52 protein-coding genes (1 of these 52 running past the window's edge) are annotated in these 55,751 nt (G+C 62.8%); 21 read left to right on the top strand and 31 right to left on the bottom strand.

What is annotated here, in order from left to right; all coding sequences use genetic code 11:
• Positions 1-420, top strand: the 3' portion of a protein-coding gene (locus ACNFCH_RS09520) for an SCO family protein (protein WP_416742676.1). Its footprint begins 213 nt before the window's first position; 420 of the gene's 633 nt are visible here — the last part of the coding sequence; its start codon lies off the left edge, out of view; it ends in the stop codon at positions 418-420.
• A 257-nt stretch (positions 421-677) separates the two neighbouring features.
• Here the strand turns inward: ACNFCH_RS09520 and ACNFCH_RS09515 are convergent, their stop codons facing one another.
• The 3 genes from ACNFCH_RS09515 to ACNFCH_RS09505 form a co-directional block, all read right to left on the bottom strand.
• Positions 678-1,448: a MetQ/NlpA family ABC transporter substrate-binding protein gene (locus tag ACNFCH_RS09515; protein ID WP_196164327.1), complete on the bottom strand. Its 771-nt coding sequence runs from the start codon at positions 1,446-1,448 to the stop codon at positions 678-680.
• A 64-nt stretch (positions 1,449-1,512) separates the two neighbouring features.
• Positions 1,513-2,184, bottom strand: a complete 672-nt coding sequence (locus tag ACNFCH_RS09510) for a methionine ABC transporter permease (RefSeq protein WP_337159331.1) — start codon at positions 2,182-2,184, stop codon at positions 1,513-1,515.
• Positions 2,184-3,191, bottom strand: coding sequence for a methionine ABC transporter ATP-binding protein (locus ACNFCH_RS09505; protein WP_337159330.1), 1,008 nt, complete (start codon positions 3,189-3,191; stop codon positions 2,184-2,186). Before ACNFCH_RS09505 ends, ACNFCH_RS09510 begins: the two co-directional genes overlap by 1 nt.
• Positions 3,192-3,397: 206 nt before the next feature.
• On the opposite strand from ACNFCH_RS09505, the gene katE reads away from it, so the two are divergent.
• On the top strand, positions 3,398-5,560 hold the full coding sequence (gene katE / locus ACNFCH_RS09500) for a catalase HPII (protein WP_416742675.1): 2,163 nt from the start codon (positions 3,398-3,400) through the stop codon (positions 5,558-5,560).
• A 116-nt stretch (positions 5,561-5,676) separates the two neighbouring features.
• Here katE and ACNFCH_RS09495 read toward each other — a convergent pair whose 3' ends face one another.
• From ACNFCH_RS09495 to zur, 4 genes are all read right to left on the bottom strand, one after another.
• On the bottom strand, positions 5,677-6,384 hold the full coding sequence (locus tag ACNFCH_RS09495; protein WP_337159328.1) for a PA5502 family lipoprotein: 708 nt from the start codon (positions 6,382-6,384) through the stop codon (positions 5,677-5,679).
• A 129-nt stretch (positions 6,385-6,513) separates the two neighbouring features.
• A complete protein-coding gene (gene znuB / locus ACNFCH_RS09490; RefSeq protein ID WP_337159327.1) occupies positions 6,514-7,296 on the bottom strand; it encodes a zinc ABC transporter permease subunit ZnuB in 783 nt (260 codons plus the stop codon).
• Positions 7,289-8,062: a zinc ABC transporter ATP-binding protein ZnuC gene (gene znuC / locus ACNFCH_RS09485; protein ID WP_070091370.1), complete on the bottom strand. Its 774-nt coding sequence runs from the start codon at positions 8,060-8,062 to the stop codon at positions 7,289-7,291. Before znuC ends, znuB begins: the two co-directional genes overlap by 8 nt.
• Positions 8,059-8,544 (bottom strand): zinc uptake transcriptional repressor Zur, encoded by a 486-nt coding sequence (gene zur / locus ACNFCH_RS09480; RefSeq protein WP_416742674.1) that lies wholly within the window; start codon positions 8,542-8,544, stop codon positions 8,059-8,061. Before zur ends, znuC begins: the two co-directional genes overlap by 4 nt.
• 66 nt (positions 8,545-8,610) lie before the next feature.
• Here zur and ACNFCH_RS09475 point away from each other — a divergent pair, with 66 nt between their 5' ends.
• Positions 8,611-9,516, top strand: coding sequence for a zinc ABC transporter substrate-binding protein (locus tag ACNFCH_RS09475; RefSeq protein ID WP_337159326.1), 906 nt, complete (start codon positions 8,611-8,613; stop codon positions 9,514-9,516).
• 110 nt (positions 9,517-9,626) lie between these two features.
• Here ACNFCH_RS09475 and ACNFCH_RS09470 read toward each other — a convergent pair whose 3' ends face one another.
• Both ACNFCH_RS09470 and ACNFCH_RS09465 read right to left on the bottom strand, forming a co-directional pair.
• Positions 9,627-10,577: a homoserine kinase gene (locus ACNFCH_RS09470; RefSeq protein ID WP_337159325.1), complete on the bottom strand. Its 951-nt coding sequence runs from the start codon at positions 10,575-10,577 to the stop codon at positions 9,627-9,629.
• A 69-nt stretch (positions 10,578-10,646) separates the two neighbouring features.
• Entirely contained in the window at positions 10,647-10,934 is a 288-nt protein-coding gene (locus tag ACNFCH_RS09465; protein ID WP_043207720.1) for a DUF2782 domain-containing protein, read from the bottom strand.
• Between the two features lie 75 nt (positions 10,935-11,009).
• On the opposite strand from ACNFCH_RS09465, the gene polA reads away from it, so the two are divergent.
• Complete coding sequence (gene polA / locus ACNFCH_RS09460; RefSeq protein ID WP_416742673.1) at positions 11,010-13,775, top strand: DNA polymerase I; 2,766 nt, start codon at positions 11,010-11,012, stop codon at positions 13,773-13,775.
• A gap of 435 nt (positions 13,776-14,210) precedes the next feature.
• On the opposite strand, the gene yihA is transcribed toward polA, so the two are convergent.
• Positions 14,211-14,843: a ribosome biogenesis GTP-binding protein YihA/YsxC gene (yihA, locus tag ACNFCH_RS09455; protein ID WP_337159323.1), complete on the bottom strand. Its 633-nt coding sequence runs from the start codon at positions 14,841-14,843 to the stop codon at positions 14,211-14,213.
• Positions 14,844-15,051: 208 nt separating this feature from the next.
• Between yihA and ACNFCH_RS09450 the strand changes: the two genes are divergently transcribed.
• The 8 genes from ACNFCH_RS09450 to ACNFCH_RS09415 all read left to right on the top strand — a co-directional run bounded on the left by ACNFCH_RS09450 (position 15,052) and on the right by ACNFCH_RS09415 (position 22,751).
• Positions 15,052-15,354 (top strand): c-type cytochrome, encoded by a 303-nt coding sequence (locus ACNFCH_RS09450; protein ID WP_337159322.1) that lies wholly within the window; start codon positions 15,052-15,054, stop codon positions 15,352-15,354.
• A gap of 31 nt (positions 15,355-15,385) precedes the next feature.
• Positions 15,386-16,003, top strand: coding sequence for a c-type cytochrome (locus ACNFCH_RS09445; RefSeq protein ID WP_070091376.1), 618 nt, complete (start codon positions 15,386-15,388; stop codon positions 16,001-16,003).
• 195 nt (positions 16,004-16,198) lie between these two features.
• A complete protein-coding gene (gene dsbA, locus ACNFCH_RS09440) occupies positions 16,199-16,831 on the top strand; it encodes a thiol:disulfide interchange protein DsbA (protein WP_196164316.1) in 633 nt (210 codons plus the stop codon).
• 12 nt (positions 16,832-16,843) lie between these two features.
• Positions 16,844-17,698 (top strand): endonuclease/exonuclease/phosphatase family protein, encoded by an 855-nt coding sequence (locus ACNFCH_RS09435; protein WP_196164315.1) that lies wholly within the window; start codon positions 16,844-16,846, stop codon positions 17,696-17,698.
• A gap of 28 nt (positions 17,699-17,726) precedes the next feature.
• Positions 17,727-19,697: a diguanylate cyclase gene (locus ACNFCH_RS09430; RefSeq protein ID WP_416742672.1), complete on the top strand. Its 1,971-nt coding sequence runs from the start codon at positions 17,727-17,729 to the stop codon at positions 19,695-19,697.
• Positions 19,698-19,794: 97 nt separating this feature from the next.
• On the top strand, positions 19,795-20,190 hold the full coding sequence (locus tag ACNFCH_RS09425) for a hypothetical protein (RefSeq protein ID WP_337159320.1): 396 nt from the start codon (positions 19,795-19,797) through the stop codon (positions 20,188-20,190).
• Positions 20,191-20,271: 81 nt separating this feature from the next.
• Entirely contained in the window at positions 20,272-21,048 is a 777-nt protein-coding gene (locus ACNFCH_RS09420) for an N-acetylmuramoyl-L-alanine amidase (RefSeq protein WP_416742671.1), read from the top strand.
• A gap of 101 nt (positions 21,049-21,149) precedes the next feature.
• Entirely contained in the window at positions 21,150-22,751 is a 1,602-nt protein-coding gene (locus tag ACNFCH_RS09415; RefSeq protein WP_337159319.1) for an EAL domain-containing protein, read from the top strand.
• A 111-nt stretch (positions 22,752-22,862) separates the two neighbouring features.
• On the opposite strand, the gene ACNFCH_RS09410 is transcribed toward ACNFCH_RS09415, so the two are convergent.
• Together ACNFCH_RS09410 and algB are read right to left on the bottom strand one after the other, a co-directional pair.
• Entirely contained in the window at positions 22,863-24,641 is a 1,779-nt protein-coding gene (locus ACNFCH_RS09410; protein ID WP_416742670.1) for a KinB sensor domain-containing domain, read from the bottom strand.
• The gene (gene algB, locus ACNFCH_RS09405; RefSeq protein ID WP_337159317.1) at positions 24,638-25,984 is read right to left on the bottom strand and encodes a sigma-54-dependent response regulator transcription factor AlgB; all 1,347 of its coding nucleotides are present in this window, start codon (positions 25,982-25,984) and stop codon (positions 24,638-24,640) included. The genes ACNFCH_RS09410 and algB overlap by 4 nt, the downstream gene beginning before the upstream one ends.
• Before the next feature lie 213 nt (positions 25,985-26,197).
• Here algB and ACNFCH_RS09400 point away from each other — a divergent pair, with 213 nt between their 5' ends.
• The 6 genes from ACNFCH_RS09400 (at position 26,198) to ACNFCH_RS09375 (ending at position 31,850) form a co-directional block, all read left to right on the top strand.
• Positions 26,198-27,019 (top strand): BON domain-containing protein, encoded by an 822-nt coding sequence (locus ACNFCH_RS09400; RefSeq protein WP_416742669.1) that lies wholly within the window; start codon positions 26,198-26,200, stop codon positions 27,017-27,019.
• A gap of 174 nt (positions 27,020-27,193) precedes the next feature.
• Entirely contained in the window at positions 27,194-27,478 is a 285-nt protein-coding gene (locus tag ACNFCH_RS09395) for a hypothetical protein (RefSeq protein ID WP_337159315.1), read from the top strand.
• A gap of 41 nt (positions 27,479-27,519) precedes the next feature.
• A complete protein-coding gene (locus ACNFCH_RS09390) occupies positions 27,520-27,681 on the top strand; it encodes a DUF1328 domain-containing protein (RefSeq protein WP_003252966.1) in 162 nt (53 codons plus the stop codon).
• Between the two features lie 2 nt (positions 27,682-27,683).
• Positions 27,684-28,154, top strand: a complete 471-nt coding sequence (locus ACNFCH_RS09385) for an inhibitor of vertebrate lysozyme family protein (protein ID WP_416742668.1) — start codon at positions 27,684-27,686, stop codon at positions 28,152-28,154.
• Positions 28,155-28,885: 731 nt separating this feature from the next.
• Complete coding sequence (gltP, locus tag ACNFCH_RS09380; RefSeq protein ID WP_416742667.1) at positions 28,886-30,238, top strand: glutamate/aspartate:proton symporter GltP; 1,353 nt, start codon at positions 28,886-28,888, stop codon at positions 30,236-30,238.
• A 382-nt stretch (positions 30,239-30,620) separates the two neighbouring features.
• A complete protein-coding gene (locus tag ACNFCH_RS09375; RefSeq protein WP_337159313.1) occupies positions 30,621-31,850 on the top strand; it encodes a nucleoside recognition domain-containing protein in 1,230 nt (409 codons plus the stop codon).
• On the opposite strand, the gene ACNFCH_RS09370 is transcribed toward ACNFCH_RS09375, so the two are convergent.
• The 9 genes from ACNFCH_RS09370 to ACNFCH_RS09330 form a co-directional block, all read right to left on the bottom strand.
• Positions 31,832-32,455: an ABC-type transport auxiliary lipoprotein family protein gene (locus ACNFCH_RS09370; protein ID WP_416742666.1), complete on the bottom strand. Its 624-nt coding sequence runs from the start codon at positions 32,453-32,455 to the stop codon at positions 31,832-31,834. The genes ACNFCH_RS09375 and ACNFCH_RS09370 overlap by 19 nt on opposite strands.
• Complete coding sequence (locus ACNFCH_RS09365; RefSeq protein ID WP_337159311.1) at positions 32,452-33,390, bottom strand: MlaD family protein; 939 nt, start codon at positions 33,388-33,390, stop codon at positions 32,452-32,454. Before ACNFCH_RS09365 ends, ACNFCH_RS09370 begins: the two co-directional genes overlap by 4 nt.
• 3 nt (positions 33,391-33,393) lie before the next feature.
• A complete protein-coding gene (locus tag ACNFCH_RS09360; RefSeq protein ID WP_337159310.1) occupies positions 33,394-34,188 on the bottom strand; it encodes an ABC transporter ATP-binding protein in 795 nt (264 codons plus the stop codon).
• Complete coding sequence (locus tag ACNFCH_RS09355; RefSeq protein ID WP_337159309.1) at positions 34,185-35,318, bottom strand: MlaE family lipid ABC transporter permease subunit; 1,134 nt, start codon at positions 35,316-35,318, stop codon at positions 34,185-34,187. The genes ACNFCH_RS09360 and ACNFCH_RS09355 overlap by 4 nt, the downstream gene beginning before the upstream one ends.
• 85 nt (positions 35,319-35,403) lie before the next feature.
• A complete protein-coding gene (locus tag ACNFCH_RS09350) occupies positions 35,404-36,426 on the bottom strand; it encodes a DUF5924 family protein (protein ID WP_416742665.1) in 1,023 nt (340 codons plus the stop codon).
• Positions 36,427-36,533: 107 nt separating this feature from the next.
• A complete protein-coding gene (locus ACNFCH_RS09345; protein ID WP_416742664.1) occupies positions 36,534-37,940 on the bottom strand; it encodes a M16 family metallopeptidase in 1,407 nt (468 codons plus the stop codon).
• 31 nt (positions 37,941-37,971) lie between these two features.
• Entirely contained in the window at positions 37,972-39,630 is a 1,659-nt protein-coding gene (locus tag ACNFCH_RS09340; protein WP_196164297.1) for a Na/Pi cotransporter family protein, read from the bottom strand.
• A gap of 253 nt (positions 39,631-39,883) precedes the next feature.
• Complete coding sequence (locus ACNFCH_RS09335) at positions 39,884-40,654, bottom strand: TerC family protein (RefSeq protein WP_337159306.1); 771 nt, start codon at positions 40,652-40,654, stop codon at positions 39,884-39,886.
• A gap of 68 nt (positions 40,655-40,722) precedes the next feature.
• Positions 40,723-42,030, bottom strand: a complete 1,308-nt coding sequence (locus tag ACNFCH_RS09330; RefSeq protein WP_196164295.1) for a CitMHS family transporter — start codon at positions 42,028-42,030, stop codon at positions 40,723-40,725.
• Between the two features lie 269 nt (positions 42,031-42,299).
• Between ACNFCH_RS09330 and ACNFCH_RS09325 the strand changes: the two genes are divergently transcribed.
• Positions 42,300-42,701: a GFA family protein gene (locus tag ACNFCH_RS09325; RefSeq protein ID WP_337159305.1), complete on the top strand. Its 402-nt coding sequence runs from the start codon at positions 42,300-42,302 to the stop codon at positions 42,699-42,701.
• 189 nt (positions 42,702-42,890) lie between these two features.
• Here the strand turns inward: ACNFCH_RS09325 and ACNFCH_RS09320 are convergent, their stop codons facing one another.
• The 10 genes from ACNFCH_RS09320 to ACNFCH_RS09275 all read right to left on the bottom strand — a co-directional run bounded on the left by ACNFCH_RS09320 (position 42,891) and on the right by ACNFCH_RS09275 (position 52,784).
• A complete protein-coding gene (locus ACNFCH_RS09320) occupies positions 42,891-44,849 on the bottom strand; it encodes a DUF4105 domain-containing protein (protein ID WP_337159304.1) in 1,959 nt (652 codons plus the stop codon).
• The gene (locus ACNFCH_RS09315; protein ID WP_070091400.1) at positions 44,846-45,166 is read right to left on the bottom strand and encodes a DUF2388 domain-containing protein; all 321 of its coding nucleotides are present in this window, start codon (positions 45,164-45,166) and stop codon (positions 44,846-44,848) included. Before ACNFCH_RS09315 ends, ACNFCH_RS09320 begins: the two co-directional genes overlap by 4 nt.
• 36 nt (positions 45,167-45,202) lie before the next feature.
• Positions 45,203-45,496 carry a DUF2388 domain-containing protein gene (locus ACNFCH_RS09310; RefSeq protein WP_196164292.1) on the bottom strand — a complete coding sequence of 98 codons (294 nt, stop codon included), beginning with the start codon at positions 45,494-45,496 and terminating at the stop codon, positions 45,203-45,205.
• A 161-nt stretch (positions 45,497-45,657) separates the two neighbouring features.
• Positions 45,658-45,975 (bottom strand): DUF2388 domain-containing protein, encoded by a 318-nt coding sequence (locus ACNFCH_RS09305; protein WP_043207771.1) that lies wholly within the window; start codon positions 45,973-45,975, stop codon positions 45,658-45,660.
• Positions 45,976-46,270: 295 nt separating this feature from the next.
• Positions 46,271-46,486 (bottom strand): DUF1127 domain-containing protein, encoded by a 216-nt coding sequence (locus tag ACNFCH_RS09300; protein ID WP_070091402.1) that lies wholly within the window; start codon positions 46,484-46,486, stop codon positions 46,271-46,273.
• A 376-nt stretch (positions 46,487-46,862) separates the two neighbouring features.
• Positions 46,863-48,356 (bottom strand): acetyl-CoA hydrolase/transferase family protein, encoded by a 1,494-nt coding sequence (locus ACNFCH_RS09295; RefSeq protein ID WP_070091408.1) that lies wholly within the window; start codon positions 48,354-48,356, stop codon positions 46,863-46,865.
• 204 nt (positions 48,357-48,560) lie between these two features.
• On the bottom strand, positions 48,561-49,997 hold the full coding sequence (locus ACNFCH_RS09290) for an NAD(P)(+) transhydrogenase (Re/Si-specific) subunit beta (protein ID WP_196164291.1): 1,437 nt from the start codon (positions 49,995-49,997) through the stop codon (positions 48,561-48,563).
• A 2-nt stretch (positions 49,998-49,999) separates the two neighbouring features.
• Positions 50,000-50,314: an NAD(P) transhydrogenase subunit alpha gene (locus ACNFCH_RS09285; RefSeq protein WP_023631272.1), complete on the bottom strand. Its 315-nt coding sequence runs from the start codon at positions 50,312-50,314 to the stop codon at positions 50,000-50,002.
• A gap of 11 nt (positions 50,315-50,325) precedes the next feature.
• Positions 50,326-51,447, bottom strand: coding sequence for a Re/Si-specific NAD(P)(+) transhydrogenase subunit alpha (locus ACNFCH_RS09280; RefSeq protein ID WP_196164290.1), 1,122 nt, complete (start codon positions 51,445-51,447; stop codon positions 50,326-50,328).
• A 419-nt stretch (positions 51,448-51,866) separates the two neighbouring features.
• Positions 51,867-52,784, bottom strand: a complete 918-nt coding sequence (locus ACNFCH_RS09275) for a LysR family transcriptional regulator (protein ID WP_337159303.1) — start codon at positions 52,782-52,784, stop codon at positions 51,867-51,869.
• A 163-nt stretch (positions 52,785-52,947) separates the two neighbouring features.
• Between ACNFCH_RS09275 and ACNFCH_RS09270 the strand changes: the two genes are divergently transcribed.
• Together ACNFCH_RS09270 and ACNFCH_RS09265 are read left to right on the top strand one after the other, a co-directional pair.
• Positions 52,948-54,129 (top strand): acyl-CoA dehydrogenase, encoded by a 1,182-nt coding sequence (locus ACNFCH_RS09270; RefSeq protein WP_043207786.1) that lies wholly within the window; start codon positions 52,948-52,950, stop codon positions 54,127-54,129.
• Positions 54,130-54,143: 14 nt separating this feature from the next.
• A complete protein-coding gene (locus tag ACNFCH_RS09265) occupies positions 54,144-55,364 on the top strand; it encodes a CaiB/BaiF CoA-transferase family protein (protein ID WP_337159301.1) in 1,221 nt (406 codons plus the stop codon).
• The last annotated feature ends 387 nt before the right edge of the window (positions 55,365-55,751 follow it).

Here is a 55,751-nt window from a genome sequence, read left to right as displayed (position 1 = left end):
GGCAAGTGGTCGTTGCTGTTCTTCGGCTACACCTACTGCCCCGACATCTGCCCGACCACCCTGGCCCAGTTGCGCCAGGTCAAGAGCGAACTGCCCAAGGAAGCACTCGAGCATTTGCAGGTGGTGTTGGTGAGTGTGGACCCGAACCGGGATACGCCGAACCAGCTCAAGCAGTACCTGGGCTATTTCGACAAGGACTTCGTCGGCCTGACGGGGTCGATCGAGGACACCCAGGCGTTGGCCAATGGCCTGAGCATTCCGTTCATTCCGGCCGATACCAGCAAGCCGGGGTACACGGTCGATCACAGCGGCAACCTGGCGGTGGTCGGGCCGGACGGGCGCCAACGCGGCTTCATCCGGGCGCCGTTGAACAACCAGAAGCTGGTGGCGCAGCTGCCGGGGTTGGTCAAACGGGATTGACCTCGCGGCTGAAAAGCTTCGCGGGTAAACCCGCTCCCACAGGTTCACCGCGGCTCTTTGGCCTGTGGCGTCTCTGTGGGAGGTTCTATGGTGCCGGACAAGCTCGAATCGCCTTCAGTTGGCATTCCTTGACACTTTTCAGCCGTGCAAATACCAGCCCTGGCACAGTTCCCACAGGCACAGCGGTGTTGTTGAGAACACCGGAGAACCTGTGGGAGCGGGTTTACCCGCGAAAGGTTTAGCGCGATCTGACTAGCTTAGAACGCCGGAATCACCGCACCTTTGTACTTCTCGGTGATGAACTGCTTCACCTCCGGCGAGTGCAGGGCGGCGGCCAGTTTCTTGATGGCGTCGGCGTCCTTGTTGTCCGGACGGGCAACAAGGATGTTTACGTACGGCGAGTCGCTGCCTTCGATGACCAGCGCGTCCTTCTCAGGGTTGAGCTTGGCTTCGAGGGCATAGTTGGTGTTGATCAGCGCCAGGTCGACCTGGGTCAGCACGCGTGGAATGGTGGCCGCTTCCAGCTCGCGGAACTTCAGGCCCTTGTCGTTGGCGGTGATGTCCTTGACGGTCGACAGGATGTTCTTGTTGTCCTTGAGCTTGATCACACCGGCTTTATCCAGCAGCAGCAGGGCGCGGCCGCCGTTGGTGGCGTCGTTGGGGATGACCACGGTGGCGCCGGACGACAGCTCGTCGAGCTTCTTGATCTTGCTCGAGTAGGCGCCCAGCGGCTCCAGGTGTACGCCGGCAACGCTGACCAGGTTGGTGCCCTTGGCCTTGTTGAACTCATCCAGATACGGCTGGTGCTGGAAGAAGTTGGCGTCCAGGCGCTTTTCGGCCACCTGCACGTTCGGCTGGATGTAGTCGGTGAATTCCTTGACCTTCAGTTCCACCCCTTCCTTGGCCAGTTGCGGCTTCACGAAGTTGAGGATCTCGGCGTGCGGAACCGGGGTGGCCGCGACGGTGAGGGACTCGGCGTTGGCCGAGAAGGCCGCGACAGCGGCGACAACAGCAAGCAGCTTCTTCATTGATCACTCCTTGTGAGGGCCGCGACGGCCCCCGAACGGGTCGGCCGGACCGACCCCATTGGGGTTACTTACGGGAAAAATGCACGACCAGTTTGTCGCCGACGCTCTGCAGAACTTGAACCAGGATCAACAGCAAGATCACGGTGACCACCATCACGTCGGTCTGGAATCGCTGGTAACCGAAGCGGATGGCCAGGTCGCCCAGGCCACCTGCACCGACCACACCGGCCATGGCGGTGTAGGACACCAGGGTGATGGCGGTGACGGTGATGGCGGCGAAGATGCCTGGACGGGCTTCGGGCAACAGGGCATTGGTGATGATCTGGCGGGTGGTGGCGCCCATCGACTGGGTGGCCTCGATGATGCCGCGATCCACTTCACGCAGGGCGGTTTCCACCAGGCGCGCGAAGAACGGCGTGGCACCCACCACCAACGGCGGGATGGCGCCGGCGACGCCCAGCGAGGTGCCGGTGATCAGCACGGTAATCGGAATCATGACGATCAGCAGGATGATGAACGGCAGCGAGCGCAGCACGTTGACCACCAGCGACAGCAGCGCGTACACGCCCTTCTGTTCGAACATCTGGCGCGGGCCGCACAGGAACAGCAACACGCCCAGTGGCAGGCCCAGCAGCACGGTGAAGAACAGCGAGCCGAACAACATGATCATGGTGTCGATCGTGGCGAGCCAGATCTCGGCCCAGTCGACGTTGGCGAAGAAATTAAGGGCGTCCATCAACGCAGTACCTCCATATGAACATCAGCTGCCTTGAAGCGGGCGAACGCCGCTTCCATGTCGCCGCCGGTGACGGCGAGCGTGAGCTGCCCATAGGGGACGTCCTTGATGCGGTCGATACGCCCGGCCAGGATGCTGTAGTCCACACCGGTCTCGCGGGCTACGGTGCCCAGCAGCGGCGCGTAGGTGGCATCGCCCTGGAAGGTCAGGCGCACGATACGCCCTGGCACGTGGGCGAAGTCGTCGCGCTGCTCGCCTTCGTCCACCTGCTCGTCTTCCTGGACGAAACGCTTGGTGGTCGGGTGCTGCGGGTGCAGGAACACCTCGGCCACCGGGCCTTGCTCGACGATCTGCCCGGCGTCCATCACCGCCACGCGGTCACAGACCCGGCGGATCACGTCCATCTCGTGGGTGATCAGTACGATGGTCAGTTTCAGCTCACGGTTGATCTCGGCCAGCAGCTGCAGGACCTGGGCCGTGGTTTGCGGGTCGAGGGCACTGGTGGCCTCGTCGCACAACAGGATCTTGGGGTTGGTGGACAGGGCTCGGGCGATGCCCACGCGCTGCTTCTGGCCACCGGAAAGCTGGGCAGGGTACTTCTTGGCGTGGTCCGACAACCCGACGCGGGCCAGCAGTTCGGTCACGCGTTTGTCGATCTCGCTGCGCGACAGCTCGCCGGCCAGGGTCAACGGCAGGGCGACGTTGTCGGCGACGGTCTTGGAAGCCAGCAGGTTGAAGTGCTGGAAGATCATGCCGACCTGCTGGCGGAAGCGGCGCAGCTGGTTGGCGTCGAACGCGGTGACATCTTCCCCGTCGACGATGATCTTGCCGCCACTTGGGGCTTCCAGGCGGTTGATCAGGCGCAGCAAGGTGCTCTTGCCGGCGCCGGAATGCCCGATCAGGCCGAACACCTGGCCATTTTCAATGGTCAGGCTGGTCGGGTTCAGGGCGGGAATATCCCTACCGGCGACGCGGTAGGTCTTGTGGACATTTTGAAACTCGATCACTGAGCGAACCTTGTGGGGCGCATGGAATTTGGGTCAGCGGTTAGCCGGGGTCGCGCATTTTAGCCTTTTCCCATAGTTGTTCTTAGCATTTATTTCGTCGGCAACCAATCCACTGGGCATAACGCGACAACCGGTAATCCGATTGAACGCTCGAGCGCCACCTCCAGTCACTACAGGAACGAGCCCGAACGGGGCACCTGTATGCCATGACGAGGAGAGCCGACATGCCCAGCAAGACTCCGGATTCGCCCAGGGACAGCCAACTGGCGGGAACCCACACGCCTGATCGGGCCAACACCAATGCCAAGGTGCAGAGCCTGGAGAACATGCGCAGCGATGCCACCGGCCAGGCCTTGCGCACCAACCAGGGCGTGAAGATCGCCGACAATCAGAACACCCTCAAGGCCGGCGTGCGTGGGCCTTCGTTGCTCGAAGACTTCATCATGCGCGAGAAGATCACCCACTTCGACCATGAGCGGATTCCCGAACGTATCGTCCATGCCCGCGGCACGGGTGCCCATGGCTACTTCCAGAGCTACGGCTGCCACGAGGCGTTGACCAAGGCGGGCTTCCTGCAGGATCCCCAGAAACTCACCCCGGTGTTCGTGCGGTTTTCCACTGTGCAAGGTCCGCGCGGCTCGGGCGACACCGTGCGCGACGTGCGCGGCTTTGCCGTGAAGTTCTATACCGATGAGGGCAATTTCGACCTGATTGGTAACAACATGCCGGTGTTTTTCATCCAGGATGCGATCAAGTTCCCGGACTTCGTCCACGCGGTGAAGCCAGAACCGCATAACGAAGTGCCTACCGGCGGCTCCGCCCACGATACCTTCTGGGACTTCGTTTCGCTGGTGCCGGAGTCGGCGCACATGGTCATGTGGGCGATGTCCGATCGGGCCATTCCGCGCAGCCTGCGGATGATGGAAGGCTTTGGCGTGCACACCTTCCGCCTGGTCAACGCCCAGGGCGAGGCCACGTTCGTGAAGTTCCACTGGAAGCCGCGCCAGGGCGTGCACTCGGTGCTCTGGGACGAGGCGCAGAAGCTTGGCGGCAAAGACCCGGACTTCCACCGCCGCGACCTGTGGGAAGCCATCGAGACTGGCGATTACCCTGAATGGGAGCTGGGCGTGCAGATCGTCCCGGAGGCTGACGAGCATAACTTCGACTTCGACCTGCTCGACCCGACCAAGATCATTCCTGAAGAATTGGTGCCGGTGACGCCGCTGGGCAAAATGGTGCTCAACCGCAATCCGGACAACTTCTTCGCCGAAGTGGAGCAGATCGCCTTCTGTCCTGGGCATATCGTGCCGGGAATCGACTTCACCAACGATCCATTGCTGCAGGGGCGTCTGTTCTCCTACACCGATACCCAGCTCAGCCGCCTGGGTGGCCCGAACTTCCATGAAATCCCGATCAACCGGCCGATCGTGCCCAATCACAGCAGCCAGCGCGATGCCATGCACCGCATGACCATCGACAAGGGACGTGCCTCCTATGAGCCCAACTCCATCGATGGCGGCTGGCCCAAAGAGACGCCGCCCGCACCCCATGGCGGGGGCTTCGAGAGCTATCAGGAGCGCATCGACGGGCACAAGATCCGCCAGCGCAGCGACTCCTTCAGCGACCACTTCTCCCAGGCGCGTTTGTTCTTCCAGAGCATGAGCCCGACCGAACAGCAGCACATCATCAAGGCCTACAGCTTCGAGCTGGGCAAAGTCGAGCGGGAGGCGATCCGGGCGCGGGAGGTGAACGAGATCCTGGCCAACATCGACCTGGATCTTGCGGCGGCAGTGGCGGCCAACCTGGGCTTGCCGGCGCCCAAGGCTGGAACAGTGCAGGTCAAAGGCGCGAAGCCTGCGCAGTCACCGGCATTGAGCCAGATGAACCACCCCGGGAGCGTGGGCATCAAGGGGCGCAAGATCGCCTTGTTGGTGGCCGACGGCGTGGAAGGCGCCAGTGTCGACCGGCTGGTGAAGGCCTTCGAGGCCCAAAGCGCGCGCATTTTGGTGCTGGGGCCGACGTCGGCGCCGGTCAAGACCGCCGAGGGTAAGGCGTTGGCCGTGGATGCTTCGATGGAGGGAATGCCATCGGTGATGGTCGACGGGCTGTGGGTGCCGGCCGGCAAGGCAGCGCTCGAGGCCTTGGGCCAGAGCGGCGTGGCCAAGCATTACTTGCTCGAGGCCTACAAGCACCTCAAGCCCATGGGGCTGGCCAGTGAGGGCAAGGCGTTGCTGGGCACGTTGGGGCTCAAGGAGGATGCGGGGTTGCTGCTGGGGGATGATCAGCAGGCGGTGGATGCCTTCGTGAAAGCGCTGGAACAACACCGGGTGTGGGCGCGCGAGGCGGTGGCCGAGGCGATTCCGGCGTGAGGTTCGGGGCTGCTTTGCAGCCCTTTTTCCGGGGCAGGCTCGCTCCTGCAGTAACAGTGGGGCCCCTGTAGGCGCGGGCTTGTCACGTGAAAGGGGCGCAGAGCGCCCCCAGTATCTCAAGGCTGACGCGGTACCAGAACGACCTGCGCCGGCAACGCTCGCTGAATCTCATGCCGTTGGTTAAGCTCGAAGTCGCCATCGAGCTTGCGCACGCGTTTTTCGAGCAGGGTCTTGAGCCAAGGGGCGTCTTCGGTGCGCGGCACCTGGAACACTACATCGCACTGATAGTTCACCACGTCGGCGGCGATGTCATCGAGCTGGCGGCGCATGGCGCGACTGTCAGTGGTCTTCAGCGCCACCACGGTGTTGGGTGCGCTGGGGTCGATGACGCGGGCCTTGGGCTTGGCCTCGGCGGCCTTGAGCGCGGCCTCGGCCTTTTCAAGTTCGGCCTTGCGCGCCTGGGCCACGGCGTCGCCGCCGGTGACGGCAGGAGCCTGGGGCATCAGGGCACGGGCGCGGGCGAGCGCAGTGGCGGCGGCATTGACGTCGCCCTTCTGCAGCACGATCTGGCTGCGTCGCAGGTAGGCTTCGGCCAATTGGCGTTGGTACTGCTCGAGACGCACATCGTCCGGCGATTGCGCCTGCAACGCGGCCAACTGGTCTTCGGCGGTGGCCAGCTCATTGCTGGCGATGCTTTGTTGCAGCGTTTGCCAGGCATCGGCCTGGGCAGGCGCGCTCGCCTGTTCCGGCGGAGTGCTGGAGCAGGCCGCCAGGAACAGGGAAATAACGGCAACAAGCAGAAAACGGGAGGCGAACGGCTTCATTCCTGCGACTCTCTATTTGCGCAAAAAGCGAGCAAGTCTACACCCTGGTGCGCACGCTCGAAAATAAGTCTTACAGACCCTTTACCTGACAAAAGGTTGCAGGAGGCGCCTGCGCGCATCCTGAAATTTTCAGCGCTTGGGCAACGCCAGGCTCAGCAAGAATAGCACTGCGGCGCAGACCACGATCGATGGGCCGGCTGGGGTGTCTTTGAACCAGGACATGGCCAGCCCGCCACAAACCGCGACCACGCCCAGCAGGCTGGCGCCCAGGGCCATCTGCTCCGGCGAGCAAGCGTGACGCTGTGCCGCAGCGGCGGGAATGATCAGCAGCGAGGTGATCAGCAGCACCCCGACGATCTTCATGGCCACCGCGATGACCACGGCGATCAATAGCATCAAGGCCAGGCGCAGGCCTGCCACTGGCAGACCCTCGACCATTGCCAGCTCCTCATGCACGGTCACTGCCAGCAGTGGTCGCCACAAGGCTGCGAGCAACAGCAGGACCACGACGCTGCCGCCCAGGATCCAGGCCAGGTCGGTGGGGCTGATGGCTAGCAGGTCACCGAACAGGTAGGCCATCAGGTCGATGCGCACGTCGTGCATGAAGCTCAGCGCCACCAGGCCCAGCGACAAGGTGCTGGGCGCCAGGATGCCGAGCAGGGTGTCGGAGGCCAGCGGCTGGCGTTGTTGCAGGGTCACCAGCAGGATCGCCAGCAGCAGGCAGCCGACGGTCACCGCCAAGGCGGGGCTGACATCCAGCGCCAACCCCAGGGCAACGCCGAGCAGTGCTGCGTGGGACAGGGTATCGCCGAAGTAGGCCATGCGCCGCCAGACCACGAACGACCCCAGCGGGCCGGCCACCAAGGCCAGGGACAAGCCTGCGAGCAGGGCGTAGAGAAGAAAATCAGCCATGCTTGCAGTGCTCTCCATGAACGTGGGCGCCAGGGGCGATCACCGAGCCGTGCAGGTCATGGCGGTGATCGTGATGGTGGTGGTAGATGGCCAGGCTTGGGGCGTTCTGGCCGAACAGCTCGACGAACGCCGGGTCGCCGCTGACCTGCTCCGGATGCCCCGAGCAGCACACGTGACGGTTCAGGCATACCACCTGGTCGGTGGTGCTCATCACCAGGTGCAGATCGTGGGAGACCATCAGCACGCCGCAGCCGTGGCGGTCGCGCAGGCGGGTGATCAGGCTGTACAGCTCGGCCTGGCCGGCCACATCCACACCCTGCACAGGCTCATCGAGCACCAGCAGTTCTGGCTCGCGCAGCAGTGCACGGGCCAGCAGCACGCGCTGCATCTCGCCGCCGGAGATGGTCTGGATCGGGCTGTCGATGACTTGCTCGGCGCCGACTTCCTGCAAGGCCGACAGTGCCGCGGCGCGGTCCACGCCTGGCACCAGGCGCAGGAAGCGCAGCACCGACAGCGGCAGGGTGGGGTCGACCTGGATCTTTTGCGGCATGTAGCCGATGCGCAGCCGGGGCTTGCGCCAGACCTTGCCGCGGTGCGGCTTGAGCAGGCCAAGCACGGCGCGCACCAGGGTGGTCTTGCCGGCGCCGTTGGGGCCAATCAGGGTAACGATCTGGCGGGGTGCCACCGACAGGTCGATGCTGTCGAGCACCGACTCGCCGGCGAAGGTGACGCCGACCTGTTCGAGGCGGATCAGTGCGTCGCTCATGCCTGCCCCCGGCAATTGCTGCACAGGCCGACCACTTCGACGGTCTGTGTTTCGACCGTGAAGCCTACGCCCTTGGCGCTGGTGATGATGGCCTCGCTGATGCTGTCCTGCTCGAGCTCGATGGCCACATGGCAGGCGCGGCAGATCAGGAACTGGCCCTGGTGCACGTGTTCGGGGTGGCTGCAGCCGATGAAGGCGTTGAGCGAGGCAATGCGGTGGACCAGGCCGTTTTCCAGGAGGAAGTCCAGGGCGCGGTACACGGTCGGCGGCGCAGCGCGGCGGCCATCCTGCTCGCTCAGCACGGCCAGGATATCGTAGGCACCCAGCGGCTTGTGGCTCTGCCAGACCAGCTCCAGCACCCGGCGGCGCAAGGCGGTCAGGCGCAGGCCATGGCGCGTGCACAGGGCGTCGGCCTCGGCCAGTGCGCTGTGCACGCAGTGGGAATGATCGTGGGGACGGTTGGCCAGCGGCGTGATGGACATGGGCGGCGACGGTTCCGGATAGAGACGTTATTATGTTACCTCTTTCTGGCCCGTCGAGTACTCACCGTGTCCCGATTGCTTGCCCTTTTTATCGCTTTCATCGCCTTCTCGGCCCAGGCCGAGGTGCGCGTGTTGACCAGTATCAAACCCTTGCAGCAGATCGCCGCGGCGGTCCAGGACGGCGTTGGCAGCCCGGACGTGCTGCTGCCACCAGGCGCCTCGCCGCATAACTATGCCCTGCGCCCTTCCGATGTGCGGCGCGTGGCCACCGCCGATCTGTTGTACTGGATCGGCCCGGACATGGAGAGCTTCCTGCCTCGCGTGATCAATGGGCGCACCAAGCCGAGCGTCGCGGTGCAGTCGATCGAAGGCATGCACTTGCGCCATTTTGGCGAAGACAGCCATGCCCATGAGGATGACGGCGATGATCACGATCATGACCATCGCCCTGGCAGTCTGGATGCGCACCTGTGGCTGTCATCGGCCAACGCCCGGGTGATCGCGGCGAAAATGGCCAGCGACCTGGCCGCCACCGACCCGGCCAATGCGGCCCGTTACCAAGCCAATCTCAAGGCGTTCGTCGCGCGTCTGGATGCCTTGGACCTGCGCATCAAGGCGCGAGTGGCGGGTGTCGAAGGCAAGCCTTACTTCGTGTTCCACGAGGCATTCGATTACTTCGAGGCGGCGTATGGCCTCAAGCACACCGGCGTGTTCAATGTGGCCGCAGAGGTACAGCCCGGCGCGCAGCATGTCGCCGCCATGCGCAAGCGCCTGCAGGAGGTGGGTAAGACCTGTGTGTTCAGCGAGCCGCCACTGCGTCCGCGTCTGGCCGAAACGCTCACGGCCGGCTTGCCGGTGCGCTTGGCTGAGCTCGATGCCCTGGGCGGGAGCGACCCTGTGGATGCCAAGGGGTATGAGCGGTTGCTGGAGAAGCTGGGCACTGACCTGACGGGATGCCTGGAACAGCTGTAAATCGATGGAGGCTTTTTCGCGGGTAAACCCGCTCCCACCGGGATAGCGCACATTTCAAGGTTGGCGCTGTCGCTGTGGAAGCGGGTTCACCCGCGAGGAAGCAGACAAGGTCAGAGGGCGAACGGCAAGCCCAACGCCACGTGCTGACGCTGCGCCAGGCGCACCTCGAACTCGCTCGGGTCGTGGATCATCACGTCCATCCCTGCAAACGCCTGCGCTGCGATCAGGCGCGACAGCCAGAACCGCACGCACGCCACGCGCAGCATGACCGGCCACAGCTCGGCTTCGGCCGCGGTGAAGGGGCGCAGTGCGGCATAGGCGGCCAGCAGTGCCTGGGCGTGCGGTACGTCGATGCCGCCGGTTTCATCCAGGCACCAGTCGTTCACGGTGATGGCGATGTCATACAGCATCGGCCCCGAGCAGGCATTGTAGAAGTCGATCACACCGGTCAGGTGCGTGCCTTCGAACATCACGTTGTCGCGGAATAGGTCGGCATGCAGGTTGGCCCGAGGCAAGGAAAGGATCTGCGCCTTGTGCGCGTCGATCTCGTCCAGCGCGGCCTGCAGCATTTGCCCCTGTCGGGCATCCAGGCCGGGCATCAGCTCGGCCCCGGCTTCGAGCATCCAGATGAGGCCGCGGTCGGTGCGGCGCTCGATGATCTGCTCGCGGGTGGCCAGGTGGATGTGCGCCAGCAGCTCGCCCACCTGGGCACAGTGCTGGTTGTTCGGTGCCTTGATGTGCTTGCCCGACAACCGTGGCTGCAGCAGCGCAGGCTTGCCGCACAGCTCGCGCAGGCCATTGCCGTCGCGGTCACGCAGGGCGTAGGGCACTGGCATGTCGGCATCGTGCAGCACATCGAGCAGTTCGATGAAGAACGGCATGTCCTCGGCTGGCCCGCGCTCGATCAGCGTCAGGACGAATTCCCCCTGCTCCAGGCTGACGAAGAAATTGCTGTTCTCGGTGCCAGCGGCGATGCCCTGGAAGTCGAGCAGGCGGCCCAGCTCATACGGCGCCAGAAAGGTTTCCAGCTCAGGCCGGGTCACGGGGGTGAAGACTGACATGATGAAAAGAAGCCCATGCGGGCACTTCCACCCGGAAGTGCCTGGTTGATGTGAACGATACGCCTCAGATTACCACTCGAAGATCTTCCAGGACGGAATCAGCATGTCCGGCTGGTCGGATCGAATGAAGTTACCTTCGGAGCCATCGGCGCGTACCAGGAAATAAGGCTTGCCGTGCTTGGGCGTCACCTTGATCGCATACAGGAAACCGTTCTGCCGGTACTCCTGGATGGTTTTGTCGCCTTCCGTGCGAATGGTTACATCGGGATCTGCCGATGGGGCGTCTTCCGCCGCCAGGGTGACGACTGGCATGGTGGCCAACAGACCGAGCAGTAACAGGCGATTGAGTGTACGCATGATAACCTTGTCCCTTTGTCGTCAATTGTTCCCGCTATTCTAGCGCCGGACCTGCCGAAAAGGTTGATTCTCCTCATGAGCCAAGCGCCCCTCGTCCTGGTGGACGGTTCCTCCTACCTCTACCGCGCCTTCCATGCGCTGCCGCCGCTGACCACCTCCAAGGGCATGCCCACCGGTGCGGTCAAGGGCGTGCTGAACATGCTCAAGAGCCTGCGCAAGCAGTACCCGGACAGCCTCTTCGCGGTGGTCTTCGACGCCAAGGGCGGCACTTTCCGTGACGCCATGTTCGCCGAATACAAGGCCAACCGCCCCAGCATGCCTGACGATCTGCGGGTGCAGATCGAGCCGTTGCACGCCAGCGTCAAGGCCTTGGGCTATCCGTTGCTGTGTGTCGAAGGGGTCGAGGCCGACGACGTCATCGGTACACTGGCACGCAGCAGCGCGGCCCTGGGGCGACCGGTGGTCATCTCGACCGGCGACAAAGACATGGCGCAATTGGTGGACGGGCACATTACGCTGGTCAACACCATGACCGGTAGCGTGCTGGACGTAGCTGGCGTGCACGAGAAATTTGGCGTCGGTCCCGAACACATCATCGATTTCCTTGCCCTGATGGGCGACAAGGTCGACAACATCCCGGGCGTACCGGGCGTGGGCGAGAAGACCGCCGTCGGCTTGCTGACGGGCATCGGTGGCGGCCTGAGCGACCTGTACGCCAACCTCGACAAGGTCCCTGAGCTGCCCATTCGTGGCGCCAAGGGCCTGCCGGCCAAGCTCGAGGAGCACCGCGATGCGGCGTTCCTGTCCTATGAGCTGGCGACCATCAAGATCGACGTGCCGCTGGACATCGAAGTCGATGCGCTGGTGTGTGGCGAGCCGGACCGCGATGCCTTGCTGGCGTTGTATACGGAGATGGAATTCAAGAGCTGGATCGCCGAAGTCCAGCGCGATGCGGCCCAGGCCGGTGACGTGGTCGCCCCGCTGCAAACGCCTGCGGCCAAGGTCGAGCCCAAATACGAGACCATTCTCGACCAAGCGCGTTTCGACGCCTGGCTCGACAAACTGCGCCAGGCACCGTTGTTCGCCTTCGACACCGAGACCACCAGCCTGGACGCCCAGCAGGCGAAGCTGGTCGGCCTGTCGTTCGCGGTCGAGCCCCATGAGGCCGCCTATGTGCCACTGGCCCACGATTACGAGGGCGCCCCGGCGCAGTTGGACCGCGACCGTGTGCTGCTGGCGCTCAAGCCGCTGCTGGAGGACCCGGCCAAGGGCAAGATTGGCCAGAACGCCAAGTACGACATCAATATCCTGGCCAACTGCGCCTTGGGCGGCGACCCGGCCCAGGGCATCCAGATGCGCGGCGTGACCTACGACACCATGCTCGAATCCTACGTGCTGGATTCGACTGCCACCCGCCACGACATGGACAGCCTGGCGCTCAAGTACCTGGATCACAGCACCATCGCGTTCGAGGACATCGCCGGCAAAGGCGCAAAACAGCTGACCTTCAACCAGATCCCTCTGGAAAAGGCCGGCCCTTACGCCGCCGAGGATGCCGACATCACCCTGCGCTTGCACCACGCCCTGCAGGAGCGCCTGGCCAAGACCCCGAGCGTGCAGCCGGTGTTGATGGACATCGAGATGCCGTTGGTGCCGGTGCTGGCCAAGATCGAGCGCCAGGGAGCGTTGGTCGATGCCGAGCTGCTCAAGGTGCAGAGCGGTGAGCTGGGCGTGAAGATGGCCGAGCTCGAGCGTGAGGCCTTCGCGCTGGCGGGCGAGGAATTCAATCTGGGCTCGCCCAAGCAGTTGGGTGTGATCCTCTACGACAAGCTGGGCATGCCGGTGCTGAGCAAGACCGCCAAGGGCCAGCCTTCCACGGCCGAAGCGGTGCTGGCCGAGCTCGCCGAGCAGGATTACCCGCTGCCTACGGTGCTGATGGAGTACCGCTCCCTGAGCAAGCTCAAGAGCACTTACACCGACAAGCTGCCGGAGCAGATCAACCCGCGCACCGGGCGTATCCACACCTCCTACCAGCAGGCCGTGGCGGCCACCGGGCGCCTGTCGTCCAGCGATCCGAACCTGCAGAACATTCCAGTGCGCACTGCAGAAGGGCGTCGGATTCGCCAGGCATTCGTCGCCAGCCCCGGCTACAAGCTGCTGGCGGCCGACTATTCGCAGATCGAGCTGCGCATCATGGCCCACCTGGCCAAGGATGAAGGCCTGCTGCACGCTTTTCGCAACGATCTGGATGTGCACCGCGCGACCGCCGCGGAGGTCTTCGGTGTGCCGCTGGAGCAGGTCACCCACGACCAGCGCCGTAGCGCCAAAGCGATCAACTTTGGCCTGATCTATGGCATGAGTGCCTTTGGTCTGGCCAAACAGATCGGCGTTGACCGCAAGCAGTCCCAGGATTACATCGACCGCTATTTCGCCCGATACCCCGGCGTGCTCGCCTACATGGAGCGCACCCGCGCCCAGGCCGCCGAGCAGGGCTTCGTCGAAACCCTGTTTGGCCGTCGGCTGTACCTGCCGGATATCAACGCGAAGAACCCGGTGCTGCGCAAGGGCGCCGAGCGCACCGCGATCAACGCGCCGATGCAGGGCACTGCGGCGGACATCATCAAGCGCGCCATGGTGGCTGTGGATAACTGGCTGACCGACAGCGGCCTGGATGCGCGGGTGATCCTGCAGGTGCACGACGAACTGGTATTGGAGGTGCGTGAGGACCTGGTCGAGCAGGTGCGGGAGCAGATCCGCCCGTACATGAGCAACGCCGCGCAGCTGGATGTGCCGTTGCTGGTGGAAGTGGGCATTGGCTCGAATTGGGACGAAGCTCACTGAATCGAGCAGGGGAAGCAGGATAGGATCTGCGGTGAGGGTCGTGGATCCGTTGTTGGCTCAGCGCTGGCGGTTCTGAGGTTTCATGAAACTATCGCAAATAGTTTTCAGGGCCTTGGAACTAAACCGGTGAACCGGGACTCAGAGTAACTGAATGGCTGGTGAAGCCTTTCGATGCTCCTATGTTGTGTTAAGTGTTGGCAGATACCCGGACCCCGCCCTAGCGGTCCGGACTTGAACCCCGAACTTCCCCCTCCCCATACGAAGTCCGGGGTTTTTTTTGCCCGCGATTCCTGTCTATGCCCTCGCCAGGAGCGGCCTTGCGCCGCGAAAGGCCGCAGGGCGGCCTCGGAATCTCAGCGTCAGCGCATAAGTTGCCGGGCTGCTACGCAGCCCTTTCGCGATCACGGCTGCTCCTGCACAGGGTGTGGCGCAGTCTTACGCTACAGGCTTGTCTTCCAGTTCCATCCATTCGGCCAGCACGCCATAGGCTTCCTCGAGCCCCTGGCGCTTGGGTGCCGAGAACAGCTGGATGGTCACGCCCTCACCCCAACCCTTGCGGATCTCCGACTGCACCTTGAGCAGCGTGTTCTTGGCCGCGCCGAAGGTGAGCTTGTCGGCTTTGGTGAGCAGGATGTGCATCGGCATGGCGCTGGCCTTGGACCAGTCGAGCATCATCTTGTCGAAGTCGGTCATCGGGTGGCGCACATCCATCAGCAGGATCACTCCGCGCAGACACTCTCGGCTGCCCAGGTAGGCTTCCAGGTGATGCTGCCAGTGCTGCTTGAGCGGAATCGGGACTTTTGCATATCCGTAGCCTGGCAGGTCGACCAAACGCCGTTCATCGTCCAGACTGAAGAAATTCAACAGTTGGGTGCGCCCGGGGGTCTTCGAGGTACGCGCCAGGCTGGCATGGGTCAGGGTATTGAGGGCGCTGGATTTGCCAGCGTTGGAACGACCGGCGAAAGCCACCTCGTAACCCTGGTCTTGAGGGCATTGTTCGACCTTGGCGGCGCTAAGGGCGAATTTGGCTTTCTGGCAGAGGCCGAGGATGGGGTTTTTGACTTGCATGGGATATCCGATATGGGTGTTGCCAAGGCCAGCCATTCAGGCGCTGGGCGCGGCAAGCTGTGTCGTTTCCGTTTGGATGGCGGAAGTATATAATGCCCCAGTTTTTGTGTGCGCATTATCCCGGCGTAGGATGATGTGCATGGGGTGTCGAACAATAGCTCGCGCATTAGAACGCAGCGCGGCCCCCAACCCTGATAGGTCGTTGCGCATGGCGAAATGGCTGCTTGCTGTCGGTATGTTCCTGCCGTTTTTCAGCGCTCAGGCTACACAGGATCCCGAGGTGTTGTACAACCGCACGTGTGCGGCCTGTCACGCCGGGCAGTTGCCACAGGCCCCCCAGCGGGGTGACCGGGCAGCATGGAAACCGAGGCTTGCGCAAGGTATGGACGCACTGGTGGCGCATGTTACCCAGGGTTTCAAGGCTATGCCGCCGCGTGGATTGTGCATGGACTGCAGTACCGAGGACTACCGGTCTGTCATCCTCTGGATGAGCGAAAGTCCCGATACATAACATTTCACCCCTAGCCGTGTTGGATTAGCTGATGAACAAACTATTCGTGAGTCTGCTGTTGACCATGGGTGTCGCAGGTGCGGCCAATGCTGCGGAACCCATCAAAGGCGATGCTGCTGCCGGTCAGGCCAAGACAGCCGTCTGTGGAGCCTGCCACAACCCCGACGGCAACAGCTTGGCGCCGAACTTCCCCAAACTTGCCGGCCAAGGCCAGCGTTACCTCGAAAAACAGCTGCACGACATCAAGTCCGGCAAGCGTACCGTGCTGGAGATGACCGGCATGCTGGCCAACTTCAACGACCAGGACCTGGCTGACATCGCCGCCTACTTCTCCAGCCAGAAGGGCAGCGTCGGTGCGGCTGATCCCAAGCTGGTCGAGCGTGGTCGCGCGCTGTTCAATGGTGGCGACCTGGAAAAAGGCATGCCGGCCTGCACCGGTTGCCATTCGCCCAATGGCGCGGGTATCGCCCTGGCGGGCTTCCCGCACTTGGGTGGCCAGCACGCCCAGTACGTGGCCAAGCAGCTCACCGACTTCCGCGAGGGCAACCGTACCAACGACGGCGATGCCATGACCATGCGTTCGGTCGCGGGCAAACTGAGCAACAAGGACATCGAGGCCTTGGCCAGTTACATCCAGGGTTTGCACTGAGGCCTGGACAGGCTCGTCGCGAGCACAGGCCCTGCGCATTAACGTTCGGTTAATGCTGTCTGGCAAAGATGAAAGGGCGGCCTGGACCGCCCTTTTTTCTGTCCATAGCCGTTACACTAGAGAACTTGAGCCCTTCCCGACCGGTCTGAGCTACCGGTCGCGTCGAGGCGACCAATGACTGCTTAGGAGTAAAGCATGCGTAAACTGATTCTCAGCGCTGCGCTGGTCGCCGCCAGCGTATTCGGAATGACCGCCGTACAGGCCGCGGAGCCTGTCGAAGGTCAGCAATATTTCGAGCTGAGCAACCCCGTTCCTGTTTCCGTGCCCGGCAAGATCGAAGTCGTCGAGCTGTTCTGGTACGGCTGCCCGCACTGCTACCACTTCGAACCGACCATCAACCCGTGGGCTGAAAAACTGCCGGCCGACGTCAACTTCAAGCGCGTGCCCGCCATGTTCGGTGGCCCTTGGGATGCCCACGGCCAGATGTTCCTGACCCTCGAAGCCATGGGCGTCGAGCACAACGTCCATGCCGCGGTCTTCGATGCCATCCAGAACAAGCGCATGCGCCTGACCAAGCCTGAAGAAATGGCCGACTTCCTCGCTACCCAGGGCGTGGACAAGGACAAATTCCTCGCCACCTTCAATTCCTTCGCCATCAAAGGCCAGGTGCAGCAGGCCAAGGACCTGGCGAAGAAGTACGAAATCACCGGCGTACCGAGCATGGTCGTCAACGGCAAGTACCGCTTCGACCTGGGTACCGCTGGCGGGCCGGAAGGTGTGCTGGATGTCGCCGACCAGCTGATCGCCAAGGAGCGCGCCGCTAAGTAAGCGGCGTTGCCCATGAGCCGCTTTCGCTCCACGCGCCTGGTTGGCCTGCGACAGCCGCAGGTCAACGAGCATCACCTGCAGGCCTCGGGCCTCCCGGCCGATGGGCGATTGCGGTTGCTCAGCTTCAATATTCAGGTCGGTATCAGCACCGAGCGCTATCGGCACTACCTGACCCGCAGTTGGCAGCACCTGCTGCCGCATACCGGGCGTGCCGGCAACCTGCAACGCATCGGTGAGCTGCTCGGCGATTTCGACCTGGTGGCCTTGCAGGAGGCCGATGGTGGCAGCCTGCGCTCAGGCTATGTCAATCAGGTCGAGCACTTGGCCCAACTCGGGGCCTTCCCGTACTGGTACCAGCAGCTCAATCGCAATCTCGGGCGTTTCGCGCAGCACAGCAATGGCGTGCTCAGCCGCCTCAAGCCCCAGCATCTTGAAGATCACCCCCTGCCCGGCCCGGCCGGTCGAGGTGCGATATTGGTGCGTTTCGGCGAAGGCGAAGACGCCCTGATCGTGGTGATGATGCACCTGGCGCTCGGCGCCAAGACCCGGGCCCGGCAACTGGCCTATGTCCGTGAGCTGATCGGCGGTTACCGTCACCAGGTGCTCATGGGCGACATGAACACCCACGCCAATGACTTGCTCGAGCATTCGCCTCTTCGCGATCTGGGCCTGATCGCGCCTCAGGTCGAGGCCACTTTCCCCAGCTGGCGCCCCCAGCGTTGCCTGGACCACATCCTGCTCAGCCCGAGCCTGACCCTGGAACGGGTCGAGGTGCTGGCTCAGCCAATTTCCGACCACCTTCCGGTTGCTGTCGAGATTCGTTTGCCTGATGCACTGACTGTGGATACGCTGCCGGCTTTGGGCTGATTGCTATCACCGGTTTGCGGATCCAGGCATGACAGACGAAGGCGAGCGCTGGAAAGAGAAGTACCTCAAAAGCATCGAACAGCAAGAGAAGCTGGAGCGCCGTTGGGAGGCTCGTCTCGACTTGCTGCGTCGCGGCCTGGTGCGCAGCACCCTGGCGGCCGAGGGCAGCGACAAGACAGTCGATCAGTGCATGAAGGAAATGCGCGAGGTCATTCGCAGCGACAATATGGACGCCGGCCTCGCTGGGTTGTTGCCGCGCCTGGAAAAGGCCGTGCTGGATTCCGAGCAGCGCCGCGAAACCCGTATGACGCAGGTCAGCGAAGCCTTGACCTCTCTGGTCGAGCAGTTACAGCGCTTGCCTTTGCCCGGTGATATCGCCCGGCCCCTGAAGAAACTCTCCAAGAAACTCGATGGTGGAGTGAGTCAGTCCCGCGAGCTGCCGCCGTTGTTGGGCGAGTTGAGCGGCCTGCAGGGGCGCGCCCTGAGCGTGCTGCAAAGGCCCGATGAAGAACCACGACCAGGATTCCTCCAGCGCCTGTTCGGCGGCCGCGAGGCGGAGCTGGAGCCCGCTGTCGCAGTTGCCGAGGCCAGGCCTGCCGAGGTTCACGAACGGCCAATGGCCGAGCCTGGGGTATCGGCCGATGTGGATGAACTGCAGCCTTTGACGCAAACGCAGGCAGAGCCTGTGGAGGTCGCTCAGCAAGAGGTGGAGGCATCGGACCCTGCGCCTGACATCGAGGGGCCTGAGCTGGCCGCTGCCGACGAGCCTGGCGCGCAAGAGGATACGCTGGAGCCGCTACCGCAAGCGGAAAGCCCAGAGACAGTTCTCTTACCACCGACCGAGGCCGAATCTGCCGACGAGCCCGTCGCCGTCGCCGAACCAGAGCCTGTCGACACGCAAAGCGCACCGGAAGAAGACGGGCCGTATGCCCTGCCAGATGCGGTTGAGCCGCCCTACAGCACCGTGGCGGCGCACATCGAACAAACCCTGATCGGCCTGCTCGATGACCTGAGCCTGCCGGAGCGCCACAAGGCCCAGGCGCTGGCCATGCGTGAGCGGGTGTCGCGTGGGCTGAATTGGTACGAGCTGATTCCGGTACTCGATGACCTGGCCGTACTCATGCTGGCCATCACCGACAGCGGCCAGCACGAGTTCGAAGCCTACCTGCAGCAGCTCAACGGGCGCCTGGAAACCTTCCAGAGCCATCTGCAAGAGGCCAGCGCCGGGCATGCCGACAACAGCTGCGCCGCGCGTGAACTGGACCACCAGTTGCGTGAGCAGGTCGATGGCCTGCAAAGCAGCGTGCAGGGCGCTGCGGATGTGGACAGCCTCAAGCACATCCTGGAGAACCGCCTCGAAGGTTTACTGAGCACCATGGACGAGCACCAGCATGAGCGCGACCGTCGCGAGCAGGAGCTGGCGGGCCGCTTGCAAGGCCTGGCCGATCGGGTGGCGAACATGGAGCAGGAAGCCCTCGGCTACCGCGAGCACCTCGAAGAGCAGCGCCAGAAAGCCCTGCTCGACCCCCTCACCGGGCTGCCCAACCGCGCGGCCTGGTCGGAGCGGGTCGAGCGTGAAGTCCAGCATTGGCAGGCCAATGGCGGGCACTTGCTGATGGCAATCCTCGACCTGGACCACTTCAAGCGGATCAACGACAACTATGGGCACCTGGCCGGCGACAAGGTGCTCAAGATCGTTGCCGACCAGTTGCGCAAGCGTCTGCGCGGGCAGGATTTCATCGCCCGGTTTGGCGGCGAGGAATTCGTCGTGCTGCTGCCGCAGACCCCACCTGCGGTCGGCCTCAAGCTGGCCGAGACCTTGCGGGCCGCCATCGAGGCCTGCCCATTCCACTTCAAGGGCGAGCGGGTGGTGATCACCACCTCCATTGGCTTGAGCGCCTTCCGCACGGGCGAGCGAGGCGACCAGGTCCTCAAGCGCGCGGATGACGCGCTGTACCGGGCCAAGGATCAAGGCCGCAACCGCGTGGAACAGGCATAGCTATATTTACCGCATTCGCTGCGCCCCTGGCGCTGACAATGGCCTGCCGAAAACCTGAAGAGCAGGTTTCGGCACCTTGATCAGACAGGAGTAGCAAATGAAAGCAATGAAAGGGTTGGCCGTCTTTGCCATGGTGCTGGCCATGCAGACGACCGCAATGGCCAAAGAGCAGGTGTTTACTGCCCATGTGGCGGCTGACGGCACGCTGCTGCGGCAGTCCCCGAACTGGATCACCGACATCAAGCATCAGCCCCAGCCCAACTACTTCAGTTTGTACAAACTGACGTTGAACAAACAGGTTGTGCGCCAAGACCCCGGCTTTTGCGCGGTCTCGGCCATCGATGCCAGCAGTTACGATCGCCAGCTGCATGGACAGGCCAAGGTAACGGGCAAACCTTTGGCCGAGAAGGTCGCTGTGATGACTCAGCTGGTCGACAAGAAAGGGCCCAGTGGCGATAACGCCCTGGAGTTTCTCTTGATGTGCACGCGGTGATTGCGTTTCCCGAGCTGTAGCGAGACGTGCACGTTATACTGTAGCGCTGATGCCGATTACTTTACTGACGTGCCCTCTCCCATGAAAACGCTTTTTGCCGGGCTGATGTTGTTGATGCTGGCTGGCTGCTCCACCGGCCTGCGGATCGACCGTAGCCATCCCTCAGTCAACCACGACAGCCGTATCCAGTTCGTCGTCCTGCATTACACCAATGCACCCCTGGATCGCTCCCTGGCCTTGCTGACCCATGGCGAAGTCAGCAGCCATTATCTGGTCGGTGACGGGCCGGCCACTGTGTATCAACTGGTGGATGAAAACCGTCGGGCCTGGCATGCCGGCGACAGTCAGTGGCAAGGGCGCACCTGGCTGAACTCCAGCTCCATTGGTATCGAGATCGTCAATCCTGGCTACACCGACACCCCTAACGGCCGCGTCTGGCACCCCTACAGCGAGGCTCAGGTCCAGGCCTTGATCGCGTTGCTCAAGGATATCGTCAAGCGCAACCACATCGAGCCGCGACACATCATTGGCCACAGTGACATCGCGCCGCTGCGCAAGCTCGACCCAGGGCCGCTGTTCCCCTGGAAACGCCTCGCCGACGCAGGCCTGGGTGTGTGGCCGCAGGCCAATGCCGTGGCGCGACAGCAGGCGTATTTCAGCGTCAATCCTCCGACAATCAGCTGGTATCAGCAGCAACTGGCGCGTTTCGGCTATGCCATCGAGCAGACCGGCGAGCTCGATGTGGCCACTCGTCATGTGATAGCGGCTTTCCAGATGCGTTTCCGTCCACAGCGCTTCGACGGTATGCCGGATGCGCAGACGGCCGCGATGCTGCAGGTATTGAATCAGTCGCGCTAAGGAACGGTAACGAAACCTTTCTGATGGTGTCATACGCCAAACGGGCAGGCTGACTTCTCGCACAGTTGCTATACCTCTTGGTAATCAACTGGATGCCTGTGATGTCAGCCTTCCTTGCGACACTGCGTCAAATTTTCCACCGTCCCTGGATGCTGGCTGGGCTGGCCGCATTTTCCAGCGCAATCGTGCTGCTTGCTGGAAGCTTCGGTGTCGCGCTGCAACAGATGAAACAAAGCGAAAGCGCCCAGATGAACGCCCGGGGCGAGCGTTTTCTGGAGCGGCTGGAGCAGATTTTCGGCCAGCTGCGCGAAGGTGTTGACCAACTGCAGGCGCAACCCCTGCGCGGGTGCGACGCTGCGATGGTCGCGGCCTTGCAGCAGATCGGCCTGAGTTCGCGATTCATCTACGAGGCCGCTTACGTGGACGGTGCGGTGGTCTGCTCCAGCCGTGGCGCCGAAAGCACCCTCGAACCCCTTCGTGCCCCGGACATCCAGGGCCCCACCTACAGCTATTGGCTCAACACCAGCACCGAGCCGAACGAGAACCTCGCCGCCTTGATGTTGGGGCGCGGCAAGTTTCTGGTGTCCACCTCGCGGGGCCATCTTTCCGATGTGGTCGACTTGCCGCCCGGTGGCAGCGTGCTGGTCGTGCTCGATCACGGTACCCGAGCCATTCCCGTGCTCGGCCCGCCCCAACGTTGGCCTCCGCCAACGGTGGACTGGCCGCCGCCACCGAATCAGTCGTTGCTGGAGAAGAACGACTGGCTGCTCTATCACATGCCGACCAACTCGCCCGACTACCAACTGGTGCTGATAGCGCCCCGTGCGGGCCTGCCTCTGAAGATGAACGGAATGCTCTGGTTGCTGTTTCCGGGCAGCCTGGTACTGGCCTGTTGCGTCGGCTGGTTGGTGCTGCAGCTGATCCTGCAACGGCGCTCGATGAGCTCGGAGCTGCAAAACGCCTTGCGCCGGGGCGAACTGCAGGTGCTCTACCAGCCAATCTTCGAACTCGACAGCCGGCGTTGCGTCGGTGCCGAGGCCCTGGTGCGCTGGCTACGACCGGATGGCACACTGACCAGCCCGGACCTGTTCATTCCGTTGGCCGAGAACACCGGGCAGATCCGCCAGATCACGGATTTCGTGCTGCAACGGGTGCTGGAGCAACTGGGCCAGTTACTGCGGGCCAACCCCTCGCTGTATATCTCGGTGAACCTGGCGGCCTGCGACGTGATGGTCCCGCGCATTGGACGTGTCGCGGCCCGATTGCTCGCACATCATCGGGTGGCTGCGAGCCAGATCGCCTTCGAGGTGACCGAGCGGGGGCTGATCGATGTGGTGGTGGCGCGTGACAATCTGCAGGCCTTGCGCGCGGTGGGGCATCAGGTATTGATCGACGATTTTGGTACAGGCTATTGCAGCCTGGCGTATCTACAAACGCTCCCGGTCGATTGCCTGAAGATCGACAAGGCGTTCATCGATGCACTGGGGCACGATGCCGCGAGCAGCGGCGTGGCTCCGCATATCATTCGCATGGCCCACTCCCTGCACCTGCGGGTCATCGCCGAAGGGATCGAATGCGAGGACCAGGCGCAGTTGCTCAACAGTGAAGGTGTCAACTATGGCCAAGGCTGGCTGTTCGCCCATCCGCTCACTGCCCGGCAGTTCACCGAGCTGGTGACTCGCCAGCGGCGCAATAGCAAGTAGCAGACAGCGACCGCTTCACGGATAACCCCCTCCCTCAGATACAGCGGTGCTATTGAGAGCGCCGAAAACCCTCAGGTTTACCCGCGAAAAGCACCCTGCACTGTGGGAGCCCTACACCGGCAGGGTCATGTAGAACTGCGTCCCCTGCCCCGGCCGGGAATGGACGCCCATCCGGCCGCCATGCAGTTGGACGATCTCCTTGCACAGCGCCAGGCCCAACCCGGCCCCGCCTTTCTTGCGTCCGACCTGGACGAAGGGCTCGAAGATCCGGGCTTGCTGCCCATAGGCGATGCCTTCGCCGTTGTCCTCGACCCCAATGATTACCCGCTCGGCGTGCCGTCGTGCGTGCAGACGAATGCGTCCGTCGTTGGCGGTATGACGGATCGCGTTGTGCAGCAGGTTGTCCAGCACCCGCTCCAGCTGCGCCGCGTCTGCCTGGATGCGTGGCAGAGGGGGCTCCAGTTCGATGAACAGTTCGATGTGTTTTTGCTCCGCCTGCTCGGCAAAGCGCGAATGGGCCCGTTCGAGCAATTCCTCGATGCTGCAGGGCGACAGCTCCAGCTTCTGCAGGCCGCTCTGGTAGCGGGAGAAATTGAGCAGGTCATTGATCAGCTGGGTCAGGCGCTGCATTTCCTCGCCGATGGTGTCGAGCAGGTCGTTTTCCCGCGCTTGAGGTGGAAACGTCACCCGCTCTCGCAGCAGACCGAACGCCATGTGCATGCCGGTCACCGGCGTGCGCAGCTCGTGGGAGGCACGCAGGACGAACTCACTGCGCACCCGCTCGAACGCCCGCTGCTCGGTAACGTCGTGCAGCACCATCACTGCGCCCAGGATCGGCCCTTGTGGATGGCTGACCGGCGTCAGGCTGTAGGTCAGTAGTCGGGTTTCGTCGTCCACCTCGATGCAAAGGTCGTCCGGCGGCCGGTCCAGGCTCCCGCCGCGCAGAACCTGGCGCAGCTGTTGCTCAAGTTCCGGGCGCTGCAACGCTTCGGCAAGGCCCGTCCCGACCCGGCTGGCGTCCCAGCCCAACTGGCGTTGCGCTACAGGGTTCAAGTGTTCCAGGCGGCCCTGACGGTCGATGATCAGCAGGCCGTCGTCGATGCTGTCCAGGACAGCCTGCAGGCGCTGTTGGCCGGCCAGCAATTCGTCGATGTTGGTGGCCTGATGCTTGCGCAGGGCATCGGCCATCAGCCCGAAACGCCGGGTTAGCTGGTTGAGCTCGGTGGCCTGGGTGACCGGCAAGGTGACGTCGAAATTGCCCTGGCCGACCTGGTCGGCAGCCTTGGCCAAGGCCTCGATGGGTTGTCCGAAGCGTCGCGCGATGTTGTGCGCCGTGACGAACCCGAGCACCAGCACCGCCAGGCCCATCAGGCCAAGTACGCCGCTGATCAGCAAGGCGCGGTCGCGCGCCTGTTCCTCGCTGCGGGTAACGTGTTCCAGGGCTTGCTTGTGCGAGTCGATCAGGTCGGTACGGACCTGGTTGAAAGCGGCGCCCAAGGGCTGCTCGGTGTCCATGCTACGCGCAGGCGCCGCGCTGTCGCGGTAAGCCTGGAGGAAGGCTTCGTAATTGCTGCTGGCCTTGCTGAAGGCGGTGCGCTCGCCGCCTTCGGCGAGGCCTTGGGTGAGCAGACTCTGGAAGTCTTCTTGTAGCGTAACCAGGTTGCGTGGGTCAGTGTCCGCATCGAGGATGAGCTTCAGCTGCTCGCCCAGGTTCTGGCGCAGCTTGAGCCCTATCTCCAGCGTATGGGTGGTATCGCGCACCAATCGCTGCTGCATGGTGGCCATCTGCATTACGCTGACCAGCCCGAACAGCAGGCCGAGCAACGCCACCGTGACCAAGGCCGAGATGCTCAGGAAAAGCCGCGTGCGCAGCTTCATGGGCCATTTCATAGGTTGTACTGCTTGCGCTTGCGATACAGGGTCGAGGCATCGATACCCAGCGTCTTGGCCGCCTGGTCCAGGGTATCGCTGGCCGCCAGCACCGCGCCGATGTGCGCCCGTTCGAGCTCGTCCAGGCTCAGGGCGGCGCCGATGCGTGGTGCGTTGCTGGTGGGCGGCTCGGCCATGCCCAGGTGGCTGACTTCCACACGCTCCTGCGAGCAGATGATGCTCGCCCGTTCCACCACGTTGCGCAGTTCGCGGATGTTGCCCGGCCAGCGGTAGTTGAGCAGTGCCGTTCGGGCCTCGTCGCTGAACATCCGCGCGGGCCGGGCGTATTCCTTGACGAAGCGGGCCAGGAAACGCTCGGCGAGCATGAGGATGTCTTCGCTGCGTTCGCGCAGGGGCGGCAGGTGCAGGGTGATGACATTCAAGCGGTACAGCAGGTCCTCGCGGAAGCGCCCATCACGGACCATTTCTTCGAGGTTGAGGTTGGTCGCTGCGAGGATGCGCACATCGGCGCGACGGGTGACAGGGTCACCGACCCGCTCGTACTCCTTGTCCTGGATGAACCGCAGCAACTTGGGCTGCAGGGTCAGGGGGAAGTCGCCGATTTCATCGAGAAACAACGTGCCGCCGTCCGCCTGGCTGACGCGGCCGAGGGTGCTTTCGCTGGCCCCGGTGAAGGCACCGCGGGTATGGCCGAACAGCTCGCTTTCCATCAGCTCGGCATTGAGCGACGGGCAGTTGATAGTCACGCAGGCCTTGCGCGTTCGCTTGCTCCAGCCATGGATGGCGCGGGCCAGTTCGCCTTTGCCGGTGCCGGATTCGCCCAGAATGAGAATGTTGGCATCGGTGCTCGCCACCTGCCGGGCGGTTTCCAGCACCGCCATCATGGCCGGGCTATGAGAGTCCAAACCGTCCTTGGGCTTGCGCACCTCGCCCTCGAGGGCCTCCAGGCGAGCGGATAACTGACGGACCTCCAGCTGCTTGGCGGTGGCCAGGCGCAGTTGGTCGGGGCTGCAGGGTTTGACCAGGTAATCAGCCGCACCGGCCTGGATGGCATCCACTGCTGTGTCGACCGCTGAGTGGGCGGTGACGATGACCACGCGCATCCACGGCGCCTGGATGCGCATCTGGGCCAACACGTCGAGGCCATTGTCCTCGCCCAGGCGCAGGTCGAGGAAGCACAGGTCGAACACCTGGCGTTGTAGCAAGGCTTCGGCCTGGGCGGCACTGCTGGCCGTGGCCACGCTGTAGCCCTCGTCTTCCAGGCAATAGCGGAAGGTTCGCAGGATCGCGGATTCGTCATCCACCAGCAGAATGCGGCCTTGGTTGTCCTGGGCTGATTCCATTTTCCTGCGCTCCTTCGGGATTGATCTCAATTAGTGTCGGAAAAATCGGGCAAGTTGCATGGTCAATTCTGAAGGAATCCGTCCTTTGCATGCTAGCCGATAGCCTCTCCTTCGCCTGGGCCCTGCCATGGCAGGTGTTCAGAAAGAAGACATCAGGCTGGCATGGGGGTTGCGACGATTCTCTCTTTATATGTCACCGATGGAGGACTCGACATGCCTTTTTCCCCACGAATCTTGGTGCTGACGGCCGGCCTGCTGATGGCCGCGCCGCCGGCTTTTGCCGATCCGGTCCAGGACGCGCGTCTGGAAGGTGCCTTGCAGACCGCCCTGGCGCTCAATCGAGTGCTCAACCCGTTTCGTATCGAAGTGGCGGTCAAGGGTGACAGCGCGAAGCTGACCGGCGAGGTGGAAAACGATGTCGAGCGTCAGCTGGCCGAGCATGTCGCCCTCGCCACCCACGGTATCGAGCAGGTCGACAACCAACTGCGGGTAAACCCGGCACTGGTCGAGCGGCCGCTGGAACTGCGCGCCTATGCCCAGCGTCTGGAGGACGCCACCCTGGCGGCGGTGATCCGGGCGCGGCTGCTGTGGAGCCGTATCACCGAGAAAGCGCCCATCGAGGTGGAAAGCCGTGAGGGCGTGGTCACCCTGCGCGGCAAGGTAGACAGCGCAGAGGCCAAGGAGCTGTCCGGCGTACTGGCACGTACCACCGATGGGGTGCATCTGGTCAACAACCTGGTCAGCCTGGACAGCGCCGCGATGGCCAAGGCGCGGGAGAAGCCTGTGGACGCGCCGGTCGGCCCGCAGCCCAGCGACAACTGGATCATCGACAAGATCCAGAGCAGCTACCGCTACAGCCGTAACCTCGACGGCCTGAACCTCAAGGTGGCCAGTGAACAGGGCATGGTCCGGCTTTCCGGCGAGGTGGTCAGCAGTGAACAGAAGACCATCGCTGTGGAGGTGGCGCGGCAGATCATCGGCGTGCGAGGCGTGGATGCCGACCTGTTGAAAGTCGCGAGCAAGGTGGAGGGTTGATCGTGCAAAACGCACGACCTCAACCCGGTCATCGTGCAGGATACGCGTTCGACACTTATCGGGTCGATTCATAACTTCATGATTTAAAAGGATATTTATAGAAGTCGAAGGCTGGCATGCAGGCTGCAACTTCCTGTCTAGGTTTCGAATAAAAACACAGCAGGAGGAGCCGGCATGAATCGCCCATTCGTCAACCGCCCGCAGATTGCGCAATTGCCCTGGCGCCAATGTCTGTTCCTGGGCCTCGCGCTGCTGCTGACGCTCGCCGCTGGCCAGTTCTACTACAGCTGGCAGACAGCGCGTCTGGCCGAGCAGGTGGCGGCACAGACCGCACTGTTGACGCAGATCCAGGCGAGCCATGCCAACACGTTGGTCAAAGCCACCGCGCCGTTGCCGGCTGCCAAGGCTTCGCCAACCAACCTGGACAGCGTCATCCCTGAGGAACGCTGGGTGTTCTGAATGCCGTACCGGATCGATTTCAAAAAGAAAGGAGAACCATCATGCTGAGTTGGGCTATCACCTTCCTGATCATCGCCATTGTCGCTGCCGTGCTGGGCTTCGGTGGTATCGCCGGCGCCGCCACTGGCATCGCGAAGATTCTGTTCATCGTCTTCCTGGTCCTGTTCGTGGCTTCTTTCTTCTTCGGACGCGGCAGAGGTTGAGCATGAGCCGGATGCTTTACACAGCCCTGGCCACCGCCTTGTTGATGGGCGGTGGCGCAGCGGCGATGGCGGCCAATGATGGCCAGGTCCGGGTCGATCAATTGCTGGGTTCGGACCCCGAATACCGTGAAACCTGGCAGGACACAGTCAAAGGCGAGGAGCGCCTGCCCGACTGGGTGATCAATCTTTCCGGCAGCTCGCAACAGCAGATGTCGGCGGTTACCGAAGAGGGTGACCAGTACCTGGTCGGACCCTTGTGCGAATCCCAGTCCAACTGCACGTACAAGCGCCTCGTGGTGGCGTTCAGTTGGGACAAGGACCATGCCTACGGGATGCTCGTCGAAGTCCCCGAAGGCCTGCCCGCGGACAAGTCACCCACCCGGCATGCGCAGTATCGCTGGTTGGGTGACCCGGACGACGGGATGAAAGCCATGCTGCAGGAGCAGCTCAAGCGTGACCCGAAGTGGTACTGACCGACGGTCACGGGCGTGTAACGTGCTAGAAGCTGAACCTTTTTATCTTTCAGGCTTCTATGATGCGCCGCTCCGAGGAGGGGCGACGCATGACCAAGGGGCTGGGCTGTTCTGATTGTTGCAGGATCGGAGTGGCCTAGGGGTACAGGGAGTACCTCCGCAATGGGCCGGGTCAGGTAGGGCGGTATCGGAAGTTTTGACCGGCGGTGTCGGATGAGGCGCAAAGCCCGGTCAGACTTCCGAGACGCCTATATAAGAAAGAAGACGTGCTGCTTGCGGTATTTTTCCTTCAAGACACATTTTGTCTTGACCGTATATCGAAATTTTTTTCGTGGGCACGCCTTGGGGCGCTGCCACGTGCAGCACCATTCGGATTGTCGAACAGGCGATGGAAACCCTCGAATGGATGCTGGTAAATCGGCCGAAAAATGGCGCTTTGGTCTTGTTCGGAAATCCGAACGCCGAAAAGCCAACCCCTTCTGATGCGCGAATTTCCCTTCAAGCCTCATGCCGATTCGGCATGGGGTAGTCATTTCCGGCATTAGACTGCCCCCCTTCCCGTCGCAATAGTTGCCGCCTTTTTTCGCAGGCCCGAGCGTCCGACGCTCGCTTGCGGTGACCTTCGATGGCGTCGCCGCACGGAAGTCCAACGCTACCCAATACGCTGGCAAAGGCTCTGGGATGCGTTTTTCCGCCTGGCACCCATGACCACTAGAAGAAAGGGTAAAGACATGAAGAAGGCAAAACTGAGCCTCGCCTGGCAGATCCTCATCGGACTTGTCCTGGGCGTTGCGATCGGCGCGCTGCTGAACCATTTCAGTGCAGAAAAGGCATGGTGGATCAGTAACGTCCTGCAGCCTGCCGGTGACATCTTCATTCGCCTGATCAAGATGATCGTCGTCCCGATCGTGATTTCGTCGCTGATCGTGGGCATCGCCGGGGTTGGCGACGCGAAGAAATTGGGCAGCATTGGGCTGAAGACCATCATCTACTTCGAGGTGGTGACCACCATCGCCATCGTCGTCGGTCTGGTATTGGCCAACCTGTTCCACCCGGGCGCCGGTATCGACATGAGCACCCTGGGCACCGTCGACATCTCCAAGTACCAGGCCACCGCGGCCGAGGTGCAGCATGAGCATGCCTTCATCGAGACCCTGCTCAACTTGATCCCGTCCAACATCTTCGCCGCCGTCGCTCGTGGCGAAATGCTGCCGATCATCTTCTTCTCGGTGATGTTCGGCCTGGGCCTGTCGAGCCTGCCGGGCGATCTGCGCGATCCGCTGGTGCGCACCTTCCAGGCCGTGTCGGAGACCATGTTCAAGGTCACCCACATGATCATGAACTACGCCCCGATCGGCGTGTTCGCCCTGATCGCGGTCACCGTCGCCAACTTCGGCTTCGCCTCGCTGCTGCCTTTGGCCAAGCTGGTGCTGCTGGTGTACTTCGCCATTGCCTTCTTCGCCTTCATGGTGCTGGGCCTGGTGGCTCGCGTGTTCGGCTTCTCGGTCATCAAGATCATGCGCATCATGAAAGATGAGCTAATCCTGGCGTACTCGACCTCCAGCTCCGAGACCGTGCTGCCGCGTGTGATCGAGAAGATGGAAGCCTACGGCGCGCCGAAATCGATCTGCAGCTTCGTGGTACCGACCGGTTACTCCTTCAACCTCGATGGCTCGACCCTGTACCAGAGCATCGCGGCGATCTTCATCGCCCAGCTGTACGGCATCGACCTGTCCTGGAGCCAGCAGCTGCTGCTGGTGCTGACCCTGATGGTCACCTCCAAGGGCATCGCCGGTGTGCCGGGTGTTTCCTTCGTGGTCTTGCTGGCGACCCTGGGTAGCGTGGGTATTCCGTTGGAAGGCCTGGCGTTCATCGCCGGTGTCGACCGCATCATGGACATGGCCCGCACCGCCCTGAACGTGATCGGCAACGCCCTGGCTGCCCTGGTCATCGCACGCTGGGAAGGCATGTACGACGCCGCCAAGGGCGAGCGCTACTACAGCTCGCTGCTCGCCGGCCACAAGCATGACGCCGTGGTGGCAACGGCGGCTGAGCCTGCCAAGGCCGTTCAGCAGCACCACTAAGCGCACATGCCGTCCCCAAAAGCCCCGACTCGATCGGGGCTTTTTATTGCCTGCTAGCTTTCATGGCCCTTGAGCAAGCTGTACTGCGGCGTCTTGCTCGGCCTACTTAGCTCTGTAGTGCTCTCACTCACAACGCCGTCGCTGTGGGAGTGGGGGGACGCGCCACTTGCTTCGCGGGTAAACCCGCTCCCACAGGTTCGGCGGTGCCCTTGAGTGCAGCGCAGTTGCGATTCGACGCCGGCGTTGTGGGAGCGGGTTCACTCGCGAATAGTCTGGAGCGAGCAACCTAGGGCAGTTATTCGGGTAGGCCCTTCCAATCCCCTGCTCCAGCCCGCGGGCGCGATACGCTATCATTCGGGCATTTTTCTGGGGGAATTCACGGATGCTCAACGGCCTTTGGCTCAGCTTCTTCCTGGTGGCGGCCGTCAGCGCCCTGGCCCAATGGCTGGTCGGCGGCAATGCCGGCATCTTCGCGGCAATGGTCGAAAGTATCTTCGCCATGGCCAAGCTGTCGGTGGAGGTCATGGTCCTGCTGTTCGGTACCCTCACTCTCTGGTTAGGCTTCCTGAAAATCGCCGAACAGGCCGGTATCGTTGAATGGTTGGCCAAGGTCCTGGGGCCGTTGTTCGCCCGTTTGATGCCGGAAGTACCGCCTGGCCACCCTGCCCTGGGCCTGATCACCATGAATTTCGCCGCCAACGGCCTGGGCCTGGACAACGCGGCCACGCCCATTGGCCTGAAGGCCATGCGTGCCCTGCAGGAACTCAATCCCAGCAGCACCACGGCGAGCAACGCGCAGATCCTGTTCCTGGTGCTCAACGCCTCGTCCCTGACGCTGCTGCCGGTGACCATCTTCATGTACCGCGCCCAACAAGGGGCCATGGACCCGACCCTGGTGTTCCTGCCGATCCTGCTGGCCACCAGCGCTTCGACCCTGGTCGGCCTGCTCTCGGTGGCCGTCATGCAGCGTTTGCGCCTGTGGGACCCGGTAGTGCTCGCCTACCTGGTGCCCGGTGCCCTGTTGCTGGGGGCGTTCATGGCCTTTCTCGGCACCCTTTCGGCAACGGCGCTGGCCAGCCTGTCGTCGATCCTGGGCAACCTGACGTTGTTCGGGGTGATCATCCTGTTCCTGGTGATCGGTGCGCTGAGGCGGGTGAAGGTCTACGAGGCCTTCGTCGAGGGCGCCAAGGAAGGGTTCGATGTGGCCAAGAGCCTGCTCCCCTATCTGGTCGCCATGTTGTGCGCGGTCGGTGTGCTGCGCGCCTCCGGCGCCCTCGAGCTGGCGCTGGACGGCATTCGACACGCGGTGGAGTGGATGGGGCTGGACACCCGTTTCGTCGATGGCCTGCCGACGGCGCTGGTCAAGCCGTTCTCGGGCAGCGCGGCGCGAGCCATGCTGATCGAGACCATGCAAACCCACGGCGTCGACAGTTTCCCTGCCCTGGTGGCGGCCACGGTGCAGGGCAGCACCGAGACCACCTTCTACGTGCTGGCGGTGTACTTCGGCGCAGTAGGCATTCAGCGGGTGCGGCACGCCGTGGGGTGTGCCCTGCTCGCCGAGCTCTCCGGTGTGATCGCGGCGATCCTGGTCTGCTACTGGTTCTTCGCCTGAGCCTGACTGGCCTGGGCCACGGTCCAGTTCACCAGTTGCCCGACCAGTTGGTCGCTGGCATTGCCGAAGCCCGCCACGACCGCTGACACGTGTTTGTCAGCCAGCGGCTGGCGCACCTCGAAACGATGGCTGGCGAGGATGCGCTGGCTGCGTCCGTCCACCAGCCGCGCGTCGTAGCGGATCACCACGTCCACCGTGCCGCCTGCGCGGTACTCGCTCTGGAATGCCTGCAGCTCGCCGGCCAGCTCGTAATCGGCCTGCAGGTTGCTGTCATCGGCGCTCAGGCGCTGCACCTGCCCGTCGCGCTGAAAACCATCGAGCAAGCGGTTGCGCATCAACAAGGGCGCCGGATCGCTCCAGCGTGCGCCCTTGTAGCTGCTGATCACATCGCCCTGGGGGATCACTGCGATACGGGGGGTGGCCAAGACCTCACTGGCCAGAGGCTTGTTCAGGCGCAGCGACCAGTCCAGCGTGCTGGCGGTGCGGGAGGGTTGGTTCACCGGCAGACGATAGATGTCCACCGGATCGGTCTTGGGCAGGATCGAGCAGGCTGTGGCCAGGCTCAAGGTGGCCACCCCCGCCAGAAGGCGCAGCGACGGTCTCATGGCTGGAACTCCTTGTTGTTGTCGCGGCCCAGCAGGTAGCCGCTCGGGTCGGCCTCCAGGCGCCGGGAGATGCCTTTGAGTGCGTTGAGGGTTTCGCGCAGTTCACGGATGGCCGGCGCCAGTTGGTTCAAGCCTTGGGCACCCCCATCGATGGCCTCGCGGTTGTCGTTGAGCATCTGGTTGATGGTCTCGGTACTTTCGGCCAGCGACTGCATGGCCTGCTCGGCGCTGTCGATGGCCTGCTTGCCTTCGTTGCCGATCAGGGTGTTGGCGTTGCGCATCAAGGCCTGGGTCTCGGCCAGGGTTGCATTGGCCTGCTTGCCGACCTGGGCCAGTTGATCGATGGCCTGACTGATGCCGCCTTTGTGGCTGGCGAAGGTGCCGGTGGTCTGCTCAAGGTTGGCCAGGGTGTTGCTCAGACGCTCGATGTTGTCGTCGGAGAACATCTGGTTGGCGTTGTGCAGCAACAGGTTGATGTTGGTCACCAGGTCGCTGCTGTCGTTGAGCAGGCGCGAAATGGGCGATGGCGAGGCGACGATCACCGGCAGCTTGCCGTCCTTGCCCTTGAGTTCGGGGCTTTTCGGCGTGCCGCCGCTGAGCTGGATGAACGAGTTGCCGGTGACGCCGGCCAGGGTCAGCTTGGCCTGGGTGTCTTCCTTGACCGGCGTGTCGGCGCTCAGGCGGATGCGGGCCAGCACTCGGCGCGGGTCCTTGGGGTCCAGGCGCAGGGTGCTGACGTCGCCGACCTTGATGCCGTTGTACTGCACTGGGCTGCCCCGCGACAGACCGGACACCGCTTCGTTGAACACCACTTCGTAATCCTTGAAGGTGTCGTCGACGCTCGATTTGGTCAGCCACAGGCCGAACAGCATGGCGCCGGCCACCACCAGGACGGTGACCAGGCCGATCAGGACATGATGAGCTCGGGTTTCCATTGTTCAGCGCTCCTGCCCGGCGCTGGTGGCGGCTTGCTCGGCCGCCCGCCCACGCGGGCCATGAAAGTATTCGTGGATCCAGGGGTCGTCGGTCTGCTCGACCTGGGCCAGGGGGCCGGCCACCAGCACTTTTTTCTGTGACAGCACGGCGACCCGGTCTGTGATGGTGTAGAGGGTGTCCAGATCGTGGGTGATCAGGAACACCGAAAGGCCCAGGGCGTCGCGCAGGGTCAGGATCAACTGGTCGAATGCGGCGGCGCCGATCGGGTCGAGACCGGCGGTGGGTTCGTCGAGAAAGAGGATATCCGGGTCGAGCGCCAGGGCTCGGGCCAGGGCCGCGCGCTTGATCATGCCACCGGACAGCGAGGAGGGGTACTTGTCGGCGGCGGAAATCGGCAGGCCGGCCAGGGCCAGCTTGACGCCGGCCAGGTGTTCGGCGTCGGCGCGGGAGAGCCCGGCGTGTTCGATCAATGGCAGGGCCACGTTCTCGGTGACCGTGAGCGAGGAAAACAGCGCGCCCTTCTGGAACAGTACGCCAAAGCGCCGCTCCACCTGGGAGCGCTGCTCGCTGTTGAGTGTCGCCAGGTCCTGGCCGAACACCTTGACCTGCCCTTCGTTGGGCCGGCGCAGGCCGATGATGCTGCGCAGCAATACCGACTTGCCGCTGCCCGAGCCGCCGACCACGGCGAGGATCTCGCCGCGGTACAGATCCAGGTCGAGGTTTTCGTGCACGCTCTGGCTGCCGAATCGGTTGCACAGGCCCCGGGCTTCGATTACCGCGTCGCGTACGCCATTCACCAGCCCATCTCCATGAAGAACAGCGCGGCCACGGCGTCGAGCACGATCACCACGAAGATCGACTGCACCACGCTGGAGGTGGTATGCGCGCCAACCGATTCGGCGCTACCGCTGACCTTGAAGCCTTCCAGGCAGCCGATGGCGGCGATCAGGAAGGCGAAGAAAGGCGCCTTGACCAGGCCGACGATGAAGTGCTGCACGCCGATGTCGCTCTGCAGCAGTGACAGGAACATCGCCGGCGAGATACCCAGGGACAGGGCGCAGACCACAGCACCACCGACGATGCCGCAGATCATCGCCACGAAGGTCAGCAGCGGCAGGGAAATCAGCAAGGCCAGCACCCGCGGCACCACCAGCAGTTCGATGGGGTTGAGCCCCAGGGTACGGATGGCGTCGATCTCTTCGTTGGCCTTCATCGAGCCGATCTGGGCGGTGAAGGCGCTGGCGGTGCGCCCGGCCATGAGGATGGCGGTCAGCAGCACGGCGAATTCCCGCAGGAAGGAGAATGCCACCAGATCCACGGTGAAGACCGTGGCGCCGAAGTCTGCCAGCACCGTGGCGCCGAGAAACGCCACCACCGCGCCCACCAGGAACGTCAGCAGCGCCACGATCGGGGCGGCGTCCAGGCCGGTCTGCTCGATGTGCGCGACCACCGGCGTGACCCGCCAGCGGTGCGGCTGCAAGGCCCGGCGGGCGAGGGTCTCGAGGACCAGGCCGATGAAACCGAGCAACTGCCGGGTGTCCTGCCAGAGTGTGGCGACGGCGCAGCCGATGCGCTCGAGCAACAGCAGTAGGACCGGGCGCTCGGCTTCCTTGACCGGGATGCAGTAGTCCTGCACCGAGCAGTAGACGTTCTTGAGCAAGGCGCGGCTGGCTTCGGGAAGATCATTGGTGCAGTGCGAAAGGCGCTCGGAGCCGAGCAGTTCGGCCAGCAGCGAGGCGCCGGCGGTGTCGAGCCGGCCCAGCTGGCTCAGGTCGGCGATCGTATCGTCGCCATACTGCGAGCGCAGCCGCTCGCTCTCGCGCTTGAGGCTGGCGTAGTGGGCCAAGGTCCAATCACCGGCGATGCGCAGGCAGGCCGGTTGGCTGCTGGTGTCCAGGGTGGCGCTGGGGGTGGTCATAGGCTCCATGCATCTGACAGGGCGCGAGGCGTCGACTCAGATCATAGCGCACCAGAGCGGCTGGGGCTGCCAGGCTGTCGTTCGCCCCCTAGGCTCACGGTGCGGGCGCGTCGTCGAGCACCTTGAAGCGCAGCACGCCAATCACCTGGCCATCTTCGGTCAGTACCCTCACCTGCCACTTGCCCACCGGATTGGGCGGGAAATTCTGCTTATGGGTCCAGGCCCGATAGCCTTCCTTGCGCCCGCCATGGATGTCCAAGGCAATGCGGTCGACTTCTTTGCCGTTCAACTGCCACACATGGTAGATGCGCTCGTTCAGGCCGCGCGGGGCATTGATCGCCGTATAGGCATACAGGCCGCCACTGCGGATGCGGCTGACGGGAACTTCATCCAGAGAGTCGCCGGGCTGGCGGTTCTGCACTTCGGTACTGACCGCCACCTCGGTCATCCACAGGGTCGCTGGGGGTACCCAGGAGCGCAACAGCCAACCGCCGCCGCCGACGGTCAGGGTCACCAACACCAGGGCCACTGCACGCCGCCAGTTGTTGATCGGGAAACTGCTGGCCAGGCTCGGGAACGACAGCGCCATGGCGGCGATCAATGCCAGCTTGAAGCTTTGCGCAGTGGTCAGGTGCAGGATGATCGGCAACGCCGTCAGCAAGGCGGCGAACAGCGTCAGGGTGTGCAGTGCCAGGAACAGCCAGCGTCGGGGGGCGAGCCATTTGTAGTACAGCGGGTCGATGATCGAAATGAGACCCGCCGCGCCGAGCAGGCCTGTGAACACCAGTTGGCCACTGTTCCAGGTGGTGGTGATGAAGAAGAACGGCAGGACGAAGAACAGGCTTTCCTGGTGGATCATCTGCGTCGCATAGCGCAACAGCGGTTGGGGAATCTCCCGCTTGAAGACCTTGGTGAACAGGCCGGTCAGGGTGTTTTCCAGCATCAGCCAGACCCAGCTGACCAGCATGAGGACCGCCACCCAACTGGCGAGGCTGGCCTGGCGATCGACGAGGATGAAGCTGCCGATTCCGGACAGGAAGCCACCCAGCGCGATGACGCCGGGGTAGCGCTTGAGCAGCTCGATCACACGGATGACGAAAGTGGGGATTGGGGGCATGGAATCAATGAACACAGCAGGAGAATGGGAGGCCTGGAGCCCGCGTGCCGGTCAGCCCCGCAGTGGGGCTGAGCTGGCACGATGATATGTCACAGGATACCGTCGAATCAGGGCTTGCGTGTAGCGCCGTCGGGCTCGGGCACCGAATGGCGTCGCAGGCGCAGCAGGCCCACGGCGAGGATCACCCCCAGCAGCAACGCAAGCAGCCCATAGAGCTCGTCGAAGCCCAGCAGCGGTTTTTCGATGCGCAGATAGCCGGGTTCCTTGAGCATGGCGCGCAAGGTGGCATCGGCTTGCTTGAGGCTCACCTGGCGCAGCTTGCGCGCCGAGTCACGGAAGCGCCCATCGTTGTAGTCGTTGAGCGCACCCCAGTAGTAGTCCGCCAGGGCGCTGTTGCCTTGGGTGCTCCAGCTTTCACGGGCGATGGCCGCGTCCTTGATGCGGGCGAAGGTGTCCGGGTCCAGGCCGTTCTTGCGCAGATGATCGAACAACTGCTCCATCACCTTGATCGCGTGGTCGACATCCTGGCGCTCGAGGTCCGCGTTCAGGGCCAGCATGCCGGTATCGCCAAAGCTCTCGCGCCGCACCGACGGTCCATAGGACAAGCCATGGCGCAGGCGCAGTTGGTCGTAAAGGGCCCAGTCCAGGTAACGCGAGAGCAGATCGAGGGTGGCGTTCTGGTCGTTGTCGGTCGCAGGCTCGATGAACAGCCAATGCAGCTTGACGCTGTCACCCAGCCAGCCGCGGGTCAGGTCGCGGCGCTGCTCGGCCTGTTGGGTGATGGTGTCGAGGGTGCGACGGTCGCCCGGCTCGGTGGCCGGCAGTTCGCCGTAGGTGCGCTCCAGATAGGCCGGCAGCAGGCGGTCCAGGCCGCCGACCACGATCAGGGTCATGTTGTTGGCGGCATACCAGTGTTCGCGCAGGGTTTTCACCTGTTCCAGGGTCATGTCATCGATATTGGAGCGTTCAGCGCATTTCAGGCCCAGCTCCACGGCCAGCTGGTCGCTGCCCGGGTGGCCGATGTCCTGACGGTCGAGCCAGCGTTGCAGGTGGCCATAGTGGCCGCCGTCCTCGCGTTCGATGATCTTTTTCGCGGTCGCCAAGGCTTTGGCATCGATACGGGTATCGCGGATCACCGACAGCAACAGGTCGAGGACCTTGCGCTGATTGCGTGCCGGCGCTTCGATCACGAAGGTGGTGTCGGCACTGCTGGTGTAGGCATTCCACTCCCCGCCCAGCGATTGCAGACGCTCTTCAAGGCCACCTTCGCCGGTGTCGTCGATGCCGCTGAACAAGAGGTGTTCGAGCAGGTGTGGCAGTTCCTTCTGATCGCAGTCGAAGTCATCCAGGCCGACGCCTACCACCAGGCGAATGGCCACGTGATCGCGCTCATAGCCGGACTTGAGGATCACCTGCAGACCATTGGGCAACAGGTAGCCCTCCACCCGCGAACGATCGAGGGCAAGCGAGGGCAGGCTGCAGATCAGCAGGCAAACGAACATCAGGCAACGCATCGGCGAGCTCGGGTCTCCAGGTGTGCGGGTTTCAGGACAGGCGGGCTTCGTCCGGCACGCTGTCGAGCAGAAGTCCGCCCGTATCCGCGCCGCCCAGTACGACATAGGCACTGCTGCAGAACAAAGAGTTCAATCGCTTCATGTCGGCGATCAGCTCCAAGTGTAGCGAACTGGTCTCGATACTTTGCACCACTTTACGTTGCAGGCGGCTGACATGGGCATGGGCCAGGCGCCGCTCCTGTGCACGGAAACGGCGTTTCTCGCGCAGCAGCAGGCGGGCACTCTCGGGGTCTGCGCTGAGGAACACTGACAAGCCCAGGCGCAGGTTGGCCAGCAATTGCTCCTGAAGGCCGGTGAGTTCCTCCAACCCCACCTGGGAAAACTCCCGGCGCTGCGAGGTCTTTTGCTGCTGGACCTTGCGCAGCATGCGCTCGATCAGGTCGCTGGCGAGCTTGAGGTTGATGGCCAGTTCGATGATCTCGGCCCAGCGCCGATTGTCCTGTTCGCTGAGGTCTTCGCGGGTCATCTGTGCCAGGTACAGCTTGATGGCGCTGTACAAGGCTTCTGCGTCCTCGCCGAGGGCACGCACCTGCTGCGGCAGCGCGGTCTGCGTGCCACGAAGAGCGCCGAGCATGGCTTCGAGCAGGTTGTCCACGATATCGCCCAGGCGCAGGGTCTCGCGGGCTGCGTTGGCCAGGGCCAGGCTTGGCGTACCCAAGGCGGTAGCGTCCAGGTGGCGTGCCTTGATCGGGCCATTGCCGTTTTCGCGTTCTGGCAGCAGCGAGCTGCACAACCGGCCCATGGGTTTGACCGTGGGCAGCATGACCAGGCAGCGCAGCGTGTTGTAGAGCAGGTGGAAGCCGATCACCAGTTCCTGGGGGCTGAAGCTCAGCGAGTCCATCCAGTCGACCAGCGGATGCAGCACGGGAATGATCAGCACCAGACCGATCAGCTTGTACAGCAAGCTGCCCAGGGCGACCCGTCGGCCGGCGGAGTTCTGCATGCTGGTGGTCAGGAATGCCAACAGACCGCTGCCGATGTTGGCGCCCACCACCAAGCCGATCGCCACCGGCAGGCTGATGACCTCGGCGCCCGCCAGGGTGGCGGTGAGCAGCACGGCGGCTAGGCTGGAATAGGACACCAGGGCGAACAAGGCGCCCACCAGGGCATCGAGCATGATGTCGCCGGTCAGCGAGGCGAACAGCACCCGCACGCCTTGGGCATGGGTGATGGGCGCCGCGGCCTGCACGATCAGTTGCAGGGCCAGGATGATCAGGCCCAGGCCGATCCCGACACGCCCGAGTTGGCCGGCGCGGGTCTGTTTGCGCGAGAGGAAGAAGATCACCCCGAGGAAGATCAGCAGCGGCGACAGCCATGACAGGTCGAAGGTCAGCACCCGCGCCATCAGCGCAGTGCCCACATCGGCGCCCAACATGATCGCCAGTGCCGGGGTCATGGCCATCAGCCCCTGCCCCACGAACGACGTCACCAGCATGGCGGTGGCGTTGCTGCTCTGCACCATGGCGGTGACCAAGATGCCAGCGACAAAGGCCAGCGGGCGCTTGCTCATGTTCTGGCTGAGCACCCGACGCAGGTTGGAGCCGTACACCCGCAGGATGCCGGTACGCACGATATGCGTGCCCCACACCAGCAAGGCCACGGCGGACAGCAGGTTGAGCAGGGTCAGCATGTTCGGGGCCCCCTTGTTGCCTTGTGCCCCAGGCTGGGGCCAATAGGTGAAGCTGTGAGCCTGGCCCGGGGGTGGGCTTTTTTGTGGGCTCACTGAAGCTTTAGTTGTTTTGCGGACCTGCCGCCAGCTTCGCATGCTCGCCAGGCATTTGAAACATTTGAGTCATGAAAGGGCTGTCATCAAGCCTGGGGAACTTCGCGCCAAGAACGAGAAAGGGCCACAAAGGGCCCTTTCTTTCCTGCGCTTTCTGATCTTATTGACCCGGAATGTCCTTGCGCAGTTTCACCGGCTCATGCTCCTTGCCCTGCTTTCGTGCCAAGGCGGTGCGCATGCGGATGTTGATCGCTTCCACTGCCAGGGAGAACGCCATGGCGAAGTAGACATAGCCTTTTGGTACATGCACGTCGAAGGATTCTGCGATCAGCACGGTACCGACCACGATCAGGAACGACAGCGCCAGCATTTTCAGCGAGGGGTGCTTGTCGATGAAGTCACTGATGGTGCCAGCGCAGAGCATCATCACCAGCACGGCAACGACGATGGCGGCGATCATCACCGGTACGTGGGAGACCATGCCGACGGCGGTGATCACCGAGTCCAGCGAGAACACGATGTCGATGATGGCGATCTGGATGATGGTATAGAAGAACTTGCCGCCAGCGCCTTTGGGTTCTTCGGCATTCTCGTCCTCGCCTTCGAGGCCGTGGTAGATCTCCTGGGAGCTTTTCCACAGCAGGAACAGGCCACCGAAGAACAGGATCAGGTCGCGCCCCGAGATACCCTGCTCGAACACGACGAACAGGTCGTCGGTCAGGCGCATCACCCAGGTGATCGACAGTAGCAGCATGATGCGCGTCACCATGGCCAGGGCCAGGCCGAAGATCCGCGTGCGCGGCTGCATGTGCTTGGGCATGCGGCTGACCAGGATCGAGATCATGATGATGTTGTCGATACCAAGAACGATCTCAAGCGCCGTCAGAGTAAAAAAGGCAACCCAGATTTCCGGGCTGGTCAGCCATTCCATGTGTTTTCCTTCGAACGATAGGGCGACGCACCCAAGTGGGTGCGTCGCGGTTGAATAGTGCGCGTTTCTTACAGACTGCTGAACAGCGGGAAAATCCCCATGAGCAGCGCGGCGAGCATTATGCACAGGCACACGAGCACTGCCCACTTGAGTGTGAAGCGCTGGTGATCGCCGAATTCGATACCCGCCAGGGCCACCAGCAGGTAGGTAGAGGGTACCAAGGGGCTCAGCAGGTGTACCGGCTGTCCGACGATCGACGCGCGGGCCATTTCCACCGGGGTGATGCCATAGTGGCTGGCCGCTTCCGAGAGCACCGGAAGAACCCCGTAGTAGAAGGCGTCGTTGGACATGAAGAAGGTGAACGGCATGCTGACGATCGCTGTGATCACTGCCAGGTACGGCCCGAGTGCGTCGGGAATCACCGCCAGCAAACTCTTGGACATGGCCTCGACCATGCCGGTGCCGGAGAGGATGCCGGTGAAGATACCGGCAGCGAAAATCAGCCCGGTCACGGCCAGTACGCTGCCGGCGTGGGCGGCGATGCGGTCTTTTTGCTGCTGCAGGCACGGGTAGTTGACGATCATCGCGATGCTGAAGGCGATCATGAACAGCACCGGCAGCGGCAAGGCACCGGCGATCAGGGCGACCATCAGCGCAGCGGTCAGGGCGCCGTTGAACCAGATCAGCTTGGGCCGACGGGCCTCTGGGAACTGCGAAACGGTGATCTCGCTGTGGTCGATGTCGTCGGTGGGCAGGTGCAGTTCGCCCAGACGGGCCCGTTCGCGCTTGCCGTACAGGTAGGCGATGGCCAGGATCGCCAGCACGCCGAACGCCATGGCCGGGATCATCGGCACGAAGATATCGGACGGATCGACGTGCAGGGCGCTGGCGGCCCGGGCGGTGGGGCCTCCCCAGGGGGTCATGTTCATCACGCCACCGGCGAGGATGATCAGGCCGGCCATGATCCGTGGGCTCATCCCCAGGCGGCTGTAGAGCGGCAGCATGGCGGCGCAGCAGATCATGTAGGTGGTGGCGCCGTCGCCGTCGAGCGAGACCACCAGGGCCAGCACTGCGGTACCGACTGACACTTTGAGCGGGTCACCCTTGACCAGCTTGAGGATCTTGCGAACGGCTGGGTCGAACAGGCCCGAGTCGATCATCAGGGCGAAGTAGAGAATGGCGAACATCAGCATCACGCCGGTGGGCGCGAGCTTGCTGATGCCTTCGAGCATCATCGGGCCGATGTGGCTGTAGAAGCCGCCGAACAGGGCGAACAGGATCGGTACCAGGATCAGCGCGATCAAGGCGGAAAGGCGCTTGGTCATGATCAGGTACATGAACGAAATGACCATGGCGAAGCCGAGGAAGGTCAGCATGGCAGTACTCCAGGCGTTACGCTGCGAAAGGAAAGTCGATTCGGGCGGATCAGCGCATCAAGCGCTGCGCGGGGAGTAGCCGGAGGGGTACAGCGAACAGGCGGGCACAGGAAAACATCGGGTATCACCATTGTTGTTGTTGATTGGGCCGGGCGCGGAAACTTCCGGATGCCCTGGCTGACCGGTCTGCTGCCGGTAGTGGGGCTATCCTATTGGCGGAAGCTTTCAGCCAGCTTTCGGCTGGCGCCAGGCGACAGGAGGTAGTGCGGATGGCTGACGTGATGGAAGGAGGCTGCCATTGCGGCGCCCTGCGCTATCGCCTGCAAGGCGATCTGACGGACATTGCCCATTGCCACTGCTCGATCTGCCGGCGGGTCAGCGGTGGTCTGGTGGTGACCTGGCTTACCCTGCCCCGCGACGCTTTCACATGGCTGGCGGGCACGCCGGGCTGTTATGTCGCTCCGGCCAGTTGCAGCCGCTACTTCTGCTCGAACTGTGGGGCTCATGTGGCGCTGGTGACGACGCACAGCCCCGAAAGCATCGATGTCACGGTGGCGACCCTGGACCACCCGGAGCGCGTGCGGGCCAACCGACATATCTGGACCAGTAGCCGGCTGCCTTGGCTGCACTTGGATGAGGATTTGCCTGGGGAATCGGAGGAAAGTCCCTAGCGTTGGGGGGGGCAGTTGCCGAGCCTGGCGGGCAACGGCGGGCCTGACGTATCGGAAGTGGCAGGTTTACGGGCGCTTTGCGCCCGATCGCGGCGCAAGGCCGCTCCTACAAGTAGTGCGCTGTTCTCAGGATTTGCGCAGGACCTGTGGGGTTTACCCGCGAACGAGGCGCCATCGTCCCGAACTGTGTCAGGGAAGCTGCAAGCCGCCCGCCGCCTTGTGCAGGGCCCGCAAATGTACGCCGATCTGCTTCACGTTGGCCTCCACCGCGGCAATCTCCTTGGCCCGCGACGGCTCCAGCAATGCCCGTACTTCCTTGTCCAGGTCGGTGCTCAGGCGCAGCAATTGGGCCTGGCGCTCGCTGCTGATCTTCTCGAGCTGTTTGCGCTCTTCGGGTTGCGGCAAGCCGTAGCCCTTGTCTTCCAGCAACTCCGCCGGGCGGCTGAGGAAGCCGCTGTTGGCGAGCATCTTCTGCAAGGTTTCGTTGGCCTTGGAGATGCTGCCGTCCTTGAGCGCGGTGGCGTTCAGGTAACGTTGCTTGACCTCGTCCTGGGCCAGCAGCAACTGGCGACGCAGGCTGGCCTGCTCGAGCAGCAGCAATGCGGCGCTGGTGCGAAGATCGGCCTGCTGGAACCAGGCGCTACGGTCCTTGGCATCCAGGGCCAGCCAATCCTCGACTTTGTTTTGTTTGATCGGCAGCTGCTTTTTCAGCACATCGAACATCGCCTGGTAGCGTTCGCGGTAGGAGTCGAAGCGATAACCCAGACGTAGGGCCTCGCGTGGGTCATCCAGGACACTGGTGTCGGCCAGCCCTCGTCCTTTGAGCACTTCCAGAAGGCCATTGGGCATGATGCTGTCCAGGTCGTTCAGACGAGGGTTACCCGTGCCGCTGCGCAACAGCTTCAGGGACTCGACCGCACAGTTGTTGGACAGGAAGTAATAGTTTCCGTCGTAGCTCCAATGAATCTCGGCGGCCTGGCGCACCAGGCTCTCGACCTCCTGGCGGCTGAGCTTGAGCGGGATCGACGCCAGGCTGCGCAGTTCGGTCTTGGTGTACTCGTCGATCACCTGGCTCAACGGCAGCACGAACAGGCGCGAGGGGTAGGCACCGGTCAGGCCATCCCAGCTGGACAATTGCACGTCGTTGACGAACGCCCGGTACGACAGCACCAGGTGTTGGTCCAGGTCCAGCCGACAGTCTGGGCCGCGTGGCCTGCCCGGGGCGCAGATCACCAATCGCAGCATGCTATGGCCCCAACGGCTCACCCAGTTCTGGTTGGCTTCGGCCAGCAGGTAATCGACTTCATAGACCCGCTCCGGGTCGATCTCCCCTAGGGGTTGGCGGGCGAAATCGGTCCCGGCATTGAGAAATGGCAGGCCGCTGACGCAGTCGTTCTGCGACGGGGCCCAGCCAAAGTGGTCGCGCAGGTACTGATTCAACGCCGGGCGCCGGCAGGCGTAGCTCGGGTCAAGGAGGAAATACTCCATGTTGACCGCAACGAACTCCTTGGGGCTGCTCAGCTCGTAACTGTCGGGGCTGCGGGCCAGCTGGCCATTGTGTTGCTCGCGTTCTCCACGGCGGCCGACATATTGCGGCCAGCCGGCCAGATCGAGCAGGCGCGGGTCATCGCTCAGGGTGAAGCGCCGTTCAGCCTGGCCACGGCACTGCTCCGGCAGACCAATCTTGCCCAAGGTGCCCTGCTGGCGCTTGCAACGGGTGATCACTTGGCGTTCGGCCACAGGCCACAGGCGGGCGCGGTCATAGATATGCGTCAGCTCGTGAAGCACCGTGGCCAGCAGTTCTTGGCGGACCGTGCCGTGAGGGCGGCCGGTCTGCTTGTTGGCCGCGCTGCCATCGGTGAGGCTGGGCAGCAGGCGACGGTTCAGCTCCAGGGTCGCGACCGGGGACGCCTGGCCGTAGGCGTCGGCGGGCATGCGCTCGCTCCAGCTGACCTGGATGCGTCGATCCAGTTGCTGCTTGAAGCGAGGGGGAAGCTTGTCCATGGCCTCATCGAGCAGGGCTTGGGAGGCCTGCTGCTGCTGGGGATCGAGGCCGGCGGCCTGCAGCTCGAGCTGCAGGCCTGCCAGGGCGGGCGTGCCGAGCAGCGTCAGAATGCAGCCCAGCAGCCAGGCACGCACGTGGTTCACAGGGCGAGGATGGCTTCGGCCAGTACCTGATCGCTGGCATCGCGTGCTTCTGGGACGCGCTGGCGTAGGGTGTCGAAGGCGGCCTCGAGCTGCGCGCCGCGAATATCGCCATTGCTGGCGACGAAGCTGGCGGCATCGTCGTGGGCTTGTTGCACGACTTTGGAGTCGCGGATGGATGTGGTGGTGTCAGAGGTGAAATCGATCGAACGGCCAAAGGCACGGACGATGATATTGCTGGTGGCCACCAGGGTTTGTGCCTGGGCCAGGTCGGCCAGCAACAGCATGCCGAGGGCAGCGGCGATCAGCGGTTTACGCATGGAGCATCTCCGGAAGATACAAGGAGTCAGACATGTTCATTGGACGAGAATTGCCTCGGCCAGTTCACGGTCACCGACAGAATGGTACCCATGGGCATGACGCAGCGACTCGAGTGCCGCCTGCAGGCGTGAACCGCGGATCAGACCGTCGGTGGCAACGAAGGTTGCGGCGTCATCGCGGGCCTGGGTGACCAGCTTGCGGTCGAACGGCGCGGAGGTCACCTTGCTGGTGACGTAACCGCTGGCGACCAGGCTCTGGGTGGTGACATCCATGGCATGGGCGCTTCCCACGCCGATGAGGGCGAACAGTAACGGCAACAAATAACGCATGGAGTTCTGAAGGCGACGGAGGTGAACGGCGAAGGCTACCCCGGATACGTCGGCCAAGGCCAGTGTGTCCGGCTTGAGTGGGGCCGCTGTGCAGCCCTCGCGGGAAAACCCCTGCCACTGGCATTGGCCAGCACCTTGGGGCCTGCCCGCGTTAGGCAGTGTCAGAGCGCGAGGATGGCCTGGGCCAGTTGCGCGTCGCTGGCCTGCAGGCTTGGCAACTGCTGGCGGATGTGGATGAACGCGCTTTCGAGCTTGGCGCCACGGATGGCACCCTCGCTGCCGACGAAGGTCGCGGCATCGTCGCGGGCAGCCTGGACGATCTTGCTGTCACGGAACGAGGAGGAAAGGTCGGAGGTGGCATCGGTGGAAGCAGCTACGCCGCGCACGACCGTGTCGGTGGTGACGACGAAGCTGGTGGCGTTGGCGGTGCCGGCCAGGGCCAGCAGCAGGGCGGCGCCGATGAGGTGTTTACGGGACATGGTCGTGGACTCCTGCGTAAGGGTCTGGGTGGTTCTGGTTATCGGGTGCACGCTCGGCTCGTCGCGATGCTTTCAACCAAGCGGCTGAATAGAGCGTATCACGCGGCAGTGGTGCAGCGGTCAATTGCAAGGGCTTGGCGCTGAACTGTTACGGTAAAAAACAAGTAAAGCAAAACTGTAATGGTTGTGGTCGTGATCAGCGGACTAGAGCCCTGCAAAACAAAAAGCCCGTCGCGGTTTCCCACGGCGGGCTTTTGGAATTCTAGGGTGCCGGCCGAAGCCAGCGAGCCCGGGCTTAGCGCCAGAACGGCTTGCTCAGCTCTTCGAAACGCTGGGACTCGGTGATACCGGCGTCAGCCAGCAGACGACCGTCCAGGCGAGCCAGCTGACGGCGGCTGCTGACACGACGCTGCCACAGCAGCAGGGTCGACAGGGCGCGCAGAGGCAGCGAAGCGTGGGAGGCTTGAGCGTTGTTTTCGAAAACCAGATCGGAACTGAGGGTACGTTCCATGATGTGTCATCCTTCCGCTTATGGCGGCATTAGGTAGTGATTTAACTGATGCCAATGATCCTCCTGTGTCGTCCAGAACAGTAGATACAGTTCACCAGTATTGCAATGAGTCAGTTAACTGTCTAAGGCGACTGTTGCACTCGAATTTGGCGAAACTGTACTGGTGCGCACCTGTTTGGTGCGCAAATGACAGAGAAGGAATCTTGGGAAGGAAAAAAGCGAGGTTTATAGCAGTACAGTAGTACAGTTTTTAATGGTTGTGACCGCAACAGCGGGGAAACTGTGTTGCTCACAAATACAATCGCGGGACAGTCCCGCTCTCACAGCAGTGAGGGAGGGCTTGTCCCGCGACGGGCGCAAGGCGGACTGTGCTGGATCAGCTGGCGAGCATGCGCCCGCTTTCTTCCAGGTTTTCGTGCCAGCTCAACGCCTCACGCAGAATATGCGGAGTGTGGCCGCCACGCTGGCAAGCGCGGTCGAAGTAGTCGTTCAGTGCGGCGCGGTAATCCGGATGCACGCAGTTGTCGATGATCGCCCGGGCGCGCTCGCGCGGTGCCAGGCCACGCAGGTCGGCCAGACCTTGTTCGGTGACGAGGATGTCCACGTCATGCTCGGTGTGGTCCACATGGCTGACCATTGGTACCACGCTGGAAATCGCGCCGCCTTTGGCGATCGACTTGGTGACGAATACAGCCAGGTGGGCGTTGCGGGCGAAATCGCCGGAGCCGCCAATGCCGTTCATCATTTTGGTGCCGCAGACGTGAGTGGAGTTGACGTTGCCGTAGATGTCGAACTCCAACGCTGTGTTGATGCCGATGATGCCGAGGCGACGCACCACTTCAGGGTGGTTGGAGATCTCCTGTGGGCGCAGCACCAGCTTGTCCTTATAGCGCTCCAGGTTGCCGAACACATCGGCGTTGCGGCGGGTCGACAGGGTGATCGAGCTGCCCGAGGCAAAGCGCAGCTTGCCGGCGTCGATCAGGTCGAAGGTCGAATCCTGCAGTACTTCGGAGTACATGGTCAGGTCTTCGAACGGTGATTCGATCAGGCCGCACATGACCGCGTTGGCGATGCTGCCGATGCCGGCCTGTAGCGGACCGAGCTTGTTGGTCATACGGCCGGCATCCACTTCACGCTTGAAGAAGTCGATCAGATGGTCGGCGATGGCCTGGGTTTCGTTGTCCGGCGGCAGCACGGTAGACGGCGAGTCAGGCTGGTCGCTGATCACGATGCCGACGATCTTGGCCGGGTCGATCGGGATCGCGGTGCTGCCGATACGATCATCGACTTTAACCAGTGGGATCGGTGTACGCGTTGGGCGATAGGTCGGGATATAGATGTCGTGCAAGCCTTCGAGGTTGGCGTTGTGCGACAGGTTGATTTCGACGATCACCTGCTTGGCGAAGATCGCGAAGCTGGCCGAGTTACCCACGGACGTAGTCGGGACGATATGGCCTTGTTCGGTGATCGCCACGGCCTCGATGACCGCAATGTCCGGCAGCTTGAGCTGTTGGTTGCGCAGTTGCTCGACGGTTTCCGACAGGTGCTGGTCGATGAACATCACCTGGCCGTCGTTGATGGCCTTGCGCAGGGTGCTGTCTACCTGGAACGGCATGCGGCGGGCGAGCACGCCAGCCTCGGTCAGCTGCTTGTCCAGGTCGTTGCCCAGGCTGGCGCCGGTCATCAGGCTGATCTTCAGGGGCGACTGCTTGGCGCGTTCGGCCAGGGCATGTGGCACGGCCTTGGCTTCGCCGGCGCGGGTGAAGCCGCTCATGCCGACGGTCATGCCGTCCTGGATCAGGCCAGCGGCATCAGCCGCACTCATTACCTTGCTGTGCAGGGAGGACAAGCGGATACGATCACGGTACATGGATTGTTATCTCGGGCTACTGAAGCTACTGGAGCGCAGTCTAGAGATTTCGCCCGTTGCCGTCCCACGACCATGGTCGTAGGCGAAGGCTGGATTTAGAGCCGTTGATCTGGATCATGCAAATGAAAAACCCCCGGGCATGACGCCCGGGGGTTCTATGGGATTGCCAGCGCTTCTATATAGAAGCGCTGGTGGGGCCGGTGATCACTCCACGGCCTTGACCATGTCTTCGATCACTTTCTTGGCATCCCCGAACACCATCATGGTCTTGTCCAGGTAGAACAGCTCGTTGTCCAGGCCTGCATAGCCGCTGGCCATGGAGCGCTTGTTGACGATGATGGTCTTGGCCTTGAACGCCTCGAGAATCGGCATGCCGGCGATCGGCGACTTGGGGTCGTTCTTCGCTGCCGGGTTGACCACGTCGTTGGCGCCCAGCACCAGGACTACGTCGGCCTGGCCGAATTCGGCGTTGATGTCTTCCATCTCGAAGACCTGGTCGTACGGCACCTCGGCTTCGGCCAGCAGCACGTTCATGTGCCCAGGCATACGCCCTGCCACGGGGTGGATCGCGTACTTCACGGTCACGCCATTGTGGGTCAGCTTCTCGGTCAGCTCCTTGAGCGCGTGCTGGGCGCGGGCCACCGCCAGGCCGTAGCCAGGCACGATGATCACGCTGTCGGCGTTGCTGAGCAGGAAGGTCGCATCGTCGGCCGAGCCGGACTTCACCGGACGCTGCTCCTGGGAGCCAGCGCTGGCACCGGCATCGGTATCACCGCCGAACCCACCGAGGATGACGTTGAAGAATGAACGGTTCATCGCCTTGCACATGATGTACGAGAGGATCGCGCCGCTGGAGCCGACCAGGGAGCCTGCGATGATCAGCATCGAGTTGTTCAGCGAGAAGCCGATACCGGCCGCCGCCCAGCCCGAATAGCTGTTGAGCATCGACACCACCACCGGCATGTCGGCGCCACCGATCGGAATAATGATCAGCACGCCCATGATGAACGCCAGCGCGAGCATCAGGGTGAAAGCACTGTAATGGCCAGTGAACGTGAACAGCAGGCCCAGGGCGATGGTGGCCAGGCCCAGGATCAGGTTCAGCTTGTGCTGGCCGGCGAACTGTACCGGTGCGCCTTGGAACAGGCGGAACTTGTACTTGCCCGACAGCTTGCCGAAGGCGATGACCGAGCCGGAGAAGGTGATGGCACCAATCGCCGCGCCCAGGAACAGCTCCAGGCGGTTACCGGTGGGGATCGGGTCGCTGATGCTGGCGACAATGCCCAGCGACTGCGGCTCGAGCACTGCGGCAATGGCGATGAACACCGCGGCCAGGCCGATCATGCTGTGCATGAAGGCTACCAGCTCGGGCATCTTGGTCATCTCGACGCGCTTGGCCATGATCGAACCGGCACTGCCGCCGATCAACAGGCCGACGATCACGTAGCCGATGCCAGCGGTGGCCAACTCGGCACCGAGCTTATAGATGAGGCCCACGGTGGTGAGGATCGCGATTCCCATGCCGATCATGCCGAACAGGTTGCCCCGGCGTGAGGTGGTCGGGTGCGAGAGGCCCTTGAGCGCCTGGATGAAGCAGATCGAGGCGACCAGGTAGAGAAGCGTTACCAGATTCATGCTCATGCTTACTTCTGCCCCTCGTTCTTGGTTTTCTTCTTGAACATTTCCAGCATGCGGCGGGTGACCAGGAAGCCACCGAACACGTTGACCGCCGCCAGGGCCACGGCCAGGGTGCCCATGACCTTGCCTGCCGGGGTCACGGTCAGGGCGGCGGCCAGCATGGCGCCCACGATGACGATCGCGGAGATGGCATTGGTGACAGCCATCAGCGGTGTGTGCAGCGCCGGGGTGACGTTCCAGACCACGTGGTAACCGACATAGATGGCCAGCACGAAAATGATCAGGTTGTAGATGCCATGGGAAATCAGCATGTCTTCCATTGTCGTGCTCCTTAACCGTTCTTGCGCACGACCTGGCCGTCGCGGCACATCAGGCACGCGGCGACAATGTCGTCTTCGAGGTTGATCACCAGCGCGCCGTCCTTGTCGAACAGCAGCTTCATGAAGTCCAGCAGGTTGCGTGCGTACAGCGCCGAGGCATCGGCAGCGACCTGGGCTGGCAGATTGGTCGGGCCGACGATGGTCACGCCCTGCGCCATCACCACTTGGTCCGCTACGGTCAGTGGGCAGTTACCGCCTTGGGCGGCGGCCAGGTCGATGACCACCGCGCCGGGCTTCATCTGGGCGACGGTTTCGGCGCTGAGCAGCGTCGGCGCCTTGCGCCCTGGAATCAGTGCGGTGGTGATGACGATATCGGCCTGCTTGGCGCGCTCGTGCACAGCCTGAGCCTGGCGTTGCATCCAGCTGGCCGGCATGGGGCGGGCATAGCCGCCGACGCCTTCGGCGCATTCGCGCTCCTCGTCGGTCTCGTAGGGCACGTCGATGAACTTGGCGCCCAGGGACTCGATCTGCTCCTTTACGGCCGGGCGCACGTCCGACGCCTCGATCACCGCACCCAGGCGCTTGGCCGTGGCGATGGCCTGCAGGCCCGCGACGCCGGCGCCGAGGATCAGCACGCGTGCGGCTTTCACCGTACCGGCGGCGGTCATCAGCATGGGCATGAAGCGTGGATAGTGATGAGCCGCCAGCAACACGGCCTTGTAACCGGCGATGTTGGCCTGGGACGACAACACGTCGAGACTCTGGGCACGCGACGTGCGCGGCGCAGCCTCGAGGGCGAAGGCGGTGATACCGCGCTCGGCCATCTTGGCGATCATGTCGTTGTTGAACGGGTTGAGCATGCCCACCAGCAGCGTACCGCTGTTGATCTGGGCAAGCTCCTGATCACTGGGCGCGACGACCTTGAGCACCAATTGCGCGCCGAAGGCATCGGCGGCGTTGCCCAGGGAAGCGCCTGCGGCCTCATAGGCACTGTCCGGAATGCTGGCATTGAGCCCTGCCCCCCGTTGGACGGTGACCTGATGACCCTGGCCAACCAGCTTCTTGATGGTTTCCGGGGTGGCGGCGACCCGCGTTTCGCCCGTCTGCGTCTCGAGAGGAACACCAATGTGCACGACTTATTCTCCTGCGGTGACCTTTTGTCTTTGTTGAAGCCAGCGCACTTCGGGTGGTGCGTCTGGTGCGGCCGTTCAGCACGAACCCGCCGGTTCCGGGGCGGGCCGAGCATTTTGCAGACGAACCGAAGGGGCTTCAACCGGTTCTGAAGCGATACGAAGCCAAAACTACAAGTCACCCTGTGACCGTATGTCGCAACAAGCTGGAAGCAGCCCGTCAAACAAAGGGTATTCGGAGATTACGAGAAAAACTGCAATTTTTTGTAGGCGTTTCGCGGATGCGTTCGTAGATGTCGCAAATAAGCTCTGAAAGCCGCGTGTTTGGCAGGCTTGAAGGCATTTTTGATGCAACCCGAACAGTTTTCGTATTCGCGACAAATCCTTATATCTGTAGGTGTTTAAAATAATTGACTACAGGGTCAGGTTCGCATGTCGTCACGAGGTGTCGCGGTGTAGTGCTCGGCCTGCTGCACCAGCCAGTCGCGGAAGGCTCGTAGCGATGCGGATTCCAGCTTGCGGTCTGGGATCATCAGGTAATAGGCCTTAGCGCTGGTCAGGGTATGGCGGTTGGCGATCACCAGCCTGCCCTCCTCCAGCTCGCGCTGAATCAGGAATGGCGGGATCAGGGCGATACCCATCTCGTGCATGGCTGCTTGAGCCAGCATCGAGAATAGCTCATAGCGCGGGCCTGTCATGTCGCGCTCCACGTTCATGTCCAGATGCCCGAACCATTGCCGCCAGGCATAGGGCCGGGTGGTTTGCTGCAGTAGTGGCAGCTCGGCGATACGCCGCGGGTCCAAGCTGCCCTGCCCCTCCAGCAGCGCCGGGCTGCACACCGGCACGGGGTTTTCGCCCATCAGGCGGTGGGATTGGGTGCCAGACCAGTCCCCATCGCCGAAATAGATGGCTGCATCGAAGGCCGTATCGGCGAAGAGGAAGGGGCGCGTGCGGTTGGTGAGGTTCACCGTGACGTCCGGGTGACGTTGCTGGAAGTCCTTCAGGCGCGGCAGCAGCCATTGCGTGCCGAAGGTCGGCACCACGGCGAGCTCGATCACGTTCGCACCCTGCTGGCGCATTACCGACAAGGTATCGCGCTCGACGGCATCGAGTTGGGCGGCCACCTGGCGACTATAGGACAAGCCCGCTTCGGTCAATTTCACCCCTCGGCGGGAGCGGCGGAACAGCTCGACATTCAAAAAAGCTTCGAGACCACCGATTTGCCGACAGACGGCGCCTTGGGTCAGGGCCAGTTCCTGGGCCGCCTTGGTGAAGCTCTCGTGGCGTGCGGCCGCCTCGAAGCAAACCAATGCCGTGGTGCTGGGAATCTTGCGGCGCATGTACGTCAACCTCACTTGTAAGGCGGATAATCTGGCGATTTTCAGTTTTACGAAGTGAGAAAATATCACTAATCGGTGCGCAATCCTCGTTTGTCCAGACGGCCGATCAGGCCTAGGATCAAGGCACAAGAAACTCCGCTTCCCTATTTCGAGGTATTCGCTCATGGCCGGTAAAGCAAGCTTCAACTGGATCGACCCGCTGCTGCTGGATCAGCAGCTCACTGAAGAAGAGCGCATGGTCCGTGACAGCGCTTATCAGTTCGCCCAGGACAAGCTGGCACCCCGTGTGCTGGAAGCCTTCCGTCACGAGCAAACCGACCCTGCGATCTTCCGCGAGATGGGTGAAGTCGGCCTGCTGGGCGCTACCATCCCGGTCGAATACGGTGGCAGCGGATTGAATTACGTTTGCTATGGCCTGATTGCCCGTGAAGTGGAGCGCATCGACTCCGGCTATCGCTCGATGATGAGCGTGCAGTCGTCGCTGGTGATGGTGCCGATCAACGAGTTCGGCAGCGAAGCGCAGAAACAGAAATACCTGCCCAAGCTCGCCGCCGGTGAGTGGATCGGCTGTTTCGGCCTGACCGAGCCGAACCACGGCTCCGACCCAGGCTCGATGATCACCCGTGCGCGCAAGGTCGACGGCGGCTACCGCCTGACCGGCAGCAAGATGTGGATCACCAACAGCCCGATCGCCGATGTCTTCGTGGTGTGGGCCAAGGATGATGCCGGTGATATCCGCGGCTTCATTCTCGAAAAGGGCTGGGAAGGCCTGAGCGCCCCGGCAATCCACGGCAAGGTCGGCCTGCGCGCCTCGATCACCGGTGAGATCGTCATGGATAACGTTTTCGTGCCTGAAGAGAACATGTTCCCTGAAGTCCGCGGTCTGAAGGGCCCGTTCACCTGCCTTAACTCGGCCCGCTACGGCATTTCCTGGGGCGCCCTCGGTGCAGCCGAGGCCTGCTGGCACACTGCTCGCCAGTACACCCTGGACCGCAAGCAGTTCGGTCGCCCGTTGGCTGCCAACCAGCTGATCCAAAAGAAGCTCGCCGACATGCAGACCGAGATCACCCTGGCGCTTCAGGGCTGCCTGCGGCTGGGTCGGATGAAGGACGAAGGCACCGCGGCGGTGGAAATCACTTCCATCATGAAGCGCAACTCCTGCGGCAAGGCCCTGGACATCGCGCGAATGGCGCGTGACATGCTCGGTGGCAATGGTATCTCCGACGAGTTCGGCGTTGCCCGTCACCTGGTCAACCTCGAGGTGGTCAACACCTATGAAGGTACCCACGACGTGCATGCGCTGATCCTGGGTCGTGCGCAGACTGGTATCCAGGCGTTCTATTGATAGAGGAGCCGGCCATGGGTGCGCTATCACATTTGCGGGTGCTGGATCTTTCGCGCGTGCTGGCGGGCCCTTGGTCCGGTCAGATCCTTGCCGACCTTGGGGCCGATGTGATCAAGGTCGAACGTCCCGGCACGGGGGACGATACCCGCTCGTGGGGCCCGCCCTTCCTCAAGGACGCTCAGGGCGAGAACACCACCGAGGCCGCCTATTACCTGTCGGCCAACCGCAATAAGCGTTCGGTGACCATCGACTTCACTCAGCCCGAAGGTCAGCGCCTGGTGCGCGAGCTTGCGGCAAAGTCGGACATCGTCATCGAGAACTTCAAGGTGGGGGGGCTGGCCGCCTATGGGCTGGATTACGCGAGCCTGAAGGCGGTCAACCCGAAGCTCATCTATTGCTCGATCACCGGTTTCGGTCAGACAGGTCCTTATGCCAAGCGGGCCGGTTATGACTTCATGATCCAGGGGCTCGGCGGGCTGATGAGCCTGACAGGTCGCCCGGAAGGTGAAGAAGGCGCGGGACCCATCAAGGTGGGTGTCGCTCTGACGGACATTCTGACGGGGTTGTATTCGACCGTGGCGATCCTGGCCGCCCTCGCCTATCGCGACCAGACTGGCGTCGGCCAGCACGTAGACATGGCGTTGTTGGATGTTCAAGTGGCTTGTCTGGCCAACCAGGCGATGAACTACCTGACGACAGGTGCCCCGCCACGGCGGCTGGGCAATGCGCACCCTAATATCGTGCCTTATCAGGACTTCCCGACGGCGGATGGCAACTTCATCCTCACCGTGGGCAACGACGGACAGTTCCGCAAGTTTGCCGAAGTGGCGGGTCAGCCACAGTGGGCAGACGACCCGCGGTTCGCCACCAACAAGCAGCGCGTGGCCCATCGTGCGGAGCTGATTCCCTTGATTCGCCAGGCCACGGTGTTCAAGACCACGGCCGAGTGGGTTGCTGAGCTGGAAAAGGCAGGCGTGCCTTGCGGCCCGATCAACGATCTGGCGCAGATGTTCCAGGATCCGCAGGTGCTGGCGCGTGGGCTGGCATTGGATCTTGCTCATCCCTTGGCTGGAACCGTCCCGCAGGTCGCGAGCCCCATTCGGTTGTCCGAAACGCCGGTGGAGTATCGTCAGGCGCCCCCATTGCTGGGTGAGCACACCAATGCGGTGTTGGAGGAGGTATTGGGGATAGATGTCGAGGCCGTGCAGCGCTTGCGAGGCGCTGGGGTGATCTGAAGCGCTGTCCATCTATATAGATAAGCGGGGAGGCCGTCAGGCCTCCCCGCTTTGCTTTTCAGCGATATGAAAGTTTTTTGAAAATAAGTGTTGACGGGGTTTCGAATCCCCTTATAATGCGCCCCACTTCCGACGCAGTCGAAACGCAAAACTCCTTGAGAATCAAATAGTTGAGCGCTTCAGGTAGTCTCGGAAGGGCTTCGATCTTCTGATCGGCAGCGGTGAAAAAGGCAGTTGACAGCAGGTTTTAACGCTGTATGATTCGCCTCCCGCTATGAGAGATCGCAGCGAGTTAAGCGGTTGAAGTTGAACGGGTTTCTCGGAAAAAACTTCAAAATAAACGCTTGACAGACTTAGAGGAAAGCGTAGAATGCGCGGCCTCGGTTG

The sequence above is a fragment of the Pseudomonas sp. NY15354 genome (assembly GCF_048068075.1).
GTDB lineage: Bacteria > Pseudomonadota > Gammaproteobacteria > Pseudomonadales > Pseudomonadaceae > Aquipseudomonas > Aquipseudomonas guariconensis_C.
This window is presented reverse-complemented; position numbering and strand designations above follow the sequence as displayed.

Excerpts from the sequence above, each read along its gene's own strand:
- ACNFCH_RS09465 (WP_043207720.1), bottom strand. The coding sequence starts at position 10,934 with ATGCGTACACTCAATCGCCTGTTACTGCTCGGTCTGTTGGCCACCATG.
- ACNFCH_RS09470 (WP_337159325.1), bottom strand. The coding sequence starts at position 10,577 with ATGTCAGTCTTCACCCCCGTGACCCGGCCTGAGCTGGAAACCTTTCTG.
- ACNFCH_RS09390 (WP_003252966.1), top strand. The coding sequence starts at position 27,520 with ATGCTGAGTTGGGCTATCACCTTCCTGATCATCGCCATTGTCGCTGCC.
- ACNFCH_RS09315 (WP_070091400.1), bottom strand. The coding sequence starts at position 45,166 with ATGCGTAAACCGCTGATCGCCGCTGCCCTCGGCATGCTGTTGCTGGCC.
- ACNFCH_RS09355 (WP_337159309.1), bottom strand. The coding sequence starts at position 35,318 with ATGGAGCCTATGACCACCCCCAGCGCCACCCTGGACACCAGCAGCCAA.
- ACNFCH_RS09510 (WP_337159331.1), bottom strand. The coding sequence starts at position 2,184 with ATGGACGCCCTTAATTTCTTCGCCAACGTCGACTGGGCCGAGATCTGG.
- ACNFCH_RS09395 (WP_337159315.1), top strand. The coding sequence starts at position 27,194 with ATGAATCGCCCATTCGTCAACCGCCCGCAGATTGCGCAATTGCCCTGG.
- ACNFCH_RS09365 (WP_337159311.1), bottom strand. The coding sequence starts at position 33,390 with ATGGAAACCCGAGCTCATCATGTCCTGATCGGCCTGGTCACCGTCCTG.
- ACNFCH_RS09265 (WP_337159301.1), top strand. The coding sequence starts at position 54,144 with ATGGGTGCGCTATCACATTTGCGGGTGCTGGATCTTTCGCGCGTGCTG.
- ACNFCH_RS09435 (WP_196164315.1), top strand. The coding sequence starts at position 16,844 with ATGAGCCGCTTTCGCTCCACGCGCCTGGTTGGCCTGCGACAGCCGCAG.
- znuB (WP_337159327.1), bottom strand. The coding sequence starts at position 7,296 with ATGGCTGATTTTCTTCTCTACGCCCTGCTCGCAGGCTTGTCCCTGGCC.
- ACNFCH_RS09350 (WP_416742665.1), bottom strand. The coding sequence starts at position 36,426 with ATGCCCCCAATCCCCACTTTCGTCATCCGTGTGATCGAGCTGCTCAAG.
- ACNFCH_RS09275 (WP_337159303.1), bottom strand. The coding sequence starts at position 52,784 with ATGCGCCGCAAGATTCCCAGCACCACGGCATTGGTTTGCTTCGAGGCG.
- ACNFCH_RS09270 (WP_043207786.1), top strand. The coding sequence starts at position 52,948 with ATGGCCGGTAAAGCAAGCTTCAACTGGATCGACCCGCTGCTGCTGGAT.
- ACNFCH_RS09450 (WP_337159322.1), top strand. The coding sequence starts at position 15,052 with ATGGCGAAATGGCTGCTTGCTGTCGGTATGTTCCTGCCGTTTTTCAGC.
- katE (WP_416742675.1), top strand. The coding sequence starts at position 3,398 with ATGACGAGGAGAGCCGACATGCCCAGCAAGACTCCGGATTCGCCCAGG.
- ACNFCH_RS09415 (WP_337159319.1), top strand. The coding sequence starts at position 21,150 with ATGTCAGCCTTCCTTGCGACACTGCGTCAAATTTTCCACCGTCCCTGG.
- znuC (WP_070091370.1), bottom strand. The coding sequence starts at position 8,062 with ATGAGCGACGCACTGATCCGCCTCGAACAGGTCGGCGTCACCTTCGCC.
- ACNFCH_RS09495 (WP_337159328.1), bottom strand. The coding sequence starts at position 6,384 with ATGAAGCCGTTCGCCTCCCGTTTTCTGCTTGTTGCCGTTATTTCCCTG.
- ACNFCH_RS09445 (WP_070091376.1), top strand. The coding sequence starts at position 15,386 with ATGAACAAACTATTCGTGAGTCTGCTGTTGACCATGGGTGTCGCAGGT.
- ACNFCH_RS09285 (WP_023631272.1), bottom strand. The coding sequence starts at position 50,314 with ATGGAAGACATGCTGATTTCCCATGGCATCTACAACCTGATCATTTTC.
- ACNFCH_RS09410 (WP_416742670.1), bottom strand. The coding sequence starts at position 24,641 with ATGAAATGGCCCATGAAGCTGCGCACGCGGCTTTTCCTGAGCATCTCG.
- ACNFCH_RS09295 (WP_070091408.1), bottom strand. The coding sequence starts at position 48,356 with ATGTACCGTGATCGTATCCGCTTGTCCTCCCTGCACAGCAAGGTAATG.
- ACNFCH_RS09335 (WP_337159306.1), bottom strand. The coding sequence starts at position 40,654 with ATGGAATGGCTGACCAGCCCGGAAATCTGGGTTGCCTTTTTTACTCTG.
- zur (WP_416742674.1), bottom strand. The coding sequence starts at position 8,544 with ATGTCCATCACGCCGCTGGCCAACCGTCCCCACGATCATTCCCACTGC.
- polA (WP_416742673.1), top strand. The coding sequence starts at position 11,010 with ATGAGCCAAGCGCCCCTCGTCCTGGTGGACGGTTCCTCCTACCTCTAC.
- ACNFCH_RS09430 (WP_416742672.1), top strand. The coding sequence starts at position 17,727 with ATGACAGACGAAGGCGAGCGCTGGAAAGAGAAGTACCTCAAAAGCATC.
- algB (WP_337159317.1), bottom strand. The coding sequence starts at position 25,984 with ATGGAATCAGCCCAGGACAACCAAGGCCGCATTCTGCTGGTGGATGAC.
- ACNFCH_RS09325 (WP_337159305.1), top strand. The coding sequence starts at position 42,300 with ATGGCTGACGTGATGGAAGGAGGCTGCCATTGCGGCGCCCTGCGCTAT.
- gltP (WP_416742667.1), top strand. The coding sequence starts at position 28,886 with ATGAAGAAGGCAAAACTGAGCCTCGCCTGGCAGATCCTCATCGGACTT.
- ACNFCH_RS09300 (WP_070091402.1), bottom strand. The coding sequence starts at position 46,486 with ATGGAACGTACCCTCAGTTCCGATCTGGTTTTCGAAAACAACGCTCAA.
- ACNFCH_RS09385 (WP_416742668.1), top strand. The coding sequence starts at position 27,684 with ATGAGCCGGATGCTTTACACAGCCCTGGCCACCGCCTTGTTGATGGGC.
- dsbA (WP_196164316.1), top strand. The coding sequence starts at position 16,199 with ATGCGTAAACTGATTCTCAGCGCTGCGCTGGTCGCCGCCAGCGTATTC.
- ACNFCH_RS09375 (WP_337159313.1), top strand. The coding sequence starts at position 30,621 with ATGCTCAACGGCCTTTGGCTCAGCTTCTTCCTGGTGGCGGCCGTCAGC.
- ACNFCH_RS09420 (WP_416742671.1), top strand. The coding sequence starts at position 20,272 with ATGAAAACGCTTTTTGCCGGGCTGATGTTGTTGATGCTGGCTGGCTGC.
- ACNFCH_RS09340 (WP_196164297.1), bottom strand. The coding sequence starts at position 39,630 with ATGCTGACCCTGCTCAACCTGCTGTCCGCCGTGGCCTTGCTGGTGTGG.
- ACNFCH_RS09370 (WP_416742666.1), bottom strand. The coding sequence starts at position 32,455 with ATGAGACCGTCGCTGCGCCTTCTGGCGGGGGTGGCCACCTTGAGCCTG.
- ACNFCH_RS09425 (WP_337159320.1), top strand. The coding sequence starts at position 19,795 with ATGAAAGCAATGAAAGGGTTGGCCGTCTTTGCCATGGTGCTGGCCATG.
- ACNFCH_RS09330 (WP_196164295.1), bottom strand. The coding sequence starts at position 42,030 with ATGCTGACCTTCCTCGGCTTCGCCATGGTCATTTCGTTCATGTACCTG.
- ACNFCH_RS09515 (WP_196164327.1), bottom strand. The coding sequence starts at position 1,448 with ATGAAGAAGCTGCTTGCTGTTGTCGCCGCTGTCGCGGCCTTCTCGGCC.
- yihA (WP_337159323.1), bottom strand. The coding sequence starts at position 14,843 with ATGCAAGTCAAAAACCCCATCCTCGGCCTCTGCCAGAAAGCCAAATTC.
- ACNFCH_RS09310 (WP_196164292.1), bottom strand. The coding sequence starts at position 45,496 with ATGCGTTATTTGTTGCCGTTACTGTTCGCCCTCATCGGCGTGGGAAGC.
- ACNFCH_RS09290 (WP_196164291.1), bottom strand. The coding sequence starts at position 49,997 with ATGAGCATGAATCTGGTAACGCTTCTCTACCTGGTCGCCTCGATCTGC.
- ACNFCH_RS09305 (WP_043207771.1), bottom strand. The coding sequence starts at position 45,975 with ATGTCCCGTAAACACCTCATCGGCGCCGCCCTGCTGCTGGCCCTGGCC.
- ACNFCH_RS09345 (WP_416742664.1), bottom strand. The coding sequence starts at position 37,940 with ATGCGTTGCCTGATGTTCGTTTGCCTGCTGATCTGCAGCCTGCCCTCG.
- ACNFCH_RS09400 (WP_416742669.1), top strand. The coding sequence starts at position 26,198 with ATGCCTTTTTCCCCACGAATCTTGGTGCTGACGGCCGGCCTGCTGATG.